At 33.3% G+C, this 55,329-nt stretch carries 45 protein-coding genes, 7 pseudogenes, 1 riboswitch and 1 other annotated feature; of the genes and pseudogenes, 19 read left to right on the top strand and 33 right to left on the bottom strand.

The window, feature by feature from the left end; genetic code table 11:
- Positions 1-256: 256 nt before the first annotated feature.
- From ABH957_RS27275 to ABH957_RS27320, 10 genes are all read right to left on the bottom strand, one after another.
- On the bottom strand, positions 257-481 hold the full coding sequence (locus tag ABH957_RS27275; RefSeq protein ID WP_000486589.1) for a hypothetical protein: 225 nt from the start codon (positions 479-481) through the stop codon (positions 257-259).
- Positions 482-926: 445 nt separating this feature from the next.
- On the bottom strand, positions 927-1,679 hold the full coding sequence (locus tag ABH957_RS27280) for a WecB/TagA/CpsF family glycosyltransferase (protein WP_404512611.1): 753 nt from the start codon (positions 1,677-1,679) through the stop codon (positions 927-929).
- A 304-nt stretch (positions 1,680-1,983) separates the two neighbouring features.
- Complete coding sequence (locus ABH957_RS27285; RefSeq protein ID WP_404512613.1) at positions 1,984-2,508, bottom strand: tubby C-terminal domain-like protein; 525 nt, start codon at positions 2,506-2,508, stop codon at positions 1,984-1,986.
- A 207-nt stretch (positions 2,509-2,715) separates the two neighbouring features.
- Positions 2,716-3,174, bottom strand: coding sequence for an NUDIX hydrolase (locus ABH957_RS27290; protein WP_044794931.1), 459 nt, complete (start codon positions 3,172-3,174; stop codon positions 2,716-2,718).
- 452 nt (positions 3,175-3,626) lie between these two features.
- A complete protein-coding gene (locus ABH957_RS27295; protein ID WP_404512615.1) occupies positions 3,627-4,946 on the bottom strand; it encodes an aromatic amino acid transport family protein in 1,320 nt (439 codons plus the stop codon).
- 293 nt (positions 4,947-5,239) lie between these two features.
- Complete coding sequence (gene sdaAA / locus ABH957_RS27300) at positions 5,240-6,130, bottom strand: L-serine ammonia-lyase, iron-sulfur-dependent, subunit alpha (protein WP_002128063.1); 891 nt, start codon at positions 6,128-6,130, stop codon at positions 5,240-5,242.
- A 22-nt stretch (positions 6,131-6,152) separates the two neighbouring features.
- A complete protein-coding gene (gene sdaAB / locus ABH957_RS27305; protein ID WP_002137439.1) occupies positions 6,153-6,851 on the bottom strand; it encodes an L-serine ammonia-lyase, iron-sulfur-dependent subunit beta in 699 nt (232 codons plus the stop codon).
- Positions 6,852-8,036: 1,185 nt separating this feature from the next.
- Positions 8,037-8,255 (bottom strand): alpha/beta-type small acid-soluble spore protein, encoded by a 219-nt coding sequence (locus tag ABH957_RS27310; protein ID WP_377867422.1) that lies wholly within the window; start codon positions 8,253-8,255, stop codon positions 8,037-8,039.
- A 353-nt stretch (positions 8,256-8,608) separates the two neighbouring features.
- Complete coding sequence (locus ABH957_RS27315) at positions 8,609-8,905, bottom strand: hypothetical protein (RefSeq protein WP_193653251.1); 297 nt, start codon at positions 8,903-8,905, stop codon at positions 8,609-8,611.
- A 250-nt stretch (positions 8,906-9,155) separates the two neighbouring features.
- A complete protein-coding gene (locus tag ABH957_RS27320; protein WP_404458050.1) occupies positions 9,156-10,328 on the bottom strand; it encodes a tyrosine-type recombinase/integrase in 1,173 nt (390 codons plus the stop codon).
- A 403-nt stretch (positions 10,329-10,731) separates the two neighbouring features.
- On the opposite strand from ABH957_RS27320, the gene ABH957_RS27325 reads away from it, so the two are divergent.
- Positions 10,732-11,733, top strand: a complete 1,002-nt coding sequence (locus tag ABH957_RS27325; protein WP_404512617.1) for a helix-turn-helix domain-containing protein — start codon at positions 10,732-10,734, stop codon at positions 11,731-11,733.
- Between the two features lie 369 nt (positions 11,734-12,102).
- Here the strand turns inward: ABH957_RS27325 and ABH957_RS27330 are convergent, their stop codons facing one another.
- The 10 genes and pseudogenes from ABH957_RS27330 to ABH957_RS27375 form a co-directional block, all read right to left on the bottom strand.
- A complete protein-coding gene (locus ABH957_RS27330; protein ID WP_404512619.1) occupies positions 12,103-13,695 on the bottom strand; it encodes a hypothetical protein in 1,593 nt (530 codons plus the stop codon).
- Positions 13,667-15,694: a hypothetical protein gene (locus ABH957_RS27335; protein ID WP_404512621.1), complete on the bottom strand. Its 2,028-nt coding sequence runs from the start codon at positions 15,692-15,694 to the stop codon at positions 13,667-13,669. Before ABH957_RS27335 ends, ABH957_RS27330 begins: the two co-directional genes overlap by 29 nt.
- Before the next feature lie 772 nt (positions 15,695-16,466).
- Positions 16,467-16,700 (bottom strand): annotated as a pseudogene (locus tag ABH957_RS27340) (IS4 family transposase); the annotation flags it as partial.
- A 173-nt stretch (positions 16,701-16,873) separates the two neighbouring features.
- A complete protein-coding gene (locus tag ABH957_RS27345; RefSeq protein WP_404512623.1) occupies positions 16,874-17,509 on the bottom strand; it encodes an ABC-2 transporter permease in 636 nt (211 codons plus the stop codon).
- Complete coding sequence (locus ABH957_RS27350) at positions 17,493-18,362, bottom strand: ABC transporter ATP-binding protein (protein WP_404512625.1); 870 nt, start codon at positions 18,360-18,362, stop codon at positions 17,493-17,495. Before ABH957_RS27350 ends, ABH957_RS27345 begins: the two co-directional genes overlap by 17 nt.
- A 2-nt stretch (positions 18,363-18,364) precedes the next feature.
- Complete coding sequence (locus ABH957_RS27355) at positions 18,365-18,739, bottom strand: GntR family transcriptional regulator (RefSeq protein WP_404512627.1); 375 nt, start codon at positions 18,737-18,739, stop codon at positions 18,365-18,367.
- 443 nt (positions 18,740-19,182) lie between these two features.
- On the bottom strand, positions 19,183-19,917 hold the full coding sequence (locus ABH957_RS27360; RefSeq protein ID WP_404512629.1) for a Bax inhibitor-1/YccA family protein: 735 nt from the start codon (positions 19,915-19,917) through the stop codon (positions 19,183-19,185).
- A 39-nt stretch (positions 19,918-19,956) separates the two neighbouring features.
- Entirely contained in the window at positions 19,957-20,751 is a 795-nt protein-coding gene (locus ABH957_RS27365) for an ABC transporter permease (RefSeq protein WP_404512631.1), read from the bottom strand.
- The gene (locus ABH957_RS27370) at positions 20,748-21,446 is read right to left on the bottom strand and encodes an ABC transporter ATP-binding protein (RefSeq protein ID WP_404512633.1); all 699 of its coding nucleotides are present in this window, start codon (positions 21,444-21,446) and stop codon (positions 20,748-20,750) included. Before ABH957_RS27370 ends, ABH957_RS27365 begins: the two co-directional genes overlap by 4 nt.
- The gene (locus tag ABH957_RS27375; protein WP_404512635.1) at positions 21,443-21,823 is read right to left on the bottom strand and encodes a GntR family transcriptional regulator; all 381 of its coding nucleotides are present in this window, start codon (positions 21,821-21,823) and stop codon (positions 21,443-21,445) included. Before ABH957_RS27375 ends, ABH957_RS27370 begins: the two co-directional genes overlap by 4 nt.
- Positions 21,824-22,274: 451 nt before the next feature.
- Positions 22,275-22,531, top strand: a binding site (T-box leader).
- An 81-nt stretch (positions 22,532-22,612) separates the two neighbouring features.
- Between ABH957_RS27375 and ABH957_RS27380 the strand changes: the two genes are divergently transcribed.
- Positions 22,613-23,872: an MFS transporter gene (locus ABH957_RS27380; RefSeq protein ID WP_404512637.1), complete on the top strand. Its 1,260-nt coding sequence runs from the start codon at positions 22,613-22,615 to the stop codon at positions 23,870-23,872.
- Between the two features lie 349 nt (positions 23,873-24,221).
- Here ABH957_RS27380 and ABH957_RS27385 read toward each other — a convergent pair whose 3' ends face one another.
- Together ABH957_RS27385 and ABH957_RS27390 are read right to left on the bottom strand one after the other, a co-directional pair.
- Entirely contained in the window at positions 24,222-24,959 is a 738-nt protein-coding gene (locus ABH957_RS27385; RefSeq protein ID WP_078213559.1) for a DUF2812 domain-containing protein, read from the bottom strand.
- The gene (locus ABH957_RS27390; RefSeq protein ID WP_046956610.1) at positions 24,956-25,273 is read right to left on the bottom strand and encodes a PadR family transcriptional regulator; all 318 of its coding nucleotides are present in this window, start codon (positions 25,271-25,273) and stop codon (positions 24,956-24,958) included. The genes ABH957_RS27385 and ABH957_RS27390 overlap by 4 nt, the downstream gene beginning before the upstream one ends.
- Positions 25,274-25,729: 456 nt before the next feature.
- On the opposite strand from ABH957_RS27390, the gene ABH957_RS27395 reads away from it, so the two are divergent.
- The 5 genes from ABH957_RS27395 (at position 25,730) to ABH957_RS27415 (ending at position 30,618) form a co-directional block, all read left to right on the top strand.
- A complete protein-coding gene (locus ABH957_RS27395) occupies positions 25,730-27,151 on the top strand; it encodes an IS4 family transposase (protein ID WP_197219333.1) in 1,422 nt (473 codons plus the stop codon).
- A 439-nt stretch (positions 27,152-27,590) separates the two neighbouring features.
- A complete protein-coding gene (locus ABH957_RS27400) occupies positions 27,591-28,043 on the top strand; it encodes a LytTR family DNA-binding domain-containing protein (RefSeq protein WP_002139694.1) in 453 nt (150 codons plus the stop codon).
- 94 nt (positions 28,044-28,137) lie between these two features.
- Positions 28,138-28,656 (top strand): hypothetical protein, encoded by a 519-nt coding sequence (locus ABH957_RS27405; RefSeq protein WP_404512639.1) that lies wholly within the window; start codon positions 28,138-28,140, stop codon positions 28,654-28,656.
- A 23-nt stretch (positions 28,657-28,679) separates the two neighbouring features.
- Positions 28,680-29,069 carry a DUF3021 domain-containing protein gene (locus ABH957_RS27410; RefSeq protein WP_078213562.1) on the top strand — a complete coding sequence of 130 codons (390 nt, stop codon included), beginning with the start codon at positions 28,680-28,682 and terminating at the stop codon, positions 29,067-29,069.
- A 118-nt stretch (positions 29,070-29,187) separates the two neighbouring features.
- A complete protein-coding gene (locus ABH957_RS27415; RefSeq protein ID WP_404512641.1) occupies positions 29,188-30,618 on the top strand; it encodes an IS4 family transposase in 1,431 nt (476 codons plus the stop codon).
- A 304-nt stretch (positions 30,619-30,922) separates the two neighbouring features.
- On the opposite strand, the gene ABH957_RS27420 is transcribed toward ABH957_RS27415, so the two are convergent.
- Positions 30,923-33,739, bottom strand: a complete 2,817-nt coding sequence (locus ABH957_RS27420) for an AAA domain-containing protein (protein WP_404512643.1) — start codon at positions 33,737-33,739, stop codon at positions 30,923-30,925.
- 272 nt (positions 33,740-34,011) lie between these two features.
- A complete protein-coding gene (locus tag ABH957_RS27425) occupies positions 34,012-35,391 on the bottom strand; it encodes an erythromycin esterase family protein (RefSeq protein ID WP_404512645.1) in 1,380 nt (459 codons plus the stop codon).
- Between the two features lie 451 nt (positions 35,392-35,842).
- Here ABH957_RS27425 and ABH957_RS27430 point away from each other — a divergent pair, with 451 nt between their 5' ends.
- Positions 35,843-36,157, top strand: a complete 315-nt coding sequence (locus ABH957_RS27430) for a hypothetical protein (RefSeq protein WP_404449700.1) — start codon at positions 35,843-35,845, stop codon at positions 36,155-36,157.
- A 155-nt stretch (positions 36,158-36,312) separates the two neighbouring features.
- Here the strand turns inward: ABH957_RS27430 and ABH957_RS27435 are convergent, their stop codons facing one another.
- On the bottom strand, positions 36,313-36,549 hold the full coding sequence (locus ABH957_RS27435) for a hypothetical protein (protein WP_061689708.1): 237 nt from the start codon (positions 36,547-36,549) through the stop codon (positions 36,313-36,315).
- Positions 36,550-36,911: 362 nt separating this feature from the next.
- On the opposite strand from ABH957_RS27435, the gene ABH957_RS27440 reads away from it, so the two are divergent.
- Positions 36,912-37,217: a hypothetical protein gene (locus ABH957_RS27440; protein WP_061689707.1), complete on the top strand. Its 306-nt coding sequence runs from the start codon at positions 36,912-36,914 to the stop codon at positions 37,215-37,217.
- 394 nt (positions 37,218-37,611) lie between these two features.
- Here ABH957_RS27440 and ABH957_RS27445 read toward each other — a convergent pair.
- The 5 genes and pseudogenes from ABH957_RS27445 to ABH957_RS27465 all read right to left on the bottom strand — a co-directional run bounded on the left by ABH957_RS27445 (position 37,612) and on the right by ABH957_RS27465 (position 44,688).
- Positions 37,612-38,369: pseudogene (locus ABH957_RS27445) on the bottom strand (DUF975 family protein).
- Positions 38,370-39,027: 658 nt separating this feature from the next.
- Positions 39,028-41,628: a PBP1A family penicillin-binding protein gene (locus ABH957_RS27450; RefSeq protein ID WP_404512647.1), complete on the bottom strand. Its 2,601-nt coding sequence runs from the start codon at positions 41,626-41,628 to the stop codon at positions 39,028-39,030.
- A 154-nt stretch (positions 41,629-41,782) separates the two neighbouring features.
- Positions 41,783-42,040 (bottom strand): annotated as a pseudogene (locus ABH957_RS27455) (class A beta-lactamase); the annotation flags it as partial.
- Between the two features lie 394 nt (positions 42,041-42,434).
- A pseudogene (locus ABH957_RS27460) lies at positions 42,435-42,584 on the bottom strand (lipoprotein BA_5634 family protein); the annotation flags it as partial.
- A gap of 1,807 nt (positions 42,585-44,391) precedes the next feature.
- Complete coding sequence (locus ABH957_RS27465; RefSeq protein ID WP_404512649.1) at positions 44,392-44,688, bottom strand: hypothetical protein; 297 nt, start codon at positions 44,686-44,688, stop codon at positions 44,392-44,394.
- 134 nt (positions 44,689-44,822) lie between these two features.
- Here ABH957_RS27465 and ABH957_RS27470 point away from each other — a divergent pair, with 134 nt between their 5' ends.
- From ABH957_RS27470 to ABH957_RS27495, 6 genes are all read left to right on the top strand, one after another.
- Entirely contained in the window at positions 44,823-45,014 is a 192-nt protein-coding gene (locus ABH957_RS27470; RefSeq protein WP_404512651.1) for a hypothetical protein, read from the top strand.
- A gap of 627 nt (positions 45,015-45,641) precedes the next feature.
- On the top strand, positions 45,642-46,265 hold the full coding sequence (locus ABH957_RS27475; RefSeq protein WP_404512653.1) for an O-antigen ligase family protein: 624 nt from the start codon (positions 45,642-45,644) through the stop codon (positions 46,263-46,265).
- 583 nt (positions 46,266-46,848) lie between these two features.
- Complete coding sequence (locus ABH957_RS27480) at positions 46,849-47,127, top strand: AbrB/MazE/SpoVT family DNA-binding domain-containing protein (RefSeq protein ID WP_404512655.1); 279 nt, start codon at positions 46,849-46,851, stop codon at positions 47,125-47,127.
- Between the two features lie 26 nt (positions 47,128-47,153).
- Entirely contained in the window at positions 47,154-47,834 is a 681-nt protein-coding gene (locus ABH957_RS27485) for an autotransporter (RefSeq protein WP_404512657.1), read from the top strand.
- 11 nt (positions 47,835-47,845) lie between these two features.
- Positions 47,846-48,118, top strand: coding sequence for a hypothetical protein (locus ABH957_RS27490; RefSeq protein WP_061659267.1), 273 nt, complete (start codon positions 47,846-47,848; stop codon positions 48,116-48,118).
- 401 nt (positions 48,119-48,519) lie between these two features.
- Positions 48,520-48,624: a YjcZ family sporulation protein gene (locus ABH957_RS27495; RefSeq protein WP_404512659.1), complete on the top strand. Its 105-nt coding sequence runs from the start codon at positions 48,520-48,522 to the stop codon at positions 48,622-48,624.
- Positions 48,625-49,859: 1,235 nt separating this feature from the next.
- Here ABH957_RS27495 and mmuM read toward each other — a convergent pair.
- The gene (gene mmuM, locus ABH957_RS27500; RefSeq protein WP_404512661.1) at positions 49,860-50,837 is read right to left on the bottom strand and encodes a homocysteine S-methyltransferase; all 978 of its coding nucleotides are present in this window, start codon (positions 50,835-50,837) and stop codon (positions 49,860-49,862) included.
- Complete coding sequence (gene mmuP / locus ABH957_RS27505; protein WP_000428532.1) at positions 50,812-52,221, bottom strand: S-methylmethionine permease; 1,410 nt, start codon at positions 52,219-52,221, stop codon at positions 50,812-50,814. The genes mmuM and mmuP overlap by 26 nt, the downstream gene beginning before the upstream one ends.
- Before the next feature lie 83 nt (positions 52,222-52,304).
- Positions 52,305-52,412: riboswitch (SAM riboswitch) on the bottom strand.
- A 343-nt stretch (positions 52,413-52,755) separates the two neighbouring features.
- Here mmuP and ABH957_RS27510 point away from each other — a divergent pair.
- Positions 52,756-53,007: pseudogene (locus tag ABH957_RS27510) on the top strand (IS4 family transposase); the annotation flags it as partial.
- Here the strand turns inward: ABH957_RS27510 and ABH957_RS27515 are convergent.
- Positions 52,980-53,231: pseudogene (locus ABH957_RS27515) on the bottom strand (IS4 family transposase); the annotation flags it as partial. The pseudogenes ABH957_RS27510 and ABH957_RS27515 overlap by 28 nt on opposite strands.
- A 192-nt stretch (positions 53,232-53,423) precedes the next feature.
- Between ABH957_RS27515 and ABH957_RS27520 the strand changes: the two are divergent.
- From ABH957_RS27520 to ABH957_RS27530, 3 genes and pseudogenes are all read left to right on the top strand, one after another.
- Positions 53,424-53,567 (top strand): annotated as a pseudogene (locus ABH957_RS27520) (IS4 family transposase); the annotation flags it as partial.
- Positions 53,568-53,993: 426 nt separating this feature from the next.
- Positions 53,994-54,281: an AbrB family transcriptional regulator gene (locus ABH957_RS27525; RefSeq protein ID WP_404512663.1), complete on the top strand. Its 288-nt coding sequence runs from the start codon at positions 53,994-53,996 to the stop codon at positions 54,279-54,281.
- 52 nt (positions 54,282-54,333) lie between these two features.
- Complete coding sequence (locus tag ABH957_RS27530) at positions 54,334-55,185, top strand: P-loop NTPase family protein (protein ID WP_404512665.1); 852 nt, start codon at positions 54,334-54,336, stop codon at positions 55,183-55,185.
- Positions 55,186-55,329 lie beyond the last annotated feature (144 nt).

Below are 55,329 nucleotides of genomic sequence, written 5' to 3' on the forward strand. Positions count from 1 at the left end.
TTCGTTGTACAAAACCAACATCTCTAGCAAGATCCCGTAAGGCATTTGGAGATAAAAAACTTTGAATCTCTTGAGCAAATAGTTGTAATTCGTCAGACACAGAAACAGACATAAAAAAACGCCATCCTTTCCTATGATTCTACAGAAAGAATAGCGTTTTTTTTCATTTTAAGGAAATTTAGTTTTGTTATCTTTCCTTAACAACAAACAAGACGCCACCCAGATCACGGCAGCGCCTACAATAATTGCTATTGGTTTAATCATTAACAAATATATCTGGCCCCTTCTTCAACGCGTACGAGAAACCCGAAATAAATACAACACTAAATATAATAATAGAAGACCACATATTAAAATGATATTCTTTACCTGCAACTAAATTATATATGTTATGGACCAAGAAATTAGCACCTATAATAATTCCGCCTAACATTGAACTAATTAAAATGCTCATTAAATAAAACTTGAACTTCTGGAACATTTCCCTTCTACCCCTTTTCTAAAATAAATTTTATTTAGGTTATACCAGAAAATTGTACCATTTATTTTCCATATATTATCAAAACTATGTTTTAATTAAGGTTATTTTAAGGAAGGCATTATCTATTCAAATGTCAATTTCGGGGTTCCACCAATATGCCCATCAAGCTAATGAAACTAGTTGCCCCAAAACAAAAAATGTATATTTTCACCTGGAGATGCCAATTTTCTCGTTTTGGGGGTACTATAAAATTTTAGGTTGATAGCCATGGGGTAGCACCACATGCCCATCAACTTAAGAATTTTTACTACCCCTAAGTACAAAAAAACGTTATTCTTTCTAGACAATCTAAGAAAAAAGCAACCTTTCTTTTTAAGTAAGGTTACTTTTTTCTTATTCCCTCTTTTCGGGAGATAGACATGTATGGTGACCCAATTAAAAGAAATTAATTAGTTGTTTTTTTAAGCCTCTCTGCACTAACTGATAACAAAAACTTTGGAAGTACAAGCTGTCTTTTTATCCTCTTAGGCTGTGTTATCAATCTATATAACCATTCTGTTCCTGTATTCCTCATAACTTTAGGTGCTCTTTTTACCATACCTGACCAGATATCAATCATACCCCCAATCCCGATAGACAAAGGTACGGTTAATTCTTGAAGATTTTCATAAATAAATATTTCTTGCTTTGGAGATCCTAATCCTACTAGTAATAAATTTGGTTGAAACTGTTGTATTTGAGCGCTGACCTCTTCCATCTGTTCTTGATTTACAAAGCCATGATGTCCTTGGAAAATAGCATGAGGAAAGGACGTTTTTAAATTTTTTATTGCTTTCTCATTATTTTCTGGCGCAGCCCCAAAAAGAAATACTCGATATCGATTTTGATTACATTGATTTATTAAATCATGAGTTAAATCTGCACCTGTAGCTCGTTCTTTCAACTGTCCATTTAAAATTTTAGAACCAAGTATAACACCTATTCCATCAGCTGTTATTAAATCTGCAGATAATAGAATATTTTTAAACTGCACTGATTCAAACGAGGTCTGCTGAGCAAACATCACGATTTCAGGATTAGCCGTAACAACAAATCTAGGTTTATCTGTTTTTTCAGATAGCCAATCTTTTAATAAATTTACTATCTGTTTATACTCCAAACTACAAAATGGTATCCCTTTTATATACTGTTGTTCCATTTCTCTCGTATAACCTCCGCTCATATATTGTTGCAATTTTGTAAATTAACCAAATGTTCATTCTCTTGTTATTTTATCATAAATAAATATGTATATCTTATTGAGGTATGACAACATGCACATCGAGTTAAGATAAATTTGTCTCCCTATAATCAAAAAACGTCATCCTTTCTGTATATTTTTACAAAAAGAATAACGTTTTTCTCGTTAAATAGATATAAAATTATTGTACCTTGATGGCAAAATAGCGCTACTCCTTAATTCATTTAATATTAATAATAGTTATTTAAAAGCTTCATCAATACTAACCTACATAAAGAATACATTGAAATAGACAAATAAAAAACGCCGGATCCTGAATAGGTGAATCTTCATCAATTTCTAAATATGTCTTAAACAATTCTGTTGTTTTCATTCTCCAACGAGCGACTTCTTTTCCCTTATAATAAAACTTAGCCCAATCCATTGGAGTGTGTTTTACTACATACTCTTCAGTAGCTGACTTAATTAAGAGTTCTGGTGCAACAATTTGTAAACTCGTATATGTAATTTGATATGTACTATGGTCCTTATAATTTTCTATATAGTATTCTGTTTTACCCACCTTCGATAGCTTTTTCATTCCTCTATAATTTAGTTCTCCACGAACAGAATATGTGTCAAACTTTACAAAACTACTTCCTTCTAAAAGAAAAGAATCTAAAAGTTTAATAAATAAATTTTTATATGACCTTTTAAACCTTAATACTACTTCATTTTCTTCATTTCGCACATCTACTAATTTACTTGAAGTTTTAATTTTTGGAGCGTGATAAACGTATCTATTCAAAAATATTTCTCCTTTCGTAAACAAAATTCCTAATATTAAGAAAAATAATTCTTCCATTTCATTATAGCAAAATTTGCAAATTCTCTCACAAATATCAAGAACGAATAGTATTTTTTACTCTTGGGGGCAGTTAACATTTTTAAGTTGATGGGCATGTATGGTGACCCCTTATAGGCAGTAAAATAATATTGAAAAAAGAGGGGGGAATTAGTTTTTTATTTTCATAAACTTTAATAAATCGTCCAAAACTTCTTGTTGATTTTGCCATAGTTCAGGCAAGTTATCTAAGGGGAAAAATTTTAGCTGTAAGCTTTCTTCGTTATCAGTATGTAATGTTCCATGAAAATCTTTACAAATATAAGTTAATTTCACTAAGGCAACTTGATCACCGTTAGATAGCGTTTTTTCGTATTTTTTTCCAGAATACACATTGAAAAATTCAAGTTTCCCTAATTTTAAACCTGTTTCTTCAAACACTTCTCTTCTTGCTGTATCTTCAACTGTCTCGCCAAATTCCATAAACCCGCCAGGGTGCCCCCACTTCCCATTATCAGATCGTAATTGCAGAAGTACTTCATTCTTTTCATTTAGCACAAAACAACCTGCGACCACCATAATTACTTTTTCATGTCCAACCATATTTCTTAAATAACTTATATAATCCATGTGTTTCAGCTCCAATATGAATTTACATTTAATATAAATAATTTCATAGAAAGTTATTTTGTCCCATTGCAGTACCGATTATAAGAAATGATGTTCCATAAAACACAATATACTCCATAATATCCCTATATCATCCTGATTGTACCATTAGCAATTACACTTATAAACAATGAAAATAGGGATGAATACTTATTCATGATTGGTTAACATAACGTCTCATTATCAGTAGTCAACGATGCATAAAATTTTCGTTATGGGGGTAATTAAAAATATTAACTTGATGGGCATGTGGCGGTGCCCCATATAATCAAAAAAGGACAAACTCTCCAAGGTGAGAAGTTTGTCCAAAACCATGATCTCTTTGATTCAACAATATAAATTGCAATTCCTCTAGGAATCTTTCGTCCTTTTTCATATCCCATTATTTTTGCATGAGAACCAACAATAGTGACCTAGAATAATGACTTAATACTTGCAAGAACAGTAAGTATCCCTATAACAATGACAAATACATTGCTCATCTTCCCTCTATATTTAGCTAGTACAGGCACTTTACGAATTGCATACATTGGTAATAGACATAAGATAGCAGCAACTAACGGACCGCTAAGGGCATCAATGATTCCAAGAATACTTGGATTTGTATAAGCAGCATACCAGCATGTTAATACGACAAAAGTAAGAATGATTGTCTTAACTGTTTTCTCTCCTAAATCTTTCCCACGTTTTTTACCGGACTTGATAATCATGTCACGCATTACCTCATACGCTCCTATATAATGGCCAAGGAAAGACTTTGTAATAGCCACAAACGCAATGATAGGAGCCGCAATAGTGATTACTGGTGAATTAAGCTCATTAGCAAGATATGATAGGATTGACAAGTTCTGTTCTTTTGCCACCTTAAGATCATCTGGAGTCAAACTTAAAGTACTGCTCCAAACAAAGAACATAACAACAGCGAATGTCATGATATAACAAACTTTTTGTATTTGAGCACACTTGGCATCAGTAGCGTCTATTCCATACGTAGCTCTCTGTTTCATAACGAATGACGAAATCATAGGGGAATGGTTAAATGAGAATACGATGATTGGTAGAATCATCAATATCGTTCCCAAATATCCTGTTCCTGTTGAAGCAGTAGAAACAGCTGAAAAGCTAAGCATTGACGTATTCCACTGTGGAATTAAAGATATTGCGATAAAAAGTAGAGAAACAATGAAAGGGTATACTAGCATGCTCATTATCTTTACAGTAATATCTTGACCAAAATTTAGTATAGCGATAAGACCGAGTACTAATACAAGTGATAAAATGGCCCTTGGAGGCTCCGGCATGTGCAATTGATGCACGATAAAACTACTTGCAGTATTTGTAAGTGCAACCGAATACATCAGCACGATCGTATAAATTGAGACGAAATATACTATGTTAAAAATGATACTTGCCTTATTTCCGAAATACTCTCTTATAGTACCCGTAATCCCCTCATCAGCAGAATTAGAAGCGTATATCATTTTAGCAAGCGCCCTATGTGAGTAATACATAACTGGATATGCAAGTATAGTAATTAACAGTAATGATAATAAACCACCTGAACCTGCATTAATAGGTAAGAAGAGTACTCCTGCTCCAATTGCTGTTCCAAAAAGACTCAATGCCCAGGTAGTATCCTGTTTATGCCACTTTTTAGGGTCTGGATATTTCTCATTTTTTACTGCAGTATTATCAGCTTGAAATTCTATGTTTTTTGCAGTATTCCCATTCATATAATAATTCCTCCTAGTTTCCTATTCTTACTTCTCTATTTAAGGCATCGGAATATAGACCGTTCTTGAAAAATGAATTGCTTATAAAGTGCGCCACATCGTATATCCTTCTTCTAAGTTAATCAAAATCAAAAAATTAGCGAAGCATCAACCTGACGGGGTTGTCAACACTTACAAAATATTCCAATTATATAGTAGTATATTTTATTAGTAATTCCCCCAATATACAGACATCCTTAGGCGAGCAATAGAGAATAGATTGTTAACTATTTCACAATATACCCGATAATTGTTCATTGATTTGATTGTTTCTCTCCAAAGATTTTATTTTTAATGGCAATCCCTGTAGGTGTAGCTGCAATTCCACCTAAACCTGTCTCTCTTAATTCGCGAGGCATCTGTCTTCCAACTCTATACATCGCTTCAATAACTTCGTCAGCATTGATGATATTGTTTACGCCGGCTAATGCGATGTCCGCTGCTGCTAAAGCATTTGCCGTTCCAATGGCGTTTCTCTTTACACAAGGAATTTCTACCAAACCAGCGACCGGATCACAAACTAAACCGAGTAAATTTTGTAATGCAATCGAAAAAGCTACAGAAGATTGCTGTGGCGTTCCACCTGCAGCTTCTACCGCAGCTGCAGCCGCCATCGCTGAGGCACTGCCAACTTCAGCTTGACATCCTCCGTACGCTCCTGAAATACAAGCGTTGTTTGCGACTATCGTTCCAAATAACGCTGAAGTAAATAGAAAATGAATCATATCTTCATGACTTAACTGCAACGTATCTTTAATACTAAATAGGACTCCCGGAATCGTCCCACTCGCACCTGCTGTTGGAGTTGCACAAATAGCTCCTAATGCAGCATTTACTTCATTAACACCGATAGCACTTTGGATCCCTAACACCATCAAATCTCCAGAAAGGGTTTTCCTATTTTCTCGATAGTTTTTAATTTTAACAGCATCACCTCCGGTTAAACCAGTTGGAGAAAATACACCGTCGCCCTCGATACTTTTATTTATAGCATTTTGCATAGTCGCTAAATTTCGTTCCATTTTACTCCAAACTTCTTCATAAGTAGATTTAGTTTGTTCAATTTCCTGTTCAATTGCTAATTCATAAATTGTCTTTTGGCTTTTATTAGCTGCATCCACAATTTCTTTTATGGCCATATACATATTTTTTCACTCCTTAATGTAACTAAAGAATAATGAGCTTAGCTATATTGCTTAAATTTCCTAATTCCTCCTGGACATTACCAGGCAATAGCGTATCCAAAGCGAATGCATATAAATATTTCCTGTTTTCTTCTAAACTATGAAAGTTGTTTATTTCCACATCATATTGTTTAAAGATCCTGCGTAAGACAAATTCAAAGTCAGCTCTTTCAGAAATCGCAATAATAACTGGCAATGGCCCCTGCAGGTCTAAGCTAAATCCGTCAATTTCAACATGTTTGATTTCAATTAATCCACCGCCAACCGAAATCCCCATCGTTCTAATACTTCGATTTTCATCCTCTAAATATACATCTGCCGTATTTGGATGGCCAGCAGGACTATCACCTGCTTCTTCAATAAAGGTAATTTCAATTCCTTTAGATTCTGCTATTTCAATAGCATCTGGCACTTTGCTGTCATCGGCAGCAAATCCTAATATCCCAGCAATAATTGCAAAATCAGTTCCGTGACCTTTATGGGTTTCAGCAAATGATTCATAATACCTTACCACGACTTTTTTTGGAAGACCTTGAAATAATTTATTGGCTACTGTTCCAATAGCCAAAGCACCTGCAGTATGTGAACTTGAAGGACCTATCATTATGGGCCCAATCACATCAAAACAACTTTTGTATTTAACAACCTTTTTTTCTTTAATAGATGCTACATTTATATTCATATAAGCACCCCCATAATTTGTTATTTTTAATTGCAGTCGAATCTGAGTTATTAAAATGATTAATTCAAAATAAGATCCATTTGATAACGCTTTCTTTTTTAAGTTGAATAAACTTCTCTTCTGATCACACACCTTTCGTAGAGTAATCGTATCAGTATGTTCAATTTTAGAAAGTTACTTGCAAGGTCTTTAGAATTTTTGCACCAGAACTAGGTTTGATATTTTCTCTAGAGGTAATAGATTATCTCTCGACGCCCTCATTATAACTTGTATATTTATGAATATAATATTTTTTTATCTTCAGAAATATTGAATAAACAGAATCTTGAATGGGTAATAAATTACACCTGGCATGTAGCAATTGTGTCCTTTGTTTGAAGCTGTATTAGTTAATAGAAATGCAAAAATGACACAGAGTTCCTTTCATTAACACATTGATTATATTGGAAAATCAGTATAAAGATACTTATACTTTCCTTTGTTGAAACATCTTATTTTAGATGTGAAAGCTGTTGCAATAAATGATTAATGTAGATGGAAAGGAATACATTAATTATTTATAAAACCATTTCGAATATTAATGATTAATTATGCATAAATATCTATTTTCAGAAAAAAAGAACTTCTTCTTATAATCTTAACTTAAAGTAATACTTTGGCAATATCCACTATTTTAAAAGAAGATTATAACAAAACATACTAAACTATAAATTATAAGTATAATATATATTAAAAACAGGCTCTTAACTATTCTATTAAACCAAATACCCCCCTAATATGCATAGCACGGTGAATTATTAAAGGAAGTGCCTACTCAAATTATCAAATGTCTTTAATAATTTATTTATAAAGTTTAGAGCTTAGAAATACTTATTTGTTTCAAGGATAATCCTTTATTTACCTAACAATCGGGATATAGTAAGGAATGACAATTTTAAAATTGGCTATATATATTATGCACTTGAAATTACGAAATAAACCAACATTACGTTAAACGTTATTCATTTCATTTTTATAAAACCAAAAAAATCTCTATACTTATCGTATTACCCTCGTTAGTAAAACCTCTTAAAAAGGAATCTGAGGGTCCGTTTTTTCAAATTCACAATTGCACTTTTTATTTTTTGTAAATAAAAGGGAAAAAGAATCCGCATTACAGATTCTTTTTTTTATTACTGCTTTAACTTAGTGTAAACTGTATTGACCTGTTAACTGTTCTTCAGCCATTCGAACTAAGCGTTTTGTAATTTCTCCACCGACAGAGCCATTTGCACGCGCTGAAGTATCAGGCCCCAGTGTGACTCCTAATTCACGAGCAATTTCATACTTCATTTGCTCAATAGCACTTGCGGCGGCAGAAATAAAAACTTCATTTGTATTATTTTCGTGTCTTTGAATATTCATAATTGCACCTCCATCATATTTGTATATAACATGTGCCTAATTATGATATTTATGCATGGGTAAACTATTTTCTTCTAGTATTTTTAGGGGAAATCTTTTTCTCTTTCCCACATTCCACTAATTGAATTTGAAACACATACGAATCCTTAATTCATATAACATTCATATCTTCTAGAAATGAACGCCAAAACTCTACTTTTATTGATTTTTCTTGACCATTTCTTAATGTGTAGATCCTTGAATACTATATAATTAGCCCTCATCAAATGTTAAATAATACATCACAGAGCATATACATTGCATTTCAGTATAACTCAAAAAGAAACAGCCTGTGAGGACGGTTTCTTTTTGAGTTACTTTTTTAAAGCTCTACGCTTTCTTAGTTTTTCTTTAATATATTTTACGTTATGTATGCCTAGACGAATTGAAGCGAAGATAAGGTAAATCATTATAATTACGTAGACTACTAACCAACTCGTATAAATATATGTACCCTGAAATCCATTTTCAGTAAGCCAGTTAGTGACCCACATTCCACCAAAGTAAGCCGGGATTGTTAGCAAGCTTACGTCTTTAGGATCTGTCGCAAGATAAATCATTAGAAATAAAAAAGCAAGGGCCCCTATCGTACTGACATTTTCAAGAATCATCATCGAAAATCACCTACTTTATGATTAATAATATAGTAACAATTCACTATATCAATTTAACAAGCGTATATTTCTTACATTTTCCGCGAATAACTTGTCTCGCAGTATTTCATAACTACTATTCCTTATGCTAAGTATATCAAAAATTAAGGTGAAATTATCCAATAAACAAGATGTCTACTTGACAATTTCATCATCAGCAAGTAGACATCTTGTTTATTTACGAATAATTGATAAAGAATACTAATTTTTATTGCAACATATCCGCAAAGGAAGTACCTACATTATTCTTCCGTTTCATATGCTTCTCTAAATAGATTTTTGTTGTTTGGATATTCTCATGCCCTAGCGTTTGCATTAAATGATATAAGTCTGCATTTCCTTGTTCAACTGCCATGATTGCAAAAGCATGACGGAATGTATGCGCCGTTACTGGGTTTTCACGATACTGCAGAAATTCTAAATTGGTCTTTTTTATCATATCCGTTATCTGGTTCGATAACGTTTTTGAATTATAAAAGTTCCCTCTTTGATTTACAAATAAAGGACTTTCATCTCCTCGATCCAATATTGTTTCGAACCCTCTTCTTCGTCTCATTTCACAAATACACTCATATAAATGTTCCGAAATGAAAAGTTCACGTACTTTACTTCCTTTACCTATAACTTTTAACCAGTGCTTTCCGTCATAATGTAAGTCTTTTACCCTTGTTGTACATAATTCTTGAATTCTTGCACCGGTACTTGCCAGAGCTAGTAAAATTGTATAGTTTACTAAATGACCTTGTTCTTTATAAAACCCTAAAATTTTCATAACTTCCTCATAGGATAGGTCCCGATTCGGCCGATCCTGTTCATTTACATTCGCACGCTGCAGTTCTTCATGAAGAGGCTTTTCAATATAAGAAAATACATGAAGGTGTTTTAGAAAAGAACGAATGAGCACTGTTTTCTTTGCAAGTGTTGCAACTGCATATGTGTCACCATTCCTACCGTTCTCTACCTGCTTCAACCAAGAATTGTATTTACGAATATGCCAAGGCTGTAATATTTTCAATAAAGAGTCATTTTGCTGTACCTCTTCCCCATTTAATTCGAACTCTTCTGCATGCTGCACCATGCACTGACAAAATGACAAGATTTCAGATATATAACTCTTTTTCGTATCCTCTTTTCTATTCTTCTTCTCATCCATATCTTTTTGTAAATGTACGAAATGATAAATGACTTCCAGATCACTTAAATACGTATATTTACTCTTTCCCTCTTTTTCTGCAACCTCCATCTTCTCTTCCACTTTATATACATAACGATTGTTATGCAGGTATGGAACGATATCTCTTATATTCTCTAAATGCATATCTATATATTTACTTTGATTATTTATAATAGGTAAGTTTTCTCTTCCACTTTTATTATCCATATTTCGAACTCACCTTTCCTATTGAAGATTATGAATATAATTCTATTTATTAACTATACTTATCATTTTATTTCACTTCTATCTATTATACAAATGATAATTCATATTCTTTCTATAAGAATCCTATATTCTTCTCTATTGTCTTATACTTATAATTTTTTATAATTTATTAGTAAATATATATTATTTAATAGTTAATATCTCAGGTTTTAAATCCCTTTTATAAAGAAAATAAATTTAAAAATATATTAAGAGATAAATCAAATCTAAAACGCTTATAAACTATAAAAATTTATAAGAACTTTAATAAATTCTATTTCTCATTTTAAATATATCTCATATTCTGATATGATATATACATATCTAAAATACTAGTAAACAATAGTTATGGAGGTGTCCTTTCATGACACAAGATTTATTGTTCATTACAAAACCTACTGTAACGACCAAAGAGGCAGCCGACTTATTAGGAGTAACGGTACAAACAATTTTAAAGAAAGAAAAAGATGGATTAATAGAATGTGTATATAAAGATAACTGGAAACAATTCGGTAGTAAGATTTTCTATTTAGAGGATATTGAACGTTTAAAAGATGTCGAAGAGATTGAGGGTTATAGTACAAAAGAAGCAGCTGAGATTCTGAATGTAGCACCATCTACTGTCTTTACATATATCAAATCTGGAAAACTACCTGCTTCAAAGATTGAAAAGCGCGGAAAAGAAGTATATATCATTGATAAAGATGACCTTGAAACTTTTCAACTTACTTATGAAAAAACTACCTCAAAAGAGCGAAAAACATTCATTGCTAAGATTCAAGACGAAGATATATATTTATATCAATTATTAACACATCAACATACCGGAAAAATAGCGAGAGTAATAGAAATCAATGGAGCAGATGGCAAGATTCTTACAGAAGACGAAGAAATTTTCCCTCTATCTACTTATAAAGAACATGATTACTCCTTTGAATCTTTCCGTAAGCAAGCTGTAATTACAAAACGAGGGTATTTATCTTTTTCATTTAAAAAACCTCAACTATTTAATTCCATTACTTATAATCTAATAAATTTATTTTATAAAGAGCTAGGTGTCACAAATATGCGATTAAGTGTTTCATCTGATACTATTAAATTAGAAATTAAACCTTTCGTATTACAAGTTGATCCATTGCAATTTCAAGAAGAGATTAAATACTTACATTCTCATATGAAATCTGGTACAATACTTCCACATGTTGAAGGAATTTATTTTAAAAGTAATGTAGAGCCATTAACTTTTCATGCAGATCATGAATTTAAGCAGAAAATAGTTCAAATGGCAGCGAGTGCAGGTATGGGACAGGAAGAATTCTTATTACAAGCTGTAAAATCTTATATAAGAAATTTAGAACAACAATAAATATTTCTTAAGAAGAAAAAGCGTAGGAATCTAATCTTTCTACGCTTTTTAAAATATTCAATGTAGATATTTATTTCCATGAAATCACTACATGCACTATCAACCTATTAGGAATGTATATTATTTTAAACAAAGACAATCTTTGCAGAAAAACCTTATATACTATAAGAGCGTATATAGGAGTAGCACCATACATCCATCAACTTAAGGTATATTTTTATACAAAATGAGGTCTTTCCATATAATTTTTTATTATTTTCACTGTTTACTTTACAGGGAGCTGTTCATCTTTGTTCAAAATGAGTTCTTTTTCCTTTATTTAAAGTAAGCGTCAAATGTTTTACTAAAAGGTAGTGTAGCAATCAACCTCTAAAGCACGGGCTTGATAGTTGGTGCTGTAGCCTTTATGCGATGGGCAGTAAATACAACCTGCTTAGATTCAGAATTAGTTGGTGCTGTATCTTGGTCTTGAACCGTCCAACCGTAAGTACCCTTTCCAATAATTTTAAAACCTCCTATTAATGTGTTTCCAAAATCAAGTTCAGGTTGAACATCGATTCCGTAATTTTTTCCTTCAATATGCACATGCGAGCCTTCCGTTTGACTATGGACAGTGGTAATCGTTACCGACTCCGTTTCTTGAATGACTTCAAACGTATTGGCCTTGTCAAACTTTTCTCTTGGAATTGTCACTTGGAAGTTGCGTGTATCCTTCCATTTTTGTACATTCCATTTTGCTTCGTACGACGACAACACTTGTGGAACTCCAACGATAGTTCCAGTGATAAGCACTGTGACAGCATTCTTTCCTCCAAAACTCTCAGGGATTGACATCTGTACTCTGTTACCGACCTCTACACCGGAAACTTCACGGAAATCATCAATAGTTTTCCACTTATTATCTTTTGGTGTATCATTACCCGAAATTAACTTCACAAACCACTCCCCATACATAGAATCATTTGTGTCAAACTTAAAAACAAAGAAAATATCTTTAGTCTTGGACGATGTTGACGATGCTCGTTCTGGTTGCTTAATTTGGCCCCTATTAGGTGCTGCCGGTGTTGGTGTCGGCATTGACGGTGTGTTCTGTGACGCAGGTGTATTGGGTTTGTCTGTGCCAGTGTTAGATGGCGACGGTGCTGATTGCCCAATTCCAGAGGCATGAGGAGATGCAGTTGCCATTTTCACCTGTCCCGTTAGTAACTCACTCATAAGCATCGCGCGTTGCTCAGAAGTTAACTCCTTGGCACTTCGGATTGTATTCATGAGACCTGCTGTTTGTGCATTCTTTAATCCCTGACTTGCAAGCTGGGTCGCGTTATTTGAGAGAGTTTGGAGATATGTGCCAAGCTCCTTGATTCCGGACATATCTCGGAACGGACCTAGTGCTGATAGAACATTACCCGCAGTTGCAAGTCCCATCGGATCAGGCAAACTCTGCGGATTTACAATATTGATAAGGCTTGTAGGGAACGGTGTTGGCACTGTTTCCTTAGTGATATCCTGCGCTTTATCGCCAGTGCTTGGCGGAAGAATCGTAGGAGGATTATCTGGAATAGGCGACGTCTGCCAATCCCAGAACCGACTCGGGTCTATTATCTCAGAAGCGTTGCAGTGACCAAGCTTCGCCTCCGCAAATACTCCTCGGGCAGGTATCGTGAGCAAATGCTCTACATATTCATTTAATTCCGGTGCATGTAATAGACCTTCATTGCCTTCAAATATACCCTCCAATAATTTAACGGCCTTATCATCCATCGCAGCAGTAGCCATTGGCATGACTATCTCATCTCCAATCACGTCAAGAACACGATTTTCCACAATATCAAGCAAACTAAGGTTATTGAGTTTCCAATTATCGAGACGAAGTGCTCGATCGGATTCAAGTTCTGCTAACCAAATTGCTCGCCAGTAGCGACCAACATGTGCATTAAGATGTATGACAACACCGCTCATCATCGGTGAGACTATCATCTGGATCGATAGTGATACTCTCTTCGTAAGGAACCACTTCAAAAGTCTCCGGCTGCCCGAGAAAGCTGATTTTAATTTGATCGAAGCTATCATACATGTTCCAAGTATCACCAGCAGCAACCGTCTTCACGTGAATTTCACGTAAGTCCCATTCTTGTACATTATTAAAAGTGGTATGCTCATTACCAATTGGTCCCTGGTGAATCTCAATTGCTTGAACATTCGTCCACCGCAGGTGATAGTTTCTAGGTCTAAACTTGATGGTGGTACCAGCATTGGCGGGAATTTGTAATGGATCTACAGCATTTCGATAGATATTTCCAAAAAGAGTGGCTGCAAATTGCACGTCAACGACATCGCATATCACTGGTGGCCCATATTTAGGCAATATCTTAACATGAACATAGGTCGCAGGTCCATATATCCCCGTGACAAAGTCAATCGAAAACTCACCCAACATATGTAAAGGCTTTTTTTCTACTTTTGCATTCTCATAATCAGCTTTAACTTGCAAGCAGACACGCTTCGACAATACCGATAGACATGGCCTGAGGCTCTCATCAAGCAAGTTCGCCGCAATAACATCACGGTACTTCTCCAGAATATAAACTTCATCTCCATCGTAATTGAATGGTTTGACCTTATGCTTTAGCATAAGTACTGGTCGTACAGACGTTGCACGTGTTACCAATCTATGATGTTGCAACACCTCATAGTAAAGGATAGTAAGGGCATGGCTATGATTATAATTAGCAATTACTCGCGTCTTAGCCGTTGCAGATTCAGCTTGTTGCCCTTGAACAACTACGGTAGATGTAAGTTCCCGAGCAACACTCGATGCTTGATGAAAAGCATCACTAATGTTTTGAGTTGTATCCGATATAAGCGAGCGCATGCCTTCAGATTTGCTGGAAGCACCACCAATACCGATAGCAGTGCCTAATCCTAGACTTACAGGACCAATTGGAATTCCAGCCCCAGCACTGAGTGATCCACCCGCCATAAAAGAGGAACCTTTTTGACTTTCGCGTACCAACATATTGACCGCTTCACTGAGACTACGGTCTCGGTAAGTGGCATGATTGAGATCTTCAGTCTCTGTGGTCTGTTCAGTCCGTTTAGCAACATCGCGCCGAGACCAATCTACTATAGCGATAAGTGTTTTTTCACCTGGAGCAAGCGGAACACTATATGCAATCTGACCCAAAGAATGCCCCAGTGGAAACCACTCAGTATGTAACTGAACGACGTATCCCAAACGTACCTTACGGTCAAATCCAGTTCCGAGACCAGGGATAGCGTTCGTTTCACTTCTATCACTCTGATTAGCATAGGCTGTCTTCGAGGAGCGGACAATTTGCTGAAATCGAATCAATCTTGTAGCAAGATTGCTAGGCAACAAGGTTTCGCATCCGTCTTCACCAATAAGTAGGGTACTGGCCATAGAGAACGATCCAGGCGATAGCCGCCAATCCCGAATACCAGGTGTCTGCATTGAAGGCATGGGTGACCATTCGGTTCTATTGGCAAGCTGAATTTCGTCAAGATCCATGCGAAGTGAGATGTAATCTGGTCCAAGATCCCCTTCAGCTATAGCATCGAAGGCAATTGATTGATCCTTGAACGGCATGACTAGAAGCTGTCCCAGTTGGATAGTCAACCTCGGTGTATGAGCGCCAAAGAGTTTCTCTTCATCGAGTACCTGCTTAAACCTTTGCATCAATTGCATTTGCCTTAGTGGAGTAAGATCAAAAGATGCATACCCCACATGATCTGTACCTACCACACCAAGAGGTACCGTCGGTAGTTTACTCTCTATCTTATCTTTTAGTCTCTCAAGCTGTTCGCGGTTTTCATTGCTGAATCTAAATTGCGCCAATCCGTATAACGGCAACTTACTGATAGGTGCTGCAGTATTTATGTGGCGGGAGAAAACGCCAAGCATCTCATATGGTATTTCAAGAGCGAATCCCCAATCAAACATCGGTTCGCTCTGCTGATTAGCAAAGTTTGTTATGGGTGTCTTAGCCCCAACAAGTAAATTCTTGGAGGAAAAGTTTGAAGGGTTCGAATTAGGCATATTTTTTACCTAAAATCCAATGTTTTTCAAAATGGTGCACTACTTTAAATATATCCACATTCAAATTATGCTTATTACAAAAAAAATTCTTCATAGACTTGTTCCACCTTTCTTATATTCTCTCTAGAATTATTCGTAATCCTTTGAGAAAATATGCAAACAGAAAAATGTTACGAATTCTCTTCTCTTGCCATTTTTATAACATATTCAAACTCAATTTTCGTTGTACTAGGTAAACGTAAATCGGGCATCAGATGGCAAGTATAGCTCTATACATGAAATAAAGCAGATGAATTTCTTGATAATCTTGATACCTATAAAGCTCAATTATTACGTTATCAAGAAATTCCCTTAGATTTTCATCCTCTATTCCTTTGTATCGAGAGTTTCTTTTGCAAAATTTTTTAAGTGAAGTTACCATATAAGAAAAATAATTTGAAGAGCATAATGATGAAGTATTTTAAAGGGAAACAGTTTAAGAGCGATAGTATAAGGGTGGCACCACATCGCTATCAAGCTAAGAAAATACAACTACCCCCAAAACGAAATTTTTTGCTAACTTGTATTAAAAAAGCCTATTTTTTCGTTTTTGGGTCCTAAAATAACCTTTAAGTTGATGGGCATATTGTACCACCCCATTGTTATCAAGCTAAGCTTATATAACGTCAATGATAAGCAAGAGTATTTCTGTTAATGCTTCTAAACAGCTAGATAACTGAGTTAAAGACGTCGTAGCGATATTTTGGTTCATCCATACACATAAAGCGACAAAATCTTTTGCTTGGTACTACTTACTGGTCCGTTGTACAAAACGAACATCTCTAGCAAGATCCCGTAAGGCATTTGGAGATAGGGCACTTTGAATCTCTTGAGCAAATAATTGTAATTCGTCAGACACAGAAACAGACATAAAAAACGCCATCCTTTCCTATAATTCTACAGAAAGAATAGCGTATTTTTTCATTTGAAGGGAAAACTTTGTTTTATTAGTTTGATAGCGATTGAGTAGCACCAAAGCGTTTAAGAATAAAACTGTACAACAGTTACTTGTTAAGTATTCTATATTTCAGTTAAAAAGAATTTTTAAAAATCAGTACGTTTATAAATTCTCACCGTTAAGAAGTAAGAACCGATAAATATAAGCATGGTAACGATTGAAGCAAGTGCAATTAGTTGATTAATAGTAAATTGTGTAGTAACACTATATACAAGGTCAGTAATATGCACATATGCCTCAAGTGGTCTCCATAAAACAACACATACAGGGAAAATAATGGTGACAGCAGCCATCAAATATTTATTGGTGAAACGATAGAAAAATGGTAAGTAAATAGACGTAAACAACATGACAGTAAGAACATTAACCACAATTGTCTGTGGAGTTTCAATTTCAACTCCATAAGTCGGGGATGCAACTTGAATTACTACTTGAATCAATAATGAGAATAGAACTACTAGAATTGTAAACAACACTGTACCGATATATTTTGACATAATAATTTTATTTCTACTATAAGGCAGGCTATTAATAAATTTGTGACTATTATTCTTTTCGTCGTAATAATGTAGATTTATCATATAAGAACTAGCCACCAAAACGACTATGAACCCAAAATTTCCAAACGTCCCTATAAAAAAGCATATACCAAGTACATAGAGTAAGATCATTAATTTTTGCAATCGACAATCCTTTAATATTAAATTATACATATTGAACATTCCCCTTTTTTGTATAGTACATAATATCTTCTAATGTCGCTTCTTCAATTAATACATCATTCCCTAATTGCGTACGTAAACGATTGGCGTTACTTGTGAGTGCTTCAAATCCCACGTTTGTTTCACGAATCCCGATTAATTGTTCTCTGATTTTCGGTGTAAGCAAGGATTTATCCCCTTTGACAATTGCATATACTTCAGAAATACTATGTATATCTTTTTCAAATACAATCTCTCCATTATGAATAAATACAATAAAATCAGCAATACGATCTAAATCGGTGGTAATATGTGTGGAGAAAAAGATTGTTTTATCCTGATCGACCATTAAATCATAAAGGATGTCTAAAAGTTCTCTTCGAAATACAGGATCGAGTCCAGATGTCGGTTCATCCATAAGTATAAATTCGGCATGGTGTGAAAGTGCAAACGCAAGGGAAGTCTTCATTTTCATCCCTGTAGACATCTCTTTCATTTTTATGTTAGTCGGTAACTCAAAGCGCTGTAAGTAGGATTGGAACTGATTTTCATCCCATTTTTTATACGCTGGAGCAATGAATTTTTTCAGTTGATGAATTGTCATATCTTCATAATAGATATTGTCATCGTATACGAATCCTATACGCTCTTTAATAGAAACTTGGTCCTTTTGATGATCTTTACCAAACACTGTGATTTCTCCACTATCCTTGTTAATAAGATCCATAATAAGTTTAATTGTCGTACTTTTTCCAGCACCATTTGCGCCAATAAATCCCGTTACAAATCCCTTTTTGATGTTGAACGATGCATTTTTTAAAGAAAATCCCTTATATGTTTTTGAAATATTTTTCACTTCTACAATGTTCTCCATTCTTATTCCTCCTCATAAATATGATTAATAATTTGTATTAACTCATCCCTTAATAAATGATTAGCCTTACTCTCTCGAACGATTGTACTGAACTTTTCACGTATTGGATTACTTGGTTCATCCGCTCGTTGTTTCTTTGTTTGTTTTGCAACAAACGAGCCTTTCCCTACTATAGAGTAGATGTAACCCGCTTTTTCAAGTTCTTCGTATGCTCTTTTTGAAGTAATAACACTTACCTTCAAGTCTCTTGCTAATGAACGCATAGAAGGTAACGAATCATCTACTTTCAATGTTTCGTTTGATATTTGTAATATAATCTGATCAATGATTTGTTGATAAATAGGCGACTTAGACTTATTAGATAGTAAGATTTTCATGATTCAACTCCTTGCCTCTTAAATGCTTATGAACACATTATACACAATGTGCACAATATATACAATATATACATTTAGGGCGGTGTTAATTTTTCATATAGGATACCGCCATATTGATATAAAGACGTTATCCTTTCTTAAGATTTCTCAGAAAGAATAAAGACTTTTTCATTTTAGGGGGGGATTTTTGTCTTGTTAGCTTGATAGCGATGGGGTAGCACCAACAAAACGCGAATTTCGTACGCTAAGGGTTAATCGTTTTTTTACAGTTAAATTGTCTGTAGTAATCGAAGAAAGGTTACAGAGAGGGAGCTGAAAGCTTATAAGCATTGGTTGGAATTTTTGTACAGTAACATCGTACATTTGTTACTACCTATATAAATTTAATTGAAAATACGAGATACAAAAAACATCCTGCATGTTTGAACCATGCAGGATGTTTTCTAGTCTTTGTTTTTCATAATGTAAGAAATCAAACGAAGGATCTCTAAGTATAACCATACTAATGTCATCATAAGCCCTACTGCGCTGTACCACTCCATATACTTAGGTGCTCCACTCTGAGTACCATTTTCTATGGAATCAAAATTGAGTAATAAATCTAATGCAGCAACAATAATTACAATTGAACTTATGATGATACTAATTGTCCCACCTTGGTGAATATATGGAACAGTCACCCCTAAGATGCCCAGTAAGAAAACGATAAAATACATAATAAAAATCCCAAGTGTTGCAACCGTTACAACCGCACGAAACTTTTTAGTTACTTTTACTATTCGAGTTGCGTATAACACTAGCATGGCAAATAAAATCGAAATTGTTAGTAATACGGCAGTTAAAGCGATAGAATCACCAAATCGCATTGTATAATACGCTGAAATACTTCCTAATAAAATTCCTTGTAATACTGCGTAAATCGGTGCGCAGATTGGTGATATACGAGGAATGAATATAACTACAAATGCGACAATTAGAGTAACTATTATAATTCCAATTAACACAGGTATTTTCATTGTCCCTTGTGTCATCTGTACGTACGAATAGACAGACGCTGCAAGAAGTAAGATAAGCAAAATGAATGTTTTTGCTATCGTTCCGCCAATAGTCATCGTAGAAGCATTTGTATTCTCTTTATGAAATTTTTCTTTTTTTAATATTGGATTAGTTGTTCTCATTTTTTCCTCCTAAATACACTCTACCTTTGAAGCAGATCTTTATATTTCTAATTTTTTATCAATGATACGACCTGTAATAGCTGTTAGGACAATTATGAATAAGCAAGTGAAACAAATATCTAAAATAGTGAACCCTTCACTCGGATACAGTGATGCGTCGATAAAACCATTGTTATCTATGAATCCCGTACTCTTTATGGTGATTACATATTTCTCTAATTTACTTAAAACGTCCAGTATGAATGTTTGGATTATTAAGAATAAAGCAAGGAAAATAACTGATAAAACCATCTTACTCATTGATGACTTTATAGGAATCAGCTTTGTAATTACCATGGTGAAATAGCAGGAGATTAATATACTCATGAAATCGATTCCCCATAATAAAACAGAAAGTATGTGATGAAGAAATCCATATGCATATAACTTATGAAATTCTTGTTGGTATCCCCCGACCACTTTTCCTCCGTAGGTATTTTGGGAGAAATAGTATAGAAAAATTAAGCCTATTACTAGTAAAAGAATAAACATTAACGTGAAAAAGAATAAATTTGCATATATATTTTTTTTTCCTGAGATGGCTGTATAACGTATCATAGTATTTTTTAGCATTTTATTGAAAGAAGGCAAAGCTATTAAAAGCAGCAAAAATGCAGTGATACCTATAATTAATACATATATACCTAATGTTATATCCTTTGTAAGCTGATTTGTTAGCTTTGATAGTCCCTTCATATTAAATAAAAGAAGTAATGAAATAGTCATAAATCCAAAATAAAGGATGGCTATCTTTTTTCTATTACAATTAAATAAATAGCGAAAAAGCGGATTCATTTCTCAAAAACCTCCTTAAATAACTCATGTACTGCTTTTCCATGGTGAAAACGAATTTCTTCCACATTTTCATGCAATACAATACTCCCGTCTTTTAAAAAGATTACCTCATCAAATATATTTTCAATTTCCTCTATTAAATGAGTCGAAATAAGAATGGTACTATCTTCACGATAAAAGTTAAGAATTAAATCTAATACATGCTTTCTAGAAACAAGATCAATTCCACCTAATGGCTCGTCTAATACATATACCTTTGCTTTCCTTGAAAAGGTTAATATTAGCTGTAATATCCCTGTTTTCCCTTTTGATAAGCTGCTTATATTCTCCTCTAGTGGGATTTTAAAGTTAGCTATTAATTCTATTGCTTGTTGTAGATTAAAATCAGCATACATATCTCGATAGAACAACAAAGCATCTTTTACGGTCATCCATTTTTCAAAAACAGGACTATCGGGCATAAATGAAACGATTTTTTTCGTTTCTAATCCCACCTTTTTATCTTTAATTGTAATACTTCCTTTAGAAGGAAAACGTAAACCCGAAATCATTTTTAATAATGTCGTTTTCCCGCTACCATTTTCACCAACAAGACCGATAATTTTTCCTTCTGAGATTGTTAGGCTTACATCTTGAATCACTGTTTTTAAATCATATCTTTTCGACAGATTTTCAACTTTCAATAATTCTTTCATTCATTTCCCTCCTTTTTCTTTTCCAAAGAAGAACGGAATATTGAGAGAACCTCTTCTTCCATAAATCCTAAGTTATTCATTCCATTTATAAAATTATCAAGCAACTCTTTTGCCATTTCTTTGCGTAGCTCTGTAATTTTTTCTTCATTCATTGTTACAAATCTTCCTGTTCCTCTTCGTGTCTCAGCAATACCTTCCCGTTCTAGCTCTTGAAACGTACGTTGAATTGTATTTGGATTAACTTGTAATTCACCCGCTAATTCACGTACAGCAGGAATTTTTTCACCTGGCGCCAAACGTCCTGTTACAATTTCTTTTTTGATGTATTCCATTACCTGAACATAAATAGGGGTATTAGGAGAAAACTCAGTTTTCATTTCTTTCCTCCTCTGTATTAGTGTACTAGACAAATAGTACACTAATGTAAATTATATGTAAATAGTTATTTTGAAAACCATAACAAATAGAAGGTGATATATTTAGTGAACTCATCTAAACACCCAAGTGTCAAAAATGACCGTTTAAGGAACTCTATTTAGTTCTAACAAAACCGAAAGAAATACGGTCAAAAACCAGTTTTTAACTTAGAAATTCCTTACCGTACGAAATTCGCGTTTAGCTGGCGAGACCCCATCGCTATCAAGCTAATATTTTATAGTACCCCCAAAACGAAAAAAACGACTTTGTATTAAAGTTGCAAATAATTTTTGCTCTGCAGTATTTTTCTTTTTTTAGTTGTTAGATGCGAATCATATGTCTTAATAGTTTTTTTATTATAAAAAAATTCAGATATTTACATAGATACCCATAGGTGATATTATATAAAAAATAAATGTGATGAAGAGAAGAGTAAATAAAGTGAATTCTATACAGAGAACCCTGGTAGCTGAAAAAGGGTTAGAATTTCTTTATTGAAGCAAGCCTCAGAGCAGCACGTCGGAACCTTTTAGGAGGGGGTGATGTGACGGGAGCTCCCGTTATAGAGCTAAGGTATAAGCATTTTTAAATGCCGTACCTGATAAGGTTAATATGGCGACATATTAATAAACTAGGGTGGCACCGCGATGATAAATCTCGTCCCTAAGACTTCAAGTCTTGGGGGTGGGATTTTTTTATTTTGTTTTAAGTGTTGCATTCTATCTGATTATATTTTAGGAGGAATTCAATTGATTTTAAAAAAAACATTGGAAACTTGGCGGTATCCATCTATCTTATTGTTTAGTATTGGTGCTTCAAGTGTTGGAAGTTGGGTTTACTTTATTGCTCTAAACCTAATCGTTCTTAACATAACAGAATCGGCAATTGCTGTCTCTGGTTTATATATTATTAGGGCTTTATCAACTTTGTTTACTAATATTTGGTCAGGAAGTCTTGTAGATCGTTCAAATAAAAAATATCTCATGATAGCACTAGGTATCTTTCAGACTGTGCTAATTGCATTATTACCTTTCTTCTCTTCTTTAGGGCTTATATATGCTATGGTCTTTCTTATTACAATAGCGAGCTCTATGTACCACTCAACATCGGTAACTTATATTACAAAGTTAATACCAATAGGACAAAGAAAACGTTTCAACTCTTTACGTAGCCTACTTGATTCCGGAGCATTTTTGACTGGACCAGCAATAGCGGGAATGATGTTTACAATTGGTACACCTAATATGGCTATTTATATCAATGCTGGAGCTTTATTTTTATCTGCATTAATTACAGTAGGAATGCCTAATGTTGAATCCTCTGCACAGTTAGAAAAAACATCAGATACAACAAAATTATCTCTTAGGTTATTAATAGATGATTGGAAGCTTGTTATTGGATTTAGCCGTAAGTTTCTATATGTCATGATAATATATCTTTTATTTAGTGCGATGGTAGTCATGATGACAGCTACAGATTCGTTGGAAGCTGCTTTTGCAACTAGGATACTTTCTTTATCTGAAGGTGAATATGGAATTTTAGTCAGCATCGCTGGAGCAGGAGTATTGGTAGGTTCTTTATCTAATGCAATAATTAATGAAAAAATACCTATCTCATGGCTTATGGGTATGGGTTCCTTAATAACTGCAGTAGGTTATATGATTTTTACAGCTTCTAATACCTTTTTTATAGCATCTGTAGGGGTTTTTGTTTTATCATTTGCTACTGCCTTTTCTAATACCGGTTTTTACACATTTTATCAAAACAATATACCTGTTGATGTGATGGGCAGAGTTGTCAGTATTTACGGGTTTATTGAGGCTTTTTTAATTATTACAGTTACTGTAATCTTTGGTGTTTTTTCAGAGCTTATATCTATACGATTTGTTGTAGTTTCAGGAGCATTTTTAATGTTTTTGATATCTATCATACTATTTATTTGCAGTGTTCAACCATCAAAAGCAAAATTCTATTCTAATTCAACTGAGCTTAAAGATTCGTTTCAATAAATTCCTTGTTTAATAAATAAAATTAAATAATAGTGATGAAATAAAAAGGATCCTTACTGAAAGATTCTTTTTATTACCGATAACGAAGGTCATGTAAACATAGTTAAATAACAGAATCAATTATTAAACGGCTATATAAAGTACTGCTATAAATGTAGCTTTAGAATAAAGATTGATTAAAAAATCCCCTTCAACCTTTATTTATCAGCAAATGCAAAAACTCCATTTTGAAAAAAGATTGATCAAAATGGAGTTAATCTTTCTAACTGAGTATTAGATTTTATAAAAAAGTTTGATCAATTAAATGAGCCTTATTCAACTAAAGCCTCTGTTAGCTCAATAACAATGCCTAAACTTTATTATTCGATTCCTTAAGCTTTCTCTCCCCCATTTTATGATAAAGAGACATGATAGCCCAAATAGCAGTTGGAAGTGCTATTGCTCCAATGATCATAGACGCAAGAATGTTAATTGCACTGCCATCGACATACAACAATATAAAAACAGCTATTAAGAAGATAAGAACTGATATAGTTTTCAAAAGATTAACTAATCTGTTTTTTTCTTTTACCTTCCATTTGTTATTGTATGTTGCGATTACAGTCATAGCTGTTGGAATGGCAATGACTGTGAAAATAACTGCTATTGTAAATAGTATTGATTGTAATGTACCCGAGCTTATTATTGCCACAACCCATGCGAGTACTGTTATTAAAACGAACGGAATGGCAAAATAATTCATAGAACGGGCTGAATTTTCATACTTTTCAACGGATGTGTCACGGTCACTATAAATTGGTTTTGTATTAGGTTGTGCTCGAAATAAATGAATATCTCCTTCTGAGGCAATATGCGACCATCCAGAAGATGAAAAAAAGTCAAAGTATTCGTCTTCTTCATCCTCTTTTAATGAACGATAATCTACACTGTAGATATAATCTGAGCTTTCCCCTTTTTTTAGCGTATATCCCATAAACTTAAAATCACTGACATGCCATCCCTTCAAAGAAAATCGGCGTAATTTTTCCATATCCTTATCCTCAGAAAAAGCTAACCCACCTGACATAATATACTTTGTTTGTCTCATTCTTCACCCTCCTTCAATCCAGTTTCTGCTAATTTAATCATCAGTTTTCTTATCTTCACATCTTCTTCTAATACTTCTCTGCCCTTGTCAGTAAGCAGATATGTTTTACGCCTTGAATCCGACCCATCATACAAATAAATCCACTCTTGTTTTAATAACTTTTTTATAATCGTGTACATTGAAGCAGGTCCTATAGTAATTGCACCATTTGTTGTTTCTTCAATTAAGCTCATAATTGCGTAACCATGCCTTGGTTTAATTAAAGCAGCCATAATATAAAACATTGAATCCGTTAATTGCTCCGTTTTCTTCAATCCATCACCTTCTATATCCTTTTAAGATATATCATAATGTGATATATCTATCTAAGAACAATATATCATGATGTGATATATGTGTCTAGAGTTATATCATAATTTGATATTTGTCCTTTATAATCAAAAAAGAACCCTTACAATGGGCTCTTCGTTAAATTTTCAAATACATGATGTTCTTTTCCATTATCCTTCTATAACTAAACTGCTTCGTTAGTTTAAGTACAGTTTTTTACAAGATAAACATCAATTTTAACATAAATGTCCAATAAAAAAATCATCTCAAAGAATAACTCAAGAGATAATTTTTATCAAACTTTATTTCAAATTATCAATCTTTATTTTAAACGATCAATCTTTTTTACAAAGTTACAATAAAGCTAAAGTTTTGCACTATCCATAAAACTAAAAAGACGTTATCCTTTCTGTAGAATCATAGGAAAGGATGGCGTTTTTATGTCTGTTTCTGTGTCTGAAGAATTACAACTATTTGCTCAAGAGATTCAAAGCTTTTTATCTCCAAATACCTTACGGGATCTTGCTAGAGATACTGGTTTCGTACAACGAACCAGTAAATACCAAGCAAATGATTTAGTCGCTTTATGTATATGGATGAGTCAAAATGTCGCTACAACCTCTTTAGCTCAGTTATCTAGCTGTTTAGAAGCATCAACAGAAGTACTCATCAGTCTGAATCAACGGTTTAATAAGGCGGCCGTCCTACTTTTACAACACCTACTAGCCGAACTACTAAGTAAAAAATTGGCCGCATCTATCCCGATTTCTTCTCCATACACTTCTGTTTTCAAGCGTATTCGTATTTTAGATTCAACTGCATTTCAACTCCCGGATGTATTTTCATCGGTTTATCCAGGTGCAGGAGGATGCAGCCATACAGCTGGGATGAAAATTCAACTTGAGTATGATTTGTTAGGTGGACAGTTCCTACATATTCATACAGGTCCAGGTAAACAACATGATCGAACCTACGGTTCTTTGTGTGTCCCAACTGTGAAAGCGAATGACTTGTGTATCCGAGATTTAGGTTACTTTCATCTTAAAGATCTTCAACATATACACGATAAAAAAGCCTACTATATCTCTCGTATTAAATCCAATACACGTATTTATCAAAAAAATCCCAATCCAGGTTACTTTCAAGACGGAAGAATAAAGAAAGGTACGCAATACATTCAATTAGATGTGGAGAAATTGATGAATTCCATGCAGCCAGGACAAACCTATGAAATAACAGATGCTTATGTAGGGATGAGTGACAAAGTACAGACTCGTGTTATTGTTCATCGACTTACAGAAGAACAACAAAAGAAACGTCTACAAGATCAAGCTGTTCGAGAGAAAAAGAAAGGAGTGACGTATTCTCCTCGCAGCAAACGGCTCAGTGGTATAAATGTGTATATGACAAACACCCCTACAGATATTGTACCGATGGGACAGGTACATGACTGGTATTCTTTGCGTTGGCAAATCGAAATTTTATTTAAAACATGGAAGTCATTCTTTCAAATTCATCATTGTAAAAAAATAAAACCAGAACGATTGGAGTGCCATTTATATGGTCAATTGATTGCCATTCTACTCTGTTCTTCTATCATGTTTCAAATGCGCCAATTGCTCCTGATGAAGAAAAAAAGAGAGCTTAGTGAGTATAAAGCCATTTATATGATTAAAGACTATTTTCTTCTTCTATTCCAAACTATGCAAAAAGACACCCAAGAGCTATCAAAGGTATTACTTCGCCTATTCAATCTCCTACAGCAAAACGGGCGGAAATCTCATCGATATGAGAAAAAAACGGTCTTTGATATATTAGGTGTCGTTTACAATTGTACCATGTCTGATAATCAAGCGGCTTAATTCAAAAAAGTGAAACCCGTTAGGGTTTATTTCGTATGCGAATTTTTAAATAATCTACACTTGTCCTTTAGAAAAAAGAAACAATCTCGCCTATAATTGACGTTTCATAAGCTTAGCTTGATAGCGATGTGGCGAGACCCCATACCCATCAACCTAAACTTCTGAAGTATCCCCAAAATGAAAATTTCATCCTTTCATAGTTGTCCATAGGAGCTCAGCTCGATTTTTCATTTTAGAGAAGAATACATTTCTTAAATTGATAGCAATATGGCAGGTTGTGTTTTAAAAATAATGTTACGATGTTTATAAAAAAGATGCGATGAAATATGTTGATAGATTTTTTAATACTATTCATATAAAATACTATTTTGACTTTGATTAAACTTTGTTTCAAACTAACATTAAAATCTATTTTAAAGAAAGGGAAATAGGGTAGCAAATGAAAGCAAACATTAAAATTATTGAAAACCTTAAAGAAGAATCTTGTACCTTTTACATTCACAAAGTAACATCTTTTATTCTAGATATGGTATCAACACTAGAGAATAGTTCTGATAACTATTTAATAGTAAATTCTACTCACAAAAGTGAACAAGAAAAAATTTCTTGTTCAACTATTATTTATTTGGAATATCTTGAAAGGAAAATATTTGTTTATACAAAAGAAAATATATTCGAGATAAAAAGTCCTTTATATAAATTACAACATGAACTTCCAGATAACTTCATTAGAATTTCAAAAACCATAATTATCAATATTCATTTTTTAAATAAATTCTCCGTTAAAGCAAACGGAAATTTAGAAGCACTACTTTCAAACGGAGAAAAAGTAATTGTGTCAAGAAAATATGTTTCTTCATTAAAAAACCAGCTGAAAAAACATTCCAAATAACCACTTATGTATTGATTTTTACCACTTATGTTTAAAAGTATTTCTTTATATCTCCTTTGATGTAAATATTAATAAAAACAAAGGAGGATATACAATGTATACTATGATTAAAGAAGTATTTATAAGAACTCCATTATGGGTATGGGTATTATTATTCATTTTAATAAAAAGAGGTATTGCTATTTCTCAAGAAAGACCAATTAATTTATCTAAAATGTTCCTTGTTCCCATGATTTTTATGATATGGGGTTTGGATAAAATTATCACTAAATTTTCTTACTTAGGATATTGTTTAATAAGCTATACGATTTTCATTTTTCCAGGCATTTTAATTGGATATTTGTTATATGCAAAATATCAAATTTTTTTCAAGCTAGAGACGGTTACTTTCAGGAAGAAATGTTATCTTCCATTAATAATTATCTTGTTTAATTTCTTTGTAAAATATCTCTTAAATGTAACTTTAGGAGTTTCTTCATCATTTTATAATAATATTTCGTTTAATATAATTTATTCTGCCATAAGCGGACTATCTGTAGGTTTATTTTTTGGAGGAATCTTCTACACATTTTATATACAATCAAAATTAAATAATTTTATCTTAAAATCATAAAAAATACGAAGGGAAAGACTTTATTGAAATTAAAAAATCGACTGTATACAGGTTTAGGAACTGGTTCATTTATATATATGATAGTTTTACTATCCAGAAACAATAATATACCTATTACACAGGCTGAGATTATAAGTGTTCTTATAATCTCAGCTTGCGCAGGCATTTTCACATTCATTTTTGATATTGAAAGAATCAGCTATTTGTTCGCCTTAGTAATCCATTTTCTCATGATGATTATAGTTGTCTTTCTTATATCTACATATAACCATTGGATAGAAATATTCCCAACTGCTGATTTTCTTGAAAGTATAGTTTTGATATATGCATTTTCTTGGTTAATATCATTTTTAAACACAAAAAAAGATGCTAAAGAATTAAATATGTTACTAAAAAATAAGAAGAACATTTAAAGTGTCCTTCTATAGGGGGCTGCTGCATCGATATTAAGTTAGCAAAACAAAATTTCCCTAAAATTTAAAAATACGCTATTCTTTCTGTAGAATCATAGGAAAGGATGGCGTTTTTGATATGAACTTATCGATTTTTGATGAACTAGAATTATTTTCTAAAGAGTTGCAACGATATATGTCACCGCATGCTCTAGAGAAATTAGCTAGAGATATAGGGTTTGTTCAACGAAAAAGTAAATATCGTGCGCAAGATTTAGTAGCTTTATGTGTTTGGTTAAGCGAAAACATAGCAAATACTTCATTAACACAACTATGTAGTCGATTAGAAGTTAACACAGGTATTTCTATGAGTCCAGAAGGACTCAATCAACGCTTTAATTCCCAAGCTGTACAGTTGTTACAACAAATATTAGCTTCTTTACTCCATCAAAAATTTTGTTTATCTAGCCAAATTCCAACATCGTATACAAACTATTTTCGTCGGATTCGTGTATTGGATTCTACACATTTTCAGGTTCCAGATAAATTTGCTTCTACATATCAAGGTTCAGGAGGTAGTGGTCAAAGTGCTGGTGTGAAAATTCAATTAGAGTACGATTTACTAAGTGGTCAGTTTCTACATGTTCATGTAGGATCGGGAAAACACAATGATAAAACTTATGGATCCACTTGCCTAACGTCCCTTCAACCACACGATGTATGTATACGTGATTTAGGATACTTCGACTTAAAAGATCTACATACTATAAGCGAGTGTAATGCTTATTTTATTTCACGATTAAAGCTCAATACTCGTATATATCAAAAGAATAGGGAACCTGAATACTTTCACAATGGAACAATAAAAAAGCATTCTGAGTACATTCAACTAGATATGGAGCAATTTATTGACCAATTAAAGTCTGGTAAAACATATGAGATTCCTGAGATTTATATCGGAATGTATCAAAAACTTCCTGCAAGACTTATCCTATATAAATTAACTGAAACACAAATGAAACGTAGGCAAAAAGATTTAGCGTCTAAAGAACATAAGAAACAAATCACCTATAAAGAACGTAGCAAGCGGCTAAGTGCAATTAACTTTTACATTTCAAATATTCCTTTGGAATATCTACCAAAGGAACAAGTATACGATTTTTACTCCTTACGATGGCAAATTGAACTTATCTTTAAAACATGGAAATCGTTTTTTCGTATTCATAACTGTAATTCTGTAAAATTAGAACGACTAGAATGTCACTTATACGGACAATTAATAAGTATCCTTCTTTGTTCCTCCACCATGTTTCAAATGCGCCAATTACTCCTCATCAAGAAGAAACGAGAGCTTAGTGAATATAAAGCGATCTATATTATCAAAGATTATTTTTTACTTTTTTACCAAGCTCTACAAAAAAGCACCCAAGATATATCAAAGGTACTACTTCGTCTGTTCAATCTCTTGCATAAAAATGGGCGGAAATCCCATAGGTATGAGAAAAAAACAGTCTTCGATATCTTAGTCGTTGTATACAACTTTTCTATATTTCACAATCATGTAGCGTAATACAAAAAAAATGAAACCCGATAGGGTTTATTTGGTATGCGAATCTTTAAAGAACTTACATTGGCTCTTTAGAAAAAAGAAAAAATCTAACGTGAAATTAAACCTATATAAGCTTAGCTTGATGGGTATGGGGTAGTACCACATGCCCATCAACTTAAGAAAATAGATTCACCCCAAAACGAAAAAATGAGCTTTTCTGTTAAAAGTTAGCACAAAATTTCGTTCTGGGGGTATTTGTTTTTCTTAGCTTGATAGCGATGTGGCGGTACCCCTACTATGTTAAAAATAAAATTAGATAACGCCCTTATTCTATCTTTACAGTTTCTATCGATAAATATTTAAAAGCTGTATCAAAATATTCCTTTTTTCCCCAAGTATCTGAATTACCAATTACAACAAAATATTTTTTTGCTCTGCTTGCTGCAACGTTTAATAGATTTGGAGTACTGGATGCCCAATCTAACGGTCCTGTTCGCTGATCATCTACTCCCAAAACTAAAATAACTAATGGAGCTTCTTTTCCTTGGAAAGTATGAACCGTTCCGATCTCTATTTTTTTGTTTTCTACTGAATTTTTGTTTAACTGTTTTAACTTTTGAACAACACTTACAAAAGGTGAAATAATGTAGCAATCTTCCCCTGGATTATCTTGCGTAAACTTATTGGCAATCTCAATTGCTTTTTTTCCTTGATCAGGAATAAAGTGATTTCCTGAGCCAGTAGTTCTTCCTTCTATATTCAACCATTGACTCATGTACATTGGGTCCTGTACCATATTTTTGGTCTTAGTCGCGTGTAACATTTTGTCTTGATATGTTGTTTTATTACATATCTCAAACATAGGGCTCTCACAACGTCTATGAACACGAAGCGGTGACCCCAACCACTTTGTGTTATTTTTGGAATCACTCATTGTTCCGCCAAATTTGTTATTAAGATCAGCAAATTCTTGTACACTTACTTCACTTCTAGTTAAATGATAGAAAAATGAGCTTTCACTCGTAATTCCAGCACTTTCATTTGCTATTAATTTGAGCTGATCATCAGTCAACGTTACAACCGGAGGTATTTGTAATGGATCACCTACCACCACAACATTTCTAGAACGCCAAATGGCTCCAATTGCAGATTGTGGTGTAGCTTGACCTGCCTCATCAATAAACAACCAACCAATATCTTCCGTTTTCAAATCCCTTAAAAATCTTGAAACAGAAGCAAATGTTGAAGAAATTATAGGTGTAAGTAGGAATATGGTATCAAACATCGCTTGGATGAAGTCTTCCCTTTGCCTTTCATTAATTTGAGAATCAAGATTTACTTTTTCTTTCCCTCCTAAAAAATAGGCCTTTGCTAAAGTTAAATTTTTTTCTATTTTGTCCTGGTTTTTAATTAAGAAAGTACAATACTCATCCATCATTGTTTTGAATAGCCTACTCCGAACACAATTTATACGATATTCTTCATTATCACCATCAATATTAACAAATTGTTTTTTTGATGATTGCCATTTTTCAGCATCTATATCATCAAAGTCATCGATTACTTGTGCGGTTTTAATCATACTTGATATCTGTTTTTCTAAACTATCAAAGGAATACTCAGCATTTTCATGTACATTACACAGATCATTAAGCTCATCTGAAATATTTTGAAAATATTGTTTTATATTTGCTGATTTCCCCATTGCGGCTGATATTTTACCCCAGCAACTTTCATCCTTGCTAAATCCTAAAAACTTGTAATTATTTTTCAATAAATCCTCATCTTTAGGCAAATCCATACTTATATTTTCAACAGCAGCATTATTATTTGATGTAACTAAAATACGATATTCTTTAAGTTTTGAATGAAAAGAATAATAATAATCCTCTTGTCCCTCAGAAAATTGTATTTTTGTAAATAAATCCTGTGTTTCCTTTAAAAACTTTACTTTTTCAAAAATAATATTTGCAAATACATCTTTTAACAATGTAGTTTTACCAGTACCGGGAGGACCGTTTACAGAAAAAATAAAACCCTCTTTTTCCTTTGAATTTGCAATAATAAGATTTAAAGCTACCTGCTGCATTAGTCCTAGCGGAAAACCTGAAGGCCATCTCGTAATTGGGATATTTCGTAAAATTCTTTTTATCTCGCTAATACTCTCATTATTAAAAAAGTCTACTCTTTCTCCTGAATTTTTTAATGTTTCCCAGTTATCTAAGGCTAAATATGTTTTTAATGCTTTACCTATCTTTTCATACTTAATGTTATGCTTTACTTTCTCCAAATCTTCAATATAGAAACTATTTACTCCAACATACTCTTTGTATGTAAGTCGAATATTCTTCTCATAATCCTTATCACTAGAAAATCGAAAAACTCCTTCTTTATCGAAGTGGCTATGTTTTATGTATGATTTCAATGTGCTTTGAATGTTTCGAGAAAGTTCTAACCAGTTTTTATATCTAACATGTATAAACTTTATACTCTTAGCCAATTCTACGTGTTCTTCAGACTCAGTAAATTCTAAATCATTACTGATTTTACTATAATTTTCACTTTCAATTACTGATGTTATTGCACTTATTAAATCCATCTCTAAATCTTTTAAACTTTTTCCAGGGCGAAGAAAATACTTAATTATAGGACTAACTACCACACTGGATTCTAATGTTGTATCCTTTATTGGCTTTAGCATATGATCTAATTGAATATGAATAAGAAAACTATTAGGGAATCCTTGAAAATCAGTAAAGCTTATTTTCTTGTCAAATTCATTAGAAAAGTATCTTAGCACTTCTTCTTTTGCAACAGGTAAATAGAATAACGATGCTTTTGCATCCATTAAATACTTACCTTTTGCACTTTCTCCCTTTTTTTGTAGAAACATTTGCATATAATTTTGAGGTGAACCATTGGGCCTTATAAAATCAAAGTACTCAAGGTTAGGTTCTCTATGAAAATAATTTTTAAAATTAATAAGGCTTAATGATTCTTTATCACAATTCATAAAATTAAAATGTTCTAGTTCAATGAAATAATTCATTACTTTTGAGGCTACTTCTTTATGATCGTTATTCTTAATTTCTTTCTTTTTACTATTAAAAATTAAAGAAAATACTTTCTTTAAACCATTCATTATTAATCTCCTTTGATAGAAATATAGTTTTACCTAAATTATACCAAATTTTCTATTGAAATATAGTCAGATTAAATCAAATAATTTCCTATAAGAAGCTAACTCTAGTTTTTTATTTATCATGATTTCTTATTCTGATAGTGATGTGGCGCTCCCCCTATAATGAATATATTGTTTGATCGTTAGTATTTGAATGCATCCAATCGAATGTTGTTTATGTGCAATCATGATGAGAAAAAGAGCATCCTTATATAGTAAGGATGCTCTTTTATTTATTTCAGTAAAGAAGGCGTCGTCTTTTCTAACCAAAGAATGCCATCATATTGTTCTGTCGGAACCATGATTTCTTCTTGTTCTTTGTCGCCCCAATAACTTGACGCAGTAGGAGTAAACATCCATGACGTTTCTGGTCGATTACTTTCTTCCTTTAGGCTAACAAACACGTTGGGGCTTCCCACCGTGCTGATTATTTTTTCAACACTTTGTTCTTCGTGTTCGTTATGTACAGTAATAATATCTTTATTGTTAGAACCCCAACTGCTTCCACTATAGGCAAATACGCCAATCGTGTACATTTGGTTTTTGATGCGCTGCGGAAGGTAATCCATCATATTTGGGGCTACATAATTGTATTGTTGTACCTTCATAAAATCTAATAACATTTTCGAATTTTGTTTTCGAATATGATAATTATGCCCCCATACAATGATTTTTTTGTTTTTATACTCCATTTCAGTAAGCCATGCTAAGTTTTGTGCCATTTTTTGATCTCGGATATAAAAAGAGTAGTCTGTAAGGGTAGGCGAGAGGATACCGCCTCTAGCTTTCATATCGGCATCTAAATGCGTTTTTATCGCATCAATTCGTATACTAATTGATTTTTCAAGGAAATTCACATCATACGTAGAATGATGTGCAACCTGAGTCAATTCTGCTTTATGATTTTGAATAAACGTTCTTACGCTTTCAAATTTGTTGATTACAGGCTGTATGTCTCTTTTATATTGATCATAGGGATAGGTACCCTTTAAATTATAGTAATACTTATCTAGTCTAATCAACTCTGTTACTGCTGTATCAAATTCAGATGCCACTTCAGGGCTTAGTTTTTGCAACCATTCTTTTGCATAGGGATAAAAGGGTGAATCATAAAACAGATTTATATCAAATCCAGCTAATGTGAGTGGCGTTCCTTTTTCTTTTTGTTCTTTCATATAGATAAACAATTGTTCAATTTCCTCTGTTTGCCATACACCTTCTAACGATTGCTTCATTGCTTCCGTAGCGGTTAAGCGGTCAAAATTTTGCTGAACAGCTGATGCTTCCGCCAACCCTGATTCAAATGCAATCACATCATATCTCATTTCCTCATGTAAGTACTTAATCATTCGTATTTTGGATTGATTAATTTCTTTCGCACCATGTGTACTCTCGCCAAGTACAACAATACGCTTGTCTTTTACCACCTCTTTAAGAAATGATAAATCTTCTGTTGTTTGGGAAGTGGGTTCATGTAATCTTTTTGCATGCTCATGTAACCATTCCTCCCACTTTGGTTGATCAACTGGTTTTTCTGCGGCAAAAGCGACAGATGTAAAGGTTGTACAGGCTAGAAGTGTACTCATTAGCCCAAGTTTCCATTTTTTACGCACAACAACGCCTCCAAGAATCATTTTTTTAGAGATTGAATAGAATGAATATCAAAAATTAACTAATATACCATTATTTATAATAATACATATGCAGATGCCGAACAATATAAATATTCTAAAAAATTAAAAATAAACTTCATATATATTGAAGAAACCTTCTATATATAGGTCGCACCCCATTAAGAAGAACAAGCGTAGAAATTTAATCTTTCTACGCTTTTAAAATTATTCAACTCCAGAAAAAACTGTACCTTTTCTTCTAGAGATACTAATTTTCTAGTTTTGATGTATTTATTCACCTTAGCTTTCTTCTGTTGTGGTGAAAAACCATTTTTAAATATAGATTCCAATAGAAATTTATATCACTCCTTCAAATAAATACAAACTTTGTAGCAAAACCATATATACTATATGAACGTATCAATTAAACATACTTAAAGGAGAACAGAACATGATAAAACATATACTCAGTTTCATACTTGGAACATTTGTTATGTTAATTGGTTCTTTTTGGGTTATTCCCTACACCCTCGAAACCATTGACAGTAATGTAAGCTATATTACTCATGAAAAAAAGTATTTTAGTAAGCTATATGACTATGACATTAACCTTTGGTTGATTGCAATGTTTATATTTTGCATTTTTTCTGCGATTTCTGTTCTTATATTAAAGTTACCTAATTATAATAGGGGCAAAAACACTCATATAAAAAAATATAGTCAAACAAATCAGCGAAAAAAAGCAAAGAGAAGGCGTCGTAAATAATTGTGTTCTTGTATTAGGGTTTTTACTTCCAAAAATATCTTAGCGTATAATATCCGTGTTTTGACGTCGGTACCCCTTGATGGGACCCCCTATACTTAGTTAAAAACTCATCAATTACTTTAATTTCGCATTCTTCGTTTATAGTATCCATTGTCCTAGTGGAAATTTTCCGAATATGTACGTTTGAAAACATCACGCTCTGGAATGTGTTTGTATAGCATGTTTTCTTCTTTGACAAGAATATCATAAGAATGATAGTCGTGTTCAATCGAACCGCCAATATCTCTAATGTCAATTGTTCCAATGAGCATCTTATTTCCGAATTTAAACAATACTTTTTCACCTAATTGGAACTTCATTGGTGGAAAAGCTCTATCTTTTTTCCAATACATGTGTTTAACTCCTATCATTTTTTAAAAGCCAGGATACCGATATTAGATAAGCTGGTGGGATCCCGTAAAGAAATATTAAGGTTGTTTAATTTCGATAAGCGAATCGTTAACCCTAATTCAGCGATTATTTTATATTCTCAAGAGATATTCCCCTTCACTGCAACTCATTGCAATATGTCTACTTCTGTGAGACATTACACAATTGTACAGAGATAATAAAGTAATATGAAAAATAATATAAAGATTTTAATTTAATCCTATATATTTTTTATAAATTCTAAAAGTGAATTCCCTATTTTTTGTATAATAGATAGAGACTATTTAATTTCTTATGGATATTCTTGAAAAGGGAGTAATGCTGTATGAAATCAATAAATGTAAATGGGAATATATATTATATTGAATCTGTTCCTTTTGAAGATAAGAGTGAGCAGGATGAAGAGGGATACTACGAATATTTTTACAAAGGAGTCGATTTATCATTTCACTGTGGCAAAGAAATAATTAAAGCCCGAATTTATGATGATGAAGAAATAATATACTTCTTAAAAAATCCATCTCTTGCTTTTAGTAAAGATTTTGAAGCGATAAAAGCATATATAATTAGAGAATATAATGTAAATAAATTTAAGATCCCAGGTGGCGAAAAAGCCTATATAGAAATATAGACATAATCGATCTTTGTCTTTATCATGATAAATTAAATGCAAAAGGTAGGTAGTTATATGATTCATAAAGCTGAACTAAAGGACAATAATATAATTGAAAATCTAGATTAAAAAATTGGTTCTTCCCCAAAACGACAAAAATGAACTAAATGATCATAAATAATTGTAAAGAGATAAAAAATTTTGTTTAGGCGGACTTCATTACCGTAGCTTGAAAGCGATGTGGTGCTACACCTATTTCATCCAACTTGCAACATGTTTGCAGTACTCTTGCTCAAATCATAATAAACGTGATACATCCGCTTTTTAACATAATATTAAAAGCGGATATGCTTAATTGCATATCCACTATCAAGAAAGTATATATTTTACCTTATACATACTTACTTCTTATTTATATACTTACCTTCGCTTCTCCAACATCCTGTTTTTTTATTAAATCTAAGTAAAAATGTGAGACAGTTGTGTTGTAATAAGGAGAAATGAAAATAAATGATAGATTAAATGTAAACATTCCTATAAATGCGGCTAATAAAAACCAACCAATAAATGATAACCAAAGAACAAATAACTTTAACTTTTGTCCTTTCATTATTCTTTTACTTTCTCTCAATGCTTCACTTGCTGTATAATCAGGATTCTCTACTAATATGTAATACGACATGGAATAAGAAAAATATTTAATACTACCTGGAACAATTAATAAGAAACTCCATAAAAAAAGAAAAATAGCTTGCAACAGTCCCAATTTTATTGATCTAAACAAATTGCTTTTCTTAAACCCTAGAAATACATCATCCACTTTAGCGTCTTCATTTTTCCCTAAATGTAAGGTGAAAGCAGAATATCCATAATTAAAGATGCCTTGTATGGAACTGTAAATTAAGAAACAAATAAGTCCTAAAAAAATATAACTTAGAATAAGTAAAACTAGTGCAGTAGGGGCTACTTGGGGTTGCCCACTAATTGAATTAACAAAGATTACATCCAAACCAATTATCCCAATAAACAGGCCCACTAATAAATACATAAATGTCGCGATTGCTGATGCACTAAGAGTAGGTACAAAATAGTTTAACGCTGATACTCCTATTCCTACCCCCATTTACCATCTAACGAATTAAGTGCTGCTTTCTTTAAATTTCTTGTCATACTTGTATTCCCTCCTTTTTTCTTATTTTCCTTTACTGAAAAAATAAAAGAACTTGTAGCTAAATATTTTAGCTCATCAAAACAAAATATAAATTCTACAGTATCGGGGCTAATGCTTAAAATATGGTTTGTTAACATCATTATATAATTTCCGATAAATTAAATTCGAATTTTTCGCTTATTTCCATTTAGATCTATTTTAACCGATAGTAGTATAGTTGCTGAAGTTTTTTACGTAAGACTATAACTGTATATTATCTGAGGTTTAGAGCAACTTTTATTTCAAGCTAGCTTCTCTATTTCCTCAAGGTAAATAGACTCAATAAGTCATATAACTATAGTTCGATAACGAGAACCTAACCGTTGCTTTCTACTCAACTATCTTACCCTTTCAAAAGCAAAGCTCCAAGACTACCTTCAAAGAGTTCTAGCAGTCGTTCTCTCAGCCAATGGAACGATTCTCTGTGTACTAGAATTCCCTTTTACTCCTTCTTTTCAACGCCATTATGTATTCAATTCATATAAAAAAACCCCAATATTTGATTTCTAAAAATCAAATATTGGGGTTTTTTTGTTTATTTTAAAATATGGGTTTGCAAGGTATTTTTGATCAAACGTTATTTTAAAAATAAAACCAACGATTTCTTCATATTAATTATTATCCATTATCGGCTGGACCCTCTCCTGTATTCTCATCATTACTTGGTTGTGTTGGAGTTCCATGGCCATCCCCATTGTTTGGCGGCGTTGTATTTCCTTCGCCATTACCATTGTTTGGTGGTGTTGTATTTCCTTGACCATTACCATTGTTTGGCGGTGTTGTATTTCTTTGACCACTACCATTGTTTGGCGGTGTTGTATTTCCTTGACCACTACCATTGTTTGGTGGCGTTGTATTTCCTTGGTCACTACCATTGTTTGGCGGTGTTGTATTTCTTTGACCACTACCATTGTTTGGCGGTGTTGTATTTCCTTGGTCACTACCATTGTTTGGTGACGTTGTATTTCCTTGACCACTACCATTGTTTGGTGGCGTTGTATTTCCTTGACCACTACCATTGTTTGGTGGCGTTGTATTTCCTTGGTCACTACCATTTTTCGGTGGCGTTGTATTTCCTTCTCCACTACCACTGTTTGGCTCATTTTGCTCTTCTGATTTCTTTAATTCCTCTTGTTTCTTTTGCTTTTCTTTTTGCTTATTTTGATCATTATTACTATGCTGTTCAGTCGTATTTGGTATTTTCGTATTTGGAGAAGAATCACGCTTCTCACCTTTAATACGTAATTCGCCACCTTCTTGAACTACACTGTTCGGCATTTTAAATTGTGACTTATCTGTAGCGAAATTGCTCATCATTTCTTTAAATATCAATTGAGCAATTTTCGTATTTTTACTACTAATATAATCGTCTTTACTATCTTTTGTATATCCAGTCCATACTGCCATCGTATATTGTGGTGTATAACCAGCAAACCAACTATCACGAGTTGCACTTTCTGGTAGATTATATTGTGCTATTTGTTCTAAAGAATAGTTTGTAGTCCCTGTTTTACCCGCTACATCCAAAGAACCTATATTAGCTGCTGTACCCAATCCAGATGAAACAAAAGTACGAAGCATATCAGTAATCATATATGCTGTAGAATCCTTCATAACTCGTTTTGGCTTTTGCTCAAAGCTTTTTGATTTACCATCTGGATAAACGACTTTCTTAACAAAATGCGGCTTCGTATAATTACCATCATTACCAAATGCCGCATAAGCACCTGCAATTTCAGTCGGTGACGCTTCATTTGTACCAATCGCTGTTGATTCCGTCGGTGCTACATTAAATTTAATACCTAGCTTTTCAGAGAAAGCTTTTGATTTATTAATTCCTACTTCTTTTGCAGTTTTAATAGCCGGGATATTTCGTGACGTTTTCAATGCATCTCGCATTGTAACTGGTCCTAAATGCTTTCTATCTGCATTTCTAACTTCTTGTCCTGTTGAATACTTAAATGGAGAGTCATCAATTTGATGGTAAGTAGCCCATTTTAAATATTCAATTGCAGGAGCGTAATCAAAAATTGGTTTCATCGTTGAACCTGCTGAGCGATTTAATTCGATAGCTATATTATGTCCTTTAAATACAGCTTTGTTTTCACCACGTCCGCTACCAATTGCACGAACTTCTCCTGTTTTCGTATCCATAAATGTGAAAGCCCCTTGGAATTTCTCATTTGGATAATTAATAATATTTTTATTTAAAAGCTTGTCCGCAAAATCCTGTGCCTTTGGGTCTAATGTTGTATAAATTTCTAAACCGTCAGATCCAATATTAGCATCTGGCAACTCTTTTTCAACTTCTTTCACAACCGCATCCATAAACGCAGGATATGGCATTTCTTGTTGTTCAGTTGCTGTCTTAAGTCCTTCTGTTACTGGAACTTTTGAAGCTTCTTCCATTTCTTTTTTTGTAATATAACCATGTCGATTCATTAATTCAAGTACAACATTTCTTCTTTCTGTTGCCTTTTGAATATTTTGTTCTTTCGTTGGATCATAGTTATTAGGCGCTTTCATTAAACCCGCAAGCATCGCAACTTCTGGTAGTGTTAAATCTTTTAATTCCTTACCATAGTAATTTTGTACTGCTGTTGCGATTCCGTATGAACGGTTGCCTAAGTAAACTTTATTTAAATACATTTCTAAAATTTCATGTTTTGAATACTGTTGTTCTAGCTTATACGCTAAATATATTTCTTGCGCCTTTCGCTTTGACGTTTTTTCCATCGATAAGAAGTAATTTTTAATAACTTGCTGCGTAATCGTACTTCCACCTTGAGAGCCGTAATTGCCTTTTAGGCTGACTAAAACTGCACGTGCAGTACCTTTAAAGTCTACGCCACTATGCTCGTAAAAACGTGCATCTTCTGACGCTAAAAACGCATCTTCTACTAATTTAGGAATTTGATTATACATAATATTCGTTCGTTTTTCTTTCCCATATTCATATATCAATTTCCCACCTTTATCATAAATTTTTGAGGATAACGGATTAACAAGTTTTACTTTCTCAAGTTTTGGTGCATCCTTGATCGTAACGAAAAAAGTAGCAACCCCCGCCACTAAACCTACAATACCAAGTAATAAACAACTAATTAAAAACTTACGGAAAAATGATGTTTTACCCTTTGGTTTTTGTTTTTTAGAAGCTGGCTGATTTTTCTTTTTAACTTGTCGTCGCTCCTCTCGAGAACGATAATTTTCTGACATGCTACTTTCTCCTGCCTTTCAACTCTCCCGTTGATTTACTTAAATTTATTGGGCTCACCTTCAGAAATATACTTATATTTAAAAAGTGTGTTAACCGGAATCAGTAAATATTTTCCTAATCTATAGATTATAAAACTTAGATTAACTCTTACACAAACCGTTCATTAGGTGCTCGATAAGTAACTGGCCAGTATGTAATGGCGTCGATTTCATAGATACCCAGTCGAGCGTCAAACTTTTTCTCGAGTTGCGAGAATTCTCAATGAGCCGCATGATTTGCATGTTTAGTTTTCTCTACTTTTTCTTTTGCTTCCACCTACAATGGTTCACTTTTAAAAAGTTTTACACTTGCAAGACTTAAACTTAATACTCCAACACACATCCCTATTTTTAACATCCTTGTACTTTTCAAGATAAGCAGTCCTTTCGTGTTTAGCAGTACTTAAAATAGATGTCAAACCAGACTCAATGTTTCATGTTTGGGCACTAAGTTTTTAGGATTACATTTAATAGACAATTTAAGTAATAAATTTGTTCCACTTTAATATGAGGAAGAAATTTGAGCTTTTATAGTAACGGAACCGAAACTTTAATAGGGGTACAACAACGAGAAATGGAATTCCATAGAAAATCCAATCTTAGCTTGATAGACATGTAATACCATCAGCGTTTTGGAATATTTTCATGCTAAGCAAAAAACCTCACTTTTCATCTTTTTTCAGATAAGAAGTGAGATTTTTCGTTTTGGTGTATTTATTTTTCTTAACTTGATGGTGACCAGTTTTTACCCATATAGACGTAATTTTTTACTTTTCTGTAATATTTACAAAATTAACGGCTCTCTTGTCCTCAGTTCCTAAAAACGTATTCACTTTATCTATTTCCTTACTTAATTCTGGTGCTTTCCCTTGATTGACTAAATTACGATTCCCAAAAGATTTAATAAAGGAGGAATAAATATAAAAAAACGTCACATGCTTACAGTCAAACTCACTTCATTTAATGGGACTTCGCTGACCGGCATCACTCTAGAAGGCTTCGCGCTGACAGCGAACGTCACGATGAAAACAATTTATCATCAAGAAGTTCTCAATCAACATCCCGTTCATCCCCTAATCGCGAACTATAGCACAGCCTTCATATCTGGTAGCAGAACTGCTATCTTGAATGCCGTGACTGCACTCACAAATGCTGGGGCAAGCGCGCAGGTCCGTTTGGATTCCTACAACAATACCGTAGCATCCTTCCGGCCTGTCTCCTCAATAATATAAGTTAGATATCCGTCACAGTTGGATCTTAATCTCGACTGTGACGGGTACGGAGCTGTTCAGGCGAATAGTCCTCGAAATTATGATTGGTACATATCCTTATATTTATCGAACCGCTCAGCTCTGCAGAAGTTACGTACACATATCAAGATGCAATTAATATTTCACTTGTCGGTTTCAGTTCTTATTCAAATAACTATTTTGTTCTGCTTTTTCATTTGAAACATATAAATAAAATGGTGGTAAGTAATTATCTTGATCATTGCACACTCAATTCTGGCACCTATACAAGGTGCTCTTTTTTGATACTTACAAAATAACGCTTTTGTTATAATTTATGAACATATTTTAGACCTAAAAATCCTACCGAATATTTTTAGGATAAATTTACCGGATGAATTAACAGAAATTTCGTGTTATTCTGAACGTGTTGAATAACCCAATACATTCAACAATGCTCCTGATTGCATACTTAGTATGCAAAGAACTATCCAGATACCTTAGCTAACACTTCCCCCTGGTCGTCGTTATTGCTAAGGTATCTTTTTAGATGCCCTGTGTGCAGTGCTTTTTTATTTCTACAAAATGAAATTTTTATTAAGTTTCCTTCATTCCACATAATATTTCCAAGCCCGTTTATACTAAAACTGTAACTTTAAGTTACAGTTCATGAAACATTACTTGTAGGGCCTAGTTTCTTTTGTATAACAAGTGGTTAGCTAATTAAGCTGGCTACTTTATTGTGCCGAATGTAGTTTTTATTAAAATCTTTCTCAACAACTAACACATAGATAATACACTCCATTTTTGGTAATATATAGTTAATCTCTATATGCTTAGTTTTATTAAAAGGACCCACCCCCTCAATGTGGGTCCTTTTAAATGTTTTCTACTAAAATAGCGTTTTTGTTCAAAATGATGACCTTGCCCATTTGGACGCATTTACCAGTATTTTTACCAAAAAATTCATGATATGGTTATTTAGTCGAGTACGTCATTACTTGACGATTACCCTTAGAAGCCCCGCAGACAATCGGGGTTTCTTTTATTTTAATAACGATTTTGTTCACTTTTATAGCTTACTATTCCTCATAGTTGTGTTTTTCTTCTAGGACTTTTATAAAGTTAAAGTGTCCATCGAGATAACAATCATTGATATAACCCCCAAAATATATTTCATTAACTTCGCTTAAAGTAAAATTTTCATTTTTTCATTCAACCAAGTTCATAACATATTCTTTTCCTCCGATAAAATAATGATTAGGTGTCCCATGCGCATTTTATCCACCGGAAATAATACCTTTCACGTACTTACGTATTAGAAACTTCATTTCTGCTTCTTCTGCAATAGCAATTTTGTTCACTTTTTTGATACATTTATGAAACATTCACATGTTATTTTCATTACGTTCGATCCTTTTTATAAAACCGTGTGAGATATACCAAAACAAGAAGCCCTAACTCTAGGGCTTCTTGTTTTTAAATAAGGATTTTGTTATAAATCTTCTCTAATCGGTATTCCTTGTTTTCTATAAATCTCAATCGCTTCCGGGTGTGCGTAACGAGTGGATGACCATCTTATTTCCTGTATTCTTTCCGAATTAGATTCTACATAATAAGCGAATCCCATAGTATCAACTGTAAATAACATTCCCCGTTCTGGGTTTTTGTGAAGCTCACACTCTTCATTAGGACAAGTAACCTTAACACGATGTAAGATTCCTTCCTTTTCTGTATATTGTTTACTCCAGAAATATAAACTGCAGCAATGACAAAAGAATTCCCTATTCATTCAAATACCTCCAAATAACTATTTTGCTAAATTTCTCAATTCACAAAGTACTAACTTTATAAAATGAATTCATATACATTTATTGAATACATATTAAGTTCATATAAAACCAAATAGTTTAGGAGCTGATCAGTATGACAAGTAAAACACTAGTGATAACGCTTCCTCCTGTATCAAAAACCAAAATTACTTTTTATTCTTCTGGTGAAGTAATTAACCACACTGTTTTTACAAACGAAACTTCAGAACCTATAGCAACGTTTGCATATTGTCCTATAGAATTCGAAAGATTTGAAACTAAAAGAATGCCAGCCTTTATAAAGTAATTTTTCATAGATGTTTTCCTAAATCCCCTAGATTTCAGGGGATTATTTTATATAAAATAACGCTTTTGTTTAATAAAAACTAATTAACTATAATTTGAAAAATCGGAAACATTTACTCATTTTTTTCTGAATACTCATGCTATTATTTATGTGCTGGTGTTCACCATCCCAAGAACTCAGTAATTTCATCCACAGGCTCTACTCTCACCCTTTTGAGAGTGGAGCTTTTTTTCATAAAGGTTATCCTCAATATTTATTTTTATAAAATTCAAATTTGGTCTTACTTAACTCCTGTAGATCCAAATCCATTTACTCCCCTTTGGCTTTCTGCTAACTCGTCCACCTCAACAAATTTACAAGTTTTTGTATTTATATTTCCTATACATTAAAAAATTTCCGATAATTAATTATAGGTTTATATTATTTGTTTGGAACCATTGTTGTTGCTAATTTCCTGACGTTGCTAATAGGAGGACTTGATGTTGGTACCAATGGACTTCCCATTTATTTATTAGGAGGTAAAAATGCAATCGCATTGACTACGTTGCCAACCATCCCGATCGTATATTTATATTCTTATACTATTCAAAAAAAATTGAAAGCCCTTCCACTTCTTCTGATTTTGATATGTTCCATATCACTTTATTTATCAGACAGTGGAACAGGAATAATGGTTTCATTCCTAACTATTTTTTTATCTTTCTTCCTATAAAAGTGTTTCCGACATTTAAAACTTACCTTTATATTTACATAGTTATATTTTTTACTATAATAGTTTTTCGTTTACAAGAATTATTATTTGGTGATTTTATAATTAATGTCTTACACAAAGATATGACTTTTACAGGACGAACGTATATCTGGAATGTTGTTCTTAATGTTATTAAAAAATCATGGATATTGGGATTTGGAAGAGGAAATGATATTATAAGTTATTATTTCTTCAATTTGAACGAAACTCATAACGCTGTTCTAGAAATCTTGATGTATTCTGGATTGTTGGGCATTCTGTTCTTTTTGATAATATTATTTGTTGTGGGTAACAAATTAAGTATAAATAAAGACCATATCATTTCTAAAATACTATCATTTTCAATTTTCGCTTATATGATACTAGGCCTAACGGAAAGTGTGTTTTATAAAAAAGAATTTTGGATATTACTTTTTATTTCATATAGTGTAGGAAACAAAATCAAAAGTACTGACACTGACCAAAATAATTTATCGAAACCAAGTAAAAAAGCCGCATAGGAGTTCAGCCAGGATACATGTAATTTCGGGTCATGGCCTGTATTTCCCTACTGCAAATGAACTGTGATATGAAAAATGAAGAATTTAATAAATATAAAAAAGTTATGGATAAAATAATTAAGCAAGTTAATGAATGCGTTTTCAACAATTGGGATGTATGATAAAATAATAGTTGGATGGGAGTCCAATACATATTATTAAAATTAAAGTGGTTCAAGTCGGAGGAAGGCACCTTAGGGTGTCTTTTCTTTATGAAAAATAGAAGCTTGGAAAAGAGTATGTAATAATGCATAGTAAATCGAATATTTATTATGATATACTTTCAAGAACCGATACATAATTTCTCTATATTGGAAAAATAAACATTATCTACCCAATTGTGTGGGACGCCTTATGGTGCCTTTTTTTTAGGAACTGCTCAAATATCACGTGCGAGGTAGATTATGATAGTACAATTAATCATTTATTCTCTATATTAAAATACATTGTGAATAAGGGCTAGAAGGAATACTTGCTTTTAGGTGATACTATGATTGTCATTTGGATGAATGTATTGAACAACATAATAAAACAGGAGGATTCCATGAAATTCACAGGCATTATTCGACATGTAGACGAGAAAGGGCGTATAAGCATCCCTATGGAACTAAGAAACATTATAGGTATGCAAGAAGACACAGTTTCTATAGAATTTATTGTAGTAGACGAAATGCTTATTCTACAACGGTATAGAGGAGCTTGTGCCATAACTGGAAAAATATCGAGACGTAATATTTCATTGGCAAATAGACAAATCAAAGTACATCCCAAGGAAGTGAAACAATTGATAAAAGAGTTAAAAGAGTATCTAGGAAAAAAATAGATTAATATAAGGAGACAAAATTAATTATGAAAAAGTATTTTTCTATTATAAGCATGCTGATTTTATTAATGGGGGTTTTTCCTTTTTCCGTTACATATGCACAGGAAAAAAACATCAATTTAAGCAACATTGAGCAAATGACTAGTACTTTCAATGATAATACTAATCTAGAAGAAAAAATCAGTTATATTAGAAATAGTGATTTGAAAAATTGGTCAGTTAAAGACATGAATCAGGCTCTAGATAAAATAGATAATTTAAATCTGAGTATAATGGAGCGAGCAAGTTTAAAGAGAGCGGTAATACGATCTTCAGGATTTTTTAATTTTGATTTTAAAGGAACAAATTCAGATGTATTAGCATTTAAGGAATTAAAAATAGAAATTATAGAGACTGATAAGCCATTTACATTATATAGAAGAAGCAAGGCTGGTGAACCAGAATCTAAATATGGCCTTGGTTATTGGTGGGGAGATAAAGAAAGAAATATTGAAGAAACTAGAAATGAGTTAGCCGTATTAGAAGTTTGGGGGAATCCGCTCAATACACAATATACAATTAAGGTACCCAAAGGGACGCGAATACTTAAAGGATTTACAGCTTCTCAAATTCAATATCTTAAAGAAACAAGTATAACTCAAGAATATAGAGAAGGTGGAGCTATGCAATATTGGATTAATAAGATAGATAACAGTTGGCTGCAATAAAGGAGGATAACGTGACGAAAGATCAAGAATTTATAAATTTAGCTCTAGATTGTGAGTGTATTCTAAAACAAAATATTCCGAGTAATCCTGACGATGCTAAAAGATATCATTTAATGTTAAACGAACTTACAGGATTAAGAATGACCATAAAATCAAACCAATTAAATGAAAAGTTATATTATTTATCAATTACACAGATGCTTGAAAAAGATGATCCAGAAGAAGTATTACAAGCTGTTTTAAAACTAAATACATTTTACTGTAACTACTATCAACATTTATAAAATTAGTAACCCAATAAACTTGAGCCTATATTATTTATAAATAACATGGCTTATAGTGAAAGGCACTCGAAAGGGTATGGTGAGGCCTATTATTAAAAATAGAATAGTTCAAGTCGGAAGAAGGCACCTTAAGGTGTCTTTTCTTTATAAAATTCACATTAAGTTAATTAAATTTTATAAACAGATGTAGTAAAATAAGATTGGGTGGGAACCCAGATATATTTGTGCTGTAAGAAAAGTCTTATGTAAATCAAGTAGAGAGAGGCACTTTGAATGCGGTGCCTTTTCTTTATTTTCAAAAGGATCTGCTCAATTCATACGTAAAAACATAAAGTAAAATGAATCCGTTAAAATACATGAGTGCCCCTTGTTTTCCCCTCCTATCTAAAGGAGGAACTATTATGGGTTTTGGTGGTAGTTGTGGCTGCGGCTTTGCTGGAGGATTTGCATTACTAGTTGTATTGTTTATTTTATTAATCATAGTTGGAGCTAGCTGCTTCTGCTAAACAAACTATCGGAAAAGACATTCTTATATGGGTGTCTTTTCCTCATGCATTAAAAAGCCCACCTATTTCCGTAGGTGGGCTTTATCTTTATTACACAATACCAAAGTATACGCTCTTTTTCTCGTAAACTTAATGCAATTATACATATTCGGTAAAATTACACCTAATAAATATTATATGTAGTAAAATATAAATTGTGGACACGTTCTATAAAGCAGATTCTCCGATTAGAAGGCGTAACACATCTCAACCATATAGATGTGGCGTTGCTTTAATCTAGCCAAACAAACGATCTCGATTCTCTTGTATTTGTACACTAACAATCTGGTGAAAATAAATGATTCTGTTTTATAGGTCGTGTTTACTTAATGTCCAATACATATTATTAAAATAAAATGGTTCAAGTCGGAGGAAGGCACCTTAGGGTGTCTTTTTTATTATTTCATTTTGTAAATTAATAAAAAAAGACTAGCAGCATACACTAGTCTTCTAAATGGGGTACCGCCACACATCTATCAACTTAAGAATTTGGTAGTTCCTCAAAACGAAGAAATTTTTTATTTCGGAGACACTTTAAAATATTAGCTTGATAGACATGTGGTGATACCCATCAACTTAAGAATGGAAACAAAGTGTACTTTCATTTTGTGGGGTAAAGCATTCCTAAAATAGAAGCATACTCTTAATAATACGCATACCAAATAAACCCTATCGTTTTATAGAAAGTCAAGAAAATAGTAATGAAATCCTATATTTATGCGATTGAATATAATGTCACACATTTTATAAGGTAAAAAGGAAAGGATAGATGAACAGGAGAGTATACCTGTTTACATCTATCCTTTTTTACAACAATATGACCACATTTACTACTACAACAAAGATTTTTACCACAACAAATTTTCATATAGTTATTGAACTATTTTTTGAATAACTAAATTAACCTCTTCGTTAACTTTAATTACGAATAAATGGTCCCCTTCACCTTCAATTGGGTCAACTACATCTTCATTAAAAGATTCAGCATGTTGTCTACCATATCTATTAAACTAGCGGTTTTTATTTTCCCTGATTCTTTTCCATACCTAAGGTACCCAAAAGTCCACTGGATTCCCGAGGCTACCATCCACATTTGTGTCTCTGAAAAGACATTTTGTGCCACTAGACGTAACTGTAGATTCCTGAACAAGCAAAATCATGAAAATACACACAAAGTTAGATTATCATCCATTACATTACTGTTTTGCTTCGTTCGAATAGAAAAACTCGGAAGAACGCCACTTGTTCGATATCTCCTCAATGTGATAAGGTGTCGTTCTGCAGCATCCACCTATTAAACGTGCACCTGCTTGATACCATTCTTCAGATTGAATCTCCAACGCGTTACATTGTTCATGACCATGCCATGTTTTTGTTTCTGGATTATAAGTTTCACCAGAGTTTGGATAAACAATAATCGGTTTTTTGGTGTTTGCCCTCAACTCTTGGATTGCACCAGTCACAACGGTTACTGGCGCACAATTGATGCCTATCGCTACAATTTGTTCACTTTTCTCAAAAACTCGTGCACACTCCACGAGTTTCATACCTTCACTAATCTCTTTCTCATTTTTTAGCGAAAAGGAAAGCCACGCATATGTTGCTGGAAACTCACGCAATAATGTATCTAATACTCTTGCTTCTTGCAGGGAAGGGATCGTTTCAAATGCCAATAGATCTGCACCTGCTTCGATTAACGCAGACATTCTCGAACGGTGAAAGTCTGCTAATGTTTTATCTGTCACACCATAGTTGCCTACATACTCTGAACCATCTGCGAGGTAAGCCCCGTACGGCCCAACTGATGCAACAACCAATGGTTTAGGCCTATTCGTTTGCGTATTTTCCTTCCAAAAATCATCTCTTGCCCTTCTTGCAAGTAACACCGTTTTCTTAATTAATTCCAAAGCTTCCTGTTCTTGTATTCCACGCGCGGAAAAACCACTAATAGTAGCTTGATAGCTTGCTGTTATGGCACAGTCCGCTCCAGCACGAAAATAGTCCGAATGAACCTGATAAATTAGTTCCGGATTTTCTAGTAACACACGTGCCGACCAAAGGGGATCGTCCAAATTACATCCATGCGCCTCCAATTCAGTAGCTAATGCTCCGTCAAGAAGCATAATGGAATGTTGGGATAAAATAGCATCAATTGGGTTGATTTTGTTCGACATAATCTACGCCCCTCTTTTTTAGATTTTTTGTTAGATAATAACTTCCATAGCAAAATAAAATAAACGGTATGCCGCAATATAAGGCAATTCTCTGTGTTGGATCGAATGCAATTCCAATACACGATGCCAGACAAAGGATAAAAGAAACAATTGGTACTAATGGATATAGTGGTGTGCGATAAATCAAGTCCTTCTCAGAATTTCCTTCTTTCAAAAATTGTCTGCGAAATAGGAACTGGGAAGCACTAATACTCATCCAAACTATAACTACTGCTAGACCGGAAATGGAAACAAGTACGATATAGACAGTATCTGGTGCCACAATACTTGAGAGCAAAGCCAACGCTCCACCCACCATGCTGAAAATGACGGCGTTGATTGGAACACCTTGCTTCGTCATTTTCCCAAAAATCGGGGATATCGTATTCTTATTAGCAAGCGACCAAAGCATTCTAGAAGAGGCATAAAGGCCTGAGTTTGCCGCAGATAAAATGGCTGTTAAGATAACGAAATTCATTATGTCAGCTGAATATGGCACCCCAATTCGTTCTAGAACTGCAACAAAAGGGCTCTCTAATACCCCTGCATCGGAAATAGGCAATAACGCAGATAAAACAACAATCGTTCCTACAAAAAAGATGATTAATCTCCACAGAGTAATTCGAATGGCCTTCGGTATCATTTTTTCCGGGTTCGCTGTTTCTCCAGCTGCAATGCCTATTAATTCTGTTCCCGAAAAAGCAAAATTAACCGCAAGCATGGTCATCATAATGGCCGTAGCACCATGAGGAAATAAACCTCCACTTGTAAAATTAGAAAAGAATGGTGCTGCTTTTGAATGAGTCATCGGAAGAAACCCTAGCATTGCCGCTACTCCTAAAACAATAAAAAACACAATAGCTATAACCTTTATCGATGAAAACCAAAATTCGGATTCGGCGAAAAATTTAACAGTCAGGACATTTAATACAAAGATCAAAATGGCAAAAAGAGCACTCCATACCCAAACATTAACCGATGGAAACCATCGCTTCATAAGTAATCCTGCGGCTGTAAATTCAGAACCTAAAGCAACAGTCCAAGTTAACCAATACAACCAGGCTACTGTATACCCTGTACCCGGTCCAATGTATTTAACTGCATAACTATGAAATGCGCCCGTTTCAGGCATATGTACGGAAAGCTCTCCTAAACATAGCATAACTAGATAAACCACTAGCGCACCAATCAGATAGGATAGAATTGTTCCAAACGGGCCAGCTTGTTGAATAGTGTAACCCGAGCTTAAGAATAAGCCAGTTCCAATCACCCCACCAAGTGATAGCATGACTAAATGACGTGCTTGCATTTTCCTTTGAAATTCTCGCCCATTTTTGTTCTCCATTTCTACTCTCCTTTAGTTACTATCCAGAAAAAACAAAAACGCACTCTAAAAAAGAGGGCGCTACTGACAAATAAAAACGGAAGCTCTCATCTATCAGGATTATCACCCGCTGGAATTAGCACAGTGTCTACTTAAGCAGACCTGTTGCTGAGGTTTCATAAGGCCAGTCCCTCCACCTCTCTGGATAAGAAATATTTTTTTATAACCTTATCAATCCATTCAATAACTGTCAAGATAATTCTGTTTTTTAAAAAAATTATCTATTATAGAAATACAAAAAATAGAGTATTACTATAACTGCAACCCACTCCTTCTTGGGTATTATTTAAAAATCGAACATACAAAACCTCATTTATTTATGATACGGTTCACAAGCACTTCCTCAAAATTTAATGCACTTCTAAATATCTTCTTACTTCTTTGGCTATGGGGTCACCATACATAACCATCAACTCAGGAGATTTTAATACCCTCCAATATCAAAAAACGTTATCCTTTCTAAACAAGCTAAATTAGAAAGGATGATGTTTTCTTATGAATCTCTCGATTCAAGATGAATTATTACCATTTGCAGAAGAATTACAACGATATGTTACACCTGTATTCTTAGAAGAACTTGCAAGAGAAATAGGATTTATAAAGCGAAAACGTAAGTTTTCTGGATCAGAATTAGCTGCTATTTTCATTTGGATTAGTCAACGGGTGGCAAGTGATTCCTTGGTTCAATTATGTAGTAGGCTTCATGCAGCGACAGGCACTTTACTTAGCCCTGAGGGACTTAATAAAACTCCTGTTGAAGTTTCTAATTGACTACAAAGTTGAGTAAGAGAGGTAGTAGCGATTTGTTGATTTAACCATACACACAAAGATAAAAAATAGTGCCCATGGCACTTGCGTTTTCGTTTCATTCCGCCTGCTTCTATAGCTAATTGATTAAGTGTAGTGGGAGACATATATCGATATAACTCTTCAGCAAATAAAGACAACTCTTGTTTTTGATGAATATTCATAAAAAGCACGTCACCCTTTCTCATTAACATAAGAGAATAGTAACGTGCTTTTAACTTCAAGAATAGTCTAAATCCTTAAGTTGATGGATGTGGGGTAGCACCACATCTCTATCAAGCTAACAAAACAAAGTCCCCCTCTAAAATGAAAAAACATGCTAATCTTTGAATCATAGGAAACGATGGCATTTTTGTCTGTCTATTTCTGTATCTGATGAATTACAACTATTTGCTCAAGAAATTCAAAACTTCTTATCTCCAAATTTCTTACGAGATTTTGCTAGAGATGTTGGTTTTGTGCAACGAATCAGTAAGGGGTGCAGCCGAGATAACTTAGCATGTTAAAATAATATTTGGATGGGAGTCCAATACATATTATTAAAATTAAAGTGGTTCAAGTCGGAGGAAGGCACCTTAGGGTGTCTTTTCTTTATGAAAAATAGAAGCTTGGAAAAGAGTATGTAATAATGCATATTAGATCGAATATTTATTATGATATACTCTTAAAAAGCTGATACATAATTTCTCTATATTAGAAAAATAAACCTTATCTACCCAATTGTAGGGGATGCCTTATGGCGCCTTTTTTTTAGGACCTGCTCAAATATCACGTGCGAGGTAGATTATGATAGTACATTTAATCATTTATTCTTTATATTAAAATTCATTGTAAATAAGGGTTAGAAGGAATACTTTCTTTTAGGCGATACTATGATTGTCATTTGGATGAATGTATTGAACAACATAATAAAACAGGAGGAATCCATGAAATTCACAGGCATTATTCGACATGTAGACGAGAAAGGGCGTATAGGTATCCCTACGGAACTAAGAAGCATTATAGGCATGCAAGAAGACACAGTGTCTGTAGAATTTATTGTAGTAGACGCAATGCTTATTCTACAACGGTATAGAGGAGCTTGTGCCATAACTGGAAAAATATCGAGGCGTAATATTTCATTGGCAAATGGACAAATCAAAGTACATCCCAAGGAAGTGAAGCAATTGATAAAAGAGTTAAAAGAGTATCTAGGAAAAAATAGATTAATATAAGGGAACAGAAATATTTTTTTATAAATGGTTGTTTAGAAAGGTGTAGATTTTTTTGAATACGAAATTAATCATAGTAGAAGGGCTTCCTGGCTTTGGGAAATCCACCACTACAAACTTGCTTTACGATATTCTAATTGAAAAAAATATTGACGTTGAGTTATTTCTTGAAGGGAATCCAGGCCACCCTGCTGATTATGATGGGGTATCTTGTTTTGATAAAAGTGAATTCGAAAGTTTGTTAGTGAATAGTGGTAATTTTAGGGAAGTAATTAGTGATAGAGTCACGAAGCGAGGAAACAATTATTTATTGCCATATAAAAAAATTAAAAATGAATACAGCTCTAATTTTCCTGAAAGTTTATTAAATACCATTTTCAAAAATGATATATATGAATTACCGCTAGAGAGGAATATTGAATTAATAACTGAAAAATGGAGGGATTTTGTTGAAATGGCCAACAACGAAAATAAAACTTATATTTTTGAAGGTTGCTTCATACAAAATCCATTAACAATCGGAATGGTTAAATATGGTGAAAAAAAAGAGAAAGTTATAAGTTATATTAATGCATTAGCGAAAATCATAGAGAAATTAAATCCAGTATTGTTTTATATAGAACAAGATGATTTGGAATTCTCATTCAGAAAAGTATTTAATGAAAGAGCAAAAGAATGGTCTGCTGGATTTATTGAGCATTATACAAGTCAAGGGTATGCGAAAATGAAAGGCTATCACGGTTTAGACGGAACAATTAAAGTTTTAGAAGCAAGAAGAGATATTGAAAGAGAAATATTTGATATGTTAAATATAAAAAAGACAAAAATTGATAATTCACAGTATGAAGCTATCAAATATAAGTCGATAATAATTAAAAAATTAAAATTACTTGAATTTCTAGATTAATGTAGTGCTTTAATTGAGCAAGAAACTAAGAATTTTTAACTTCCGCTTTCGATAATTATGTAAATGATCTAGTGGTGGAGGTTCTGGTAAGGACAAGAAGAGGAACGTATAAAAATAGAGTTGTAGAAAAAGAAAGAGTGGATT

This window comes from Bacillus sp. RC242 (genome assembly GCF_044908245.1).
In the GTDB taxonomy this organism is placed as follows: domain Bacteria; phylum Bacillota; class Bacilli; order Bacillales; family Bacillaceae_G; genus Bacillus_A; species Bacillus_A mycoides.

Excerpts from the sequence above, each read along its gene's own strand:
- ABH957_RS27405 (WP_404512639.1), top strand. The coding sequence starts at position 28,138 with ATGTATACTATGATTAAAGAAGTATTTATAAGAACTCCATTATGGGTA.
- ABH957_RS27370 (WP_404512633.1), bottom strand. The coding sequence starts at position 21,446 with ATGAAAGAATTATTGAAAGTTGAAAATCTGTCGAAAAGATATGATTTA.
- ABH957_RS27495 (WP_404512659.1), top strand. The coding sequence starts at position 48,520 with ATGGGTTTTGGTGGTAGTTGTGGCTGCGGCTTTGCTGGAGGATTTGCA.
- sdaAA (WP_002128063.1), bottom strand. The coding sequence starts at position 6,130 with ATGTATATGGCCATAAAAGAAATTGTGGATGCAGCTAATAAAAGCCAA.
- ABH957_RS27440 (WP_061689707.1), top strand. The coding sequence starts at position 36,912 with ATGAAATCAATAAATGTAAATGGGAATATATATTATATTGAATCTGTT.
- ABH957_RS27400 (WP_002139694.1), top strand. The coding sequence starts at position 27,591 with ATGAAAGCAAACATTAAAATTATTGAAAACCTTAAAGAAGAATCTTGT.
- ABH957_RS27525 (WP_404512663.1), top strand. The coding sequence starts at position 53,994 with ATGAAATTCACAGGCATTATTCGACATGTAGACGAGAAAGGGCGTATA.
- ABH957_RS27395 (WP_197219333.1), top strand. The coding sequence starts at position 25,730 with ATGTCTGTTTCTGTGTCTGAAGAATTACAACTATTTGCTCAAGAGATT.
- ABH957_RS27315 (WP_193653251.1), bottom strand. The coding sequence starts at position 8,905 with ATGATTCTTGAAAATGTCAGTACGATAGGGGCCCTTGCTTTTTTATTT.
- ABH957_RS27320 (WP_404458050.1), bottom strand. The coding sequence starts at position 10,328 with ATGGATAATAAAAGTGGAAGAGAAAACTTACCTATTATAAATAATCAA.
- ABH957_RS27325 (WP_404512617.1), top strand. The coding sequence starts at position 10,732 with ATGACACAAGATTTATTGTTCATTACAAAACCTACTGTAACGACCAAA.
- mmuP (WP_000428532.1), bottom strand. The coding sequence starts at position 52,221 with ATGGAGAACAAAAATGGGCGAGAATTTCAAAGGAAAATGCAAGCACGT.
- ABH957_RS27465 (WP_404512649.1), bottom strand. The coding sequence starts at position 44,688 with ATGAATAGGGAATTCTTTTGTCATTGCTGCAGTTTATATTTCTGGAGT.
- ABH957_RS27345 (WP_404512623.1), bottom strand. The coding sequence starts at position 17,509 with ATGTTCAATATGTATAATTTAATATTAAAGGATTGTCGATTGCAAAAA.
- ABH957_RS27415 (WP_404512641.1), top strand. The coding sequence starts at position 29,188 with ATGAACTTATCGATTTTTGATGAACTAGAATTATTTTCTAAAGAGTTG.
- ABH957_RS27435 (WP_061689708.1), bottom strand. The coding sequence starts at position 36,549 with ATGTATTGGAAAAAAGATAGAGCTTTTCCACCAATGAAGTTCCAATTA.
- ABH957_RS27420 (WP_404512643.1), bottom strand. The coding sequence starts at position 33,739 with ATGAATGGTTTAAAGAAAGTATTTTCTTTAATTTTTAATAGTAAAAAG.
- ABH957_RS27430 (WP_404449700.1), top strand. The coding sequence starts at position 35,843 with ATGATAAAACATATACTCAGTTTCATACTTGGAACATTTGTTATGTTA.
- mmuM (WP_404512661.1), bottom strand. The coding sequence starts at position 50,837 with ATGTCGAACAAAATCAACCCAATTGATGCTATTTTATCCCAACATTCC.
- ABH957_RS27350 (WP_404512625.1), bottom strand. The coding sequence starts at position 18,362 with ATGGAGAACATTGTAGAAGTGAAAAATATTTCAAAAACATATAAGGGA.
- ABH957_RS27360 (WP_404512629.1), bottom strand. The coding sequence starts at position 19,917 with ATGAGAACAACTAATCCAATATTAAAAAAAGAAAAATTTCATAAAGAG.
- ABH957_RS27275 (WP_000486589.1), bottom strand. The coding sequence starts at position 481 with ATGTTCCAGAAGTTCAAGTTTTATTTAATGAGCATTTTAATTAGTTCA.
- ABH957_RS27475 (WP_404512653.1), top strand. The coding sequence starts at position 45,642 with ATGTTCCATATCACTTTATTTATCAGACAGTGGAACAGGAATAATGGT.
- ABH957_RS27280 (WP_404512611.1), bottom strand. The coding sequence starts at position 1,679 with ATGGAACAACAGTATATAAAAGGGATACCATTTTGTAGTTTGGAGTAT.
- ABH957_RS27330 (WP_404512619.1), bottom strand. The coding sequence starts at position 13,695 with ATGATGAGCGGTGTTGTCATACATCTTAATGCACATGTTGGTCGCTAC.
- ABH957_RS27290 (WP_044794931.1), bottom strand. The coding sequence starts at position 3,174 with ATGGATTATATAAGTTATTTAAGAAATATGGTTGGACATGAAAAAGTA.
- ABH957_RS27450 (WP_404512647.1), bottom strand. The coding sequence starts at position 41,628 with ATGTCAGAAAATTATCGTTCTCGAGAGGAGCGACGACAAGTTAAAAAG.
- ABH957_RS27335 (WP_404512621.1), bottom strand. The coding sequence starts at position 15,694 with ATGTTTGATTGGGGATTCGCTCTTGAAATACCATATGAGATGCTTGGC.
- sdaAB (WP_002137439.1), bottom strand. The coding sequence starts at position 6,851 with ATGAATATAAATGTAGCATCTATTAAAGAAAAAAAGGTTGTTAAATAC.
- ABH957_RS27295 (WP_404512615.1), bottom strand. The coding sequence starts at position 4,946 with ATGAATGGGAATACTGCAAAAAACATAGAATTTCAAGCTGATAATACT.
- ABH957_RS27470 (WP_404512651.1), top strand. The coding sequence starts at position 44,823 with ATGACAAGTAAAACACTAGTGATAACGCTTCCTCCTGTATCAAAAACC.
- ABH957_RS27385 (WP_078213559.1), bottom strand. The coding sequence starts at position 24,959 with ATGAGACAAACAAAGTATATTATGTCAGGTGGGTTAGCTTTTTCTGAG.
- ABH957_RS27365 (WP_404512631.1), bottom strand. The coding sequence starts at position 20,751 with ATGAATCCGCTTTTTCGCTATTTATTTAATTGTAATAGAAAAAAGATA.
- ABH957_RS27375 (WP_404512635.1), bottom strand. The coding sequence starts at position 21,823 with ATGAAAACTGAGTTTTCTCCTAATACCCCTATTTATGTTCAGGTAATG.
- ABH957_RS27480 (WP_404512655.1), top strand. The coding sequence starts at position 46,849 with ATGAAATTCACAGGCATTATTCGACATGTAGACGAGAAAGGGCGTATA.
- ABH957_RS27485 (WP_404512657.1), top strand. The coding sequence starts at position 47,154 with ATGAAAAAGTATTTTTCTATTATAAGCATGCTGATTTTATTAATGGGG.
- ABH957_RS27310 (WP_377867422.1), bottom strand. The coding sequence starts at position 8,255 with ATGAATATTCAAAGACACGAAAATAATACAAATGAAGTTTTTATTTCT.
- ABH957_RS27355 (WP_404512627.1), bottom strand. The coding sequence starts at position 18,739 with ATGAAAATCTTACTATCTAATAAGTCTAAGTCGCCTATTTATCAACAA.